General features: G+C 64.5%; 44 protein-coding genes and 1 pseudogene. 26 read left to right on the plus strand and 19 right to left on the minus strand.

All coding sequences use genetic code 11. The features are described from left to right. Positions 1–21: 21 nt before the first annotated feature. Together B4N44_RS19060 and B4N44_RS19065 are read right to left on the minus strand one after the other, a co-directional pair. Complete coding sequence (locus tag B4N44_RS19060) at positions 22–630, minus strand: hypothetical protein (RefSeq protein ID WP_296704432.1); 609 nt, start codon at positions 628–630, stop codon at positions 22–24. Positions 631–863: 233 nt separating this feature from the next. Then, entirely contained in the window at positions 864–2,495 is a 1,632-nt protein-coding gene (locus B4N44_RS19065) for an arylsulfatase (RefSeq protein WP_296704434.1), read from the minus strand. Positions 2,496–3,077: 582 nt separating this feature from the next. Here B4N44_RS19065 and B4N44_RS19070 point away from each other — a divergent pair. Both B4N44_RS19070 and B4N44_RS19075 read left to right on the plus strand, forming a co-directional pair. Then, complete coding sequence (locus B4N44_RS19070) at positions 3,078–4,751, plus strand: sigma 54-interacting transcriptional regulator (protein WP_296704436.1); 1,674 nt, start codon at positions 3,078–3,080, stop codon at positions 4,749–4,751. 17 nt (positions 4,752–4,768) lie between these two features. After that, positions 4,769–5,632: a bile acid:sodium symporter family protein gene (locus tag B4N44_RS19075; protein WP_296704437.1), complete on the plus strand. Its 864-nt coding sequence runs from the start codon at positions 4,769–4,771 to the stop codon at positions 5,630–5,632. Between the two features lie 46 nt (positions 5,633–5,678). Here B4N44_RS19075 and B4N44_RS19080 read toward each other — a convergent pair whose 3' ends face one another. Then, a complete protein-coding gene (locus B4N44_RS19080) occupies positions 5,679–6,545 on the minus strand; it encodes a YicC/YloC family endoribonuclease (RefSeq protein WP_296704440.1) in 867 nt (288 codons plus the stop codon). A 342-nt stretch (positions 6,546–6,887) separates the two neighbouring features. On the opposite strand from B4N44_RS19080, the gene B4N44_RS19085 reads away from it, so the two are divergent. From B4N44_RS19085 to B4N44_RS19120, 8 genes are all read left to right on the plus strand, one after another. Continuing rightward, positions 6,888–7,808, plus strand: coding sequence for a serine/threonine-protein kinase (locus B4N44_RS19085; RefSeq protein WP_296704442.1), 921 nt, complete (start codon positions 6,888–6,890; stop codon positions 7,806–7,808). A gap of 72 nt (positions 7,809–7,880) precedes the next feature. Continuing rightward, positions 7,881–8,600 carry a ribonuclease PH gene (rph, locus tag B4N44_RS19090; RefSeq protein ID WP_296704550.1) on the plus strand — a complete coding sequence of 240 codons (720 nt, stop codon included), beginning with the start codon at positions 7,881–7,883 and terminating at the stop codon, positions 8,598–8,600. Positions 8,601–8,640: 40 nt separating this feature from the next. Further along, a complete protein-coding gene (gene rdgB, locus B4N44_RS19095; RefSeq protein ID WP_296704445.1) occupies positions 8,641–9,264 on the plus strand; it encodes an RdgB/HAM1 family non-canonical purine NTP pyrophosphatase in 624 nt (207 codons plus the stop codon). Positions 9,265–9,276: 12 nt separating this feature from the next. Next, positions 9,277–9,999, plus strand: coding sequence for a YggS family pyridoxal phosphate-dependent enzyme (locus tag B4N44_RS19100; protein WP_296704448.1), 723 nt, complete (start codon positions 9,277–9,279; stop codon positions 9,997–9,999). Positions 10,000–10,036: 37 nt separating this feature from the next. Further along, positions 10,037–10,867: a pyrroline-5-carboxylate reductase gene (gene proC / locus B4N44_RS19105; RefSeq protein ID WP_296704451.1), complete on the plus strand. Its 831-nt coding sequence runs from the start codon at positions 10,037–10,039 to the stop codon at positions 10,865–10,867. After that, the gene (locus B4N44_RS19110) at positions 10,864–11,439 is read left to right on the plus strand and encodes a YggT family protein (RefSeq protein WP_296704454.1); all 576 of its coding nucleotides are present in this window, start codon (positions 10,864–10,866) and stop codon (positions 11,437–11,439) included. Before proC ends, B4N44_RS19110 begins: the two co-directional genes overlap by 4 nt. A 26-nt stretch (positions 11,440–11,465) precedes the next feature. Continuing rightward, positions 11,466–11,756, plus strand: coding sequence for a DUF167 domain-containing protein (locus tag B4N44_RS19115; RefSeq protein ID WP_296704456.1), 291 nt, complete (start codon positions 11,466–11,468; stop codon positions 11,754–11,756). Between the two features lie 195 nt (positions 11,757–11,951). Further along, entirely contained in the window at positions 11,952–12,395 is a 444-nt protein-coding gene (locus B4N44_RS19120; RefSeq protein ID WP_296704459.1) for a DUF4426 domain-containing protein, read from the plus strand. A 187-nt stretch (positions 12,396–12,582) separates the two neighbouring features. Here B4N44_RS19120 and B4N44_RS19125 read toward each other — a convergent pair whose 3' ends face one another. Continuing rightward, on the minus strand, positions 12,583–13,269 hold the full coding sequence (locus B4N44_RS19125) for a sulfite exporter TauE/SafE family protein (RefSeq protein ID WP_296704462.1): 687 nt from the start codon (positions 13,267–13,269) through the stop codon (positions 12,583–12,585). Positions 13,270–13,347: 78 nt separating this feature from the next. Between B4N44_RS19125 and pyrE the strand changes: the two genes are divergently transcribed. Next, on the plus strand, positions 13,348–13,989 hold the full coding sequence (gene pyrE / locus B4N44_RS19130) for an orotate phosphoribosyltransferase (protein WP_296704465.1): 642 nt from the start codon (positions 13,348–13,350) through the stop codon (positions 13,987–13,989). Between the two features lie 122 nt (positions 13,990–14,111). On the opposite strand, the gene argB is transcribed toward pyrE, so the two are convergent. From argB to coaBC, 4 genes are read right to left on the minus strand one after another with little or no spacing between them, the layout of a single operon-like run. Next, positions 14,112–15,008, minus strand: coding sequence for an acetylglutamate kinase (gene argB / locus B4N44_RS19135; RefSeq protein WP_296704468.1), 897 nt, complete (start codon positions 15,006–15,008; stop codon positions 14,112–14,114). A 38-nt stretch (positions 15,009–15,046) separates the two neighbouring features. Then, a complete protein-coding gene (locus tag B4N44_RS19140) occupies positions 15,047–16,438 on the minus strand; it encodes a phosphomannomutase/phosphoglucomutase (RefSeq protein ID WP_296704470.1) in 1,392 nt (463 codons plus the stop codon). A gap of 13 nt (positions 16,439–16,451) precedes the next feature. Continuing rightward, positions 16,452–16,910, minus strand: a complete 459-nt coding sequence (dut, locus tag B4N44_RS19145; RefSeq protein ID WP_296704473.1) for a dUTP diphosphatase — start codon at positions 16,908–16,910, stop codon at positions 16,452–16,454. Next, positions 16,894–18,105: a bifunctional phosphopantothenoylcysteine decarboxylase/phosphopantothenate--cysteine ligase CoaBC gene (gene coaBC, locus B4N44_RS19150; RefSeq protein ID WP_296704476.1), complete on the minus strand. Its 1,212-nt coding sequence runs from the start codon at positions 18,103–18,105 to the stop codon at positions 16,894–16,896. Before coaBC ends, dut begins: the two co-directional genes overlap by 17 nt. A gap of 68 nt (positions 18,106–18,173) precedes the next feature. Between coaBC and radC the strand changes: the two genes are divergently transcribed. Beyond that, positions 18,174–18,848 (plus strand): RadC family protein, encoded by a 675-nt coding sequence (radC, locus tag B4N44_RS19155; RefSeq protein ID WP_296704479.1) that lies wholly within the window; start codon positions 18,174–18,176, stop codon positions 18,846–18,848. A 176-nt stretch (positions 18,849–19,024) separates the two neighbouring features. Here radC and B4N44_RS19160 read toward each other — a convergent pair whose 3' ends face one another. Next, positions 19,025–19,399: a thiol-disulfide oxidoreductase DCC family protein gene (locus B4N44_RS19160; RefSeq protein WP_296704485.1), complete on the minus strand. Its 375-nt coding sequence runs from the start codon at positions 19,397–19,399 to the stop codon at positions 19,025–19,027. 229 nt (positions 19,400–19,628) lie between these two features. On the opposite strand from B4N44_RS19160, the gene B4N44_RS19165 reads away from it, so the two are divergent. Further along, a complete protein-coding gene (locus B4N44_RS19165) occupies positions 19,629–20,480 on the plus strand; it encodes an isocitrate lyase/PEP mutase family protein (RefSeq protein ID WP_296704488.1) in 852 nt (283 codons plus the stop codon). 207 nt (positions 20,481–20,687) lie between these two features. Here B4N44_RS19165 and B4N44_RS19170 read toward each other — a convergent pair whose 3' ends face one another. Then, positions 20,688–21,845 (minus strand): DUF1570 domain-containing protein, encoded by a 1,158-nt coding sequence (locus B4N44_RS19170; protein WP_296704490.1) that lies wholly within the window; start codon positions 21,843–21,845, stop codon positions 20,688–20,690. A gap of 242 nt (positions 21,846–22,087) precedes the next feature. Between B4N44_RS19170 and B4N44_RS19175 the strand changes: the two genes are divergently transcribed. The 4 genes from B4N44_RS19175 to B4N44_RS19190 all read left to right on the plus strand — a co-directional run bounded on the left by B4N44_RS19175 (position 22,088) and on the right by B4N44_RS19190 (position 25,295). Then, positions 22,088–22,873 (plus strand): cation:proton antiporter, encoded by a 786-nt coding sequence (locus B4N44_RS19175; protein ID WP_296704496.1) that lies wholly within the window; start codon positions 22,088–22,090, stop codon positions 22,871–22,873. A 317-nt stretch (positions 22,874–23,190) separates the two neighbouring features. Beyond that, positions 23,191–23,817, plus strand: coding sequence for a DUF3611 family protein (locus B4N44_RS19180; protein ID WP_296704499.1), 627 nt, complete (start codon positions 23,191–23,193; stop codon positions 23,815–23,817). Positions 23,818–23,901: 84 nt separating this feature from the next. Then, the gene (locus B4N44_RS19185) at positions 23,902–24,897 is read left to right on the plus strand and encodes a hypothetical protein (protein ID WP_296704501.1); all 996 of its coding nucleotides are present in this window, start codon (positions 23,902–23,904) and stop codon (positions 24,895–24,897) included. Between the two features lie 2 nt (positions 24,898–24,899). Continuing rightward, complete coding sequence (locus tag B4N44_RS19190; protein ID WP_296704504.1) at positions 24,900–25,295, plus strand: translocation/assembly module TamB domain-containing protein; 396 nt, start codon at positions 24,900–24,902, stop codon at positions 25,293–25,295. 243 nt (positions 25,296–25,538) lie between these two features. Here the strand turns inward: B4N44_RS19190 and B4N44_RS19195 are convergent, their stop codons facing one another. Further along, positions 25,539–26,033 carry a DUF1269 domain-containing protein gene (locus B4N44_RS19195; protein ID WP_296704507.1) on the minus strand — a complete coding sequence of 165 codons (495 nt, stop codon included), beginning with the start codon at positions 26,031–26,033 and terminating at the stop codon, positions 25,539–25,541. Between the two features lie 15 nt (positions 26,034–26,048). Then, the gene (locus B4N44_RS19200; RefSeq protein ID WP_296704553.1) at positions 26,049–26,267 is read right to left on the minus strand and encodes a glycine zipper domain-containing protein; all 219 of its coding nucleotides are present in this window, start codon (positions 26,265–26,267) and stop codon (positions 26,049–26,051) included. Between the two features lie 325 nt (positions 26,268–26,592). On the opposite strand from B4N44_RS19200, the gene B4N44_RS19205 reads away from it, so the two are divergent. The 3 genes from B4N44_RS19205 to B4N44_RS19215 all read left to right on the plus strand — a co-directional run bounded on the left by B4N44_RS19205 (position 26,593) and on the right by B4N44_RS19215 (position 30,178). Next, complete coding sequence (locus B4N44_RS19205; protein ID WP_296704511.1) at positions 26,593–27,951, plus strand: saccharopine dehydrogenase; 1,359 nt, start codon at positions 26,593–26,595, stop codon at positions 27,949–27,951. Between the two features lie 46 nt (positions 27,952–27,997). Further along, the gene (locus B4N44_RS19210; RefSeq protein ID WP_296704514.1) at positions 27,998–29,509 is read left to right on the plus strand and encodes an alpha/beta hydrolase; all 1,512 of its coding nucleotides are present in this window, start codon (positions 27,998–28,000) and stop codon (positions 29,507–29,509) included. A 126-nt stretch (positions 29,510–29,635) separates the two neighbouring features. Continuing rightward, positions 29,636–30,178, plus strand: coding sequence for a glutathione peroxidase (locus B4N44_RS19215; protein ID WP_296704517.1), 543 nt, complete (start codon positions 29,636–29,638; stop codon positions 30,176–30,178). Positions 30,179–30,203: 25 nt separating this feature from the next. On the opposite strand, the gene B4N44_RS19220 is transcribed toward B4N44_RS19215, so the two are convergent. Further along, on the minus strand, positions 30,204–30,602 hold the full coding sequence (locus tag B4N44_RS19220; RefSeq protein WP_296704519.1) for a hypothetical protein: 399 nt from the start codon (positions 30,600–30,602) through the stop codon (positions 30,204–30,206). Positions 30,603–30,878: 276 nt separating this feature from the next. Here B4N44_RS19220 and B4N44_RS19225 point away from each other — a divergent pair, with 276 nt between their 5' ends. Further along, complete coding sequence (locus B4N44_RS19225; protein WP_296704522.1) at positions 30,879–31,835, plus strand: alpha/beta fold hydrolase; 957 nt, start codon at positions 30,879–30,881, stop codon at positions 31,833–31,835. 330 nt (positions 31,836–32,165) lie between these two features. Here the strand turns inward: B4N44_RS19225 and B4N44_RS19230 are convergent, their stop codons facing one another. Genes B4N44_RS19230 through B4N44_RS19240 form a run of 3 tightly spaced genes read right to left on the minus strand, consistent with a single transcriptional unit; the run spans position 32,166 to position 35,532 of the window. Next, on the minus strand, positions 32,166–33,791 hold the full coding sequence (locus tag B4N44_RS19230) for a diguanylate cyclase (protein ID WP_296704524.1): 1,626 nt from the start codon (positions 33,789–33,791) through the stop codon (positions 32,166–32,168). Between the two features lie 2 nt (positions 33,792–33,793). After that, complete coding sequence (locus B4N44_RS19235) at positions 33,794–34,882, minus strand: uroporphyrinogen decarboxylase family protein (RefSeq protein WP_296704526.1); 1,089 nt, start codon at positions 34,880–34,882, stop codon at positions 33,794–33,796. Then, entirely contained in the window at positions 34,879–35,532 is a 654-nt protein-coding gene (locus B4N44_RS19240; RefSeq protein ID WP_296704528.1) for a cobalamin B12-binding domain-containing protein, read from the minus strand. Before B4N44_RS19240 ends, B4N44_RS19235 begins: the two co-directional genes overlap by 4 nt. A 339-nt stretch (positions 35,533–35,871) precedes the next feature. Between B4N44_RS19240 and B4N44_RS19245 the strand changes: the two genes are divergently transcribed. The 5 genes from B4N44_RS19245 (at position 35,872) to lipB (ending at position 40,586) form a co-directional block, all read left to right on the plus strand. Further along, positions 35,872–37,527, plus strand: coding sequence for a tetrathionate reductase family octaheme c-type cytochrome (locus B4N44_RS19245; RefSeq protein WP_296704531.1), 1,656 nt, complete (start codon positions 35,872–35,874; stop codon positions 37,525–37,527). Next, positions 37,527–38,180, plus strand: a complete 654-nt coding sequence (locus tag B4N44_RS19250; protein ID WP_296704534.1) for a cytochrome b/b6 domain-containing protein — start codon at positions 37,527–37,529, stop codon at positions 38,178–38,180. Before B4N44_RS19245 ends, B4N44_RS19250 begins: the two co-directional genes overlap by 1 nt. A gap of 228 nt (positions 38,181–38,408) precedes the next feature. Further along, positions 38,409–39,551, plus strand: a complete 1,143-nt coding sequence (locus B4N44_RS19255; RefSeq protein WP_296704538.1) for a D-alanyl-D-alanine carboxypeptidase family protein — start codon at positions 38,409–38,411, stop codon at positions 39,549–39,551. Between the two features lie 28 nt (positions 39,552–39,579). After that, the gene (locus B4N44_RS19260; RefSeq protein ID WP_349681105.1) at positions 39,580–39,933 is read left to right on the plus strand and encodes a DUF493 domain-containing protein; all 354 of its coding nucleotides are present in this window, start codon (positions 39,580–39,582) and stop codon (positions 39,931–39,933) included. Continuing rightward, positions 39,930–40,586 (plus strand): lipoyl(octanoyl) transferase LipB, encoded by a 657-nt coding sequence (lipB, locus tag B4N44_RS19265; RefSeq protein ID WP_296704541.1) that lies wholly within the window; start codon positions 39,930–39,932, stop codon positions 40,584–40,586. The genes B4N44_RS19260 and lipB overlap by 4 nt, the downstream gene beginning before the upstream one ends. On the opposite strand, the gene B4N44_RS19270 is transcribed toward lipB, so the two are convergent. From B4N44_RS19270 to B4N44_RS19280, 3 genes and pseudogenes are all read right to left on the minus strand, one after another. After that, entirely contained in the window at positions 40,583–41,107 is a 525-nt protein-coding gene (locus tag B4N44_RS19270) for a hypothetical protein (protein ID WP_296704545.1), read from the minus strand. The two genes, lipB and B4N44_RS19270, sit on opposite strands and share 4 nt — an antisense overlap. Before the next feature lie 16 nt (positions 41,108–41,123). After that, the gene (locus B4N44_RS19275; RefSeq protein ID WP_296704547.1) at positions 41,124–42,632 is read right to left on the minus strand and encodes a hypothetical protein; all 1,509 of its coding nucleotides are present in this window, start codon (positions 42,630–42,632) and stop codon (positions 41,124–41,126) included. Between the two features lie 239 nt (positions 42,633–42,871). Further along, positions 42,872–43,012, minus strand: a pseudogene (locus tag B4N44_RS19280) (DUF58 domain-containing protein); the annotation flags it as partial. Positions 43,013–43,077 lie beyond the last annotated feature (65 nt).

The following is a 43,077-nucleotide window of genomic DNA, read 5'->3' on the forward strand; positions in this document are numbered from 1 at the left end:
CTGAGGAACGACGCTAATCACCTATGACAAATACCAAGGTTCATCCAGAAGCACTCGGCCCTTGACACCCACGACACCATCCCAAGTCACCTGCGTGGCGACGATCCCGGGTGTGACTGTGTATTGAGCGGCTGCAAGATCGAGGTCAAAGTCAAGCGCTAGATCCAGGTAACGCGCCCCCAGAATCAGGTCGAGGTTCGCGCGTTCGGTGTGAACAAGATTGAATACACCGCTCAGGTTGAAAACCCATCCCGTTGTCGCCACGCCCGCCGCGACATTCACGTTGCCGGTCGCACCCGACGCCAGACGGACAGGAACCTCCCCGCTCTCGTTTGCACGGACGTCGAGGTAGACCAGATCCGCCCCGACGGACCAGCGATCGCGGCGCGCCTCGAAGGCGCCCATGAAGGCCATATCGAGATTGCTGATGAGCGTGTCGAAGCCGACATCGACCTCGGCTCCGCTGGCCGTTTCGCCCTGAATACCAGCGCCCCATAGGTATAGCGTCACCCCATAGTGCCAATCACCGCTCGCTTCGGCAGCGAGACTCCCGAGCGGTGCGACCAAGAGAGCCGGCAAGGCCACCACGGATCCCATCGCGTAGACATGGGCGTCGGCGCGTCTGATCATAATCCTGTCCCGCTTTGTGCGCTTGAGATGCCGGATGCGGCTGCCCGGCAGTTATACCGAGCACGCGCGGATTTTTCGGCGAATTGCATGCCCCGCGTGTCAACACTGCGATCGGGTTCACCGCGTAAAGCTCACGTTTTTTCTTCTCCGATCGAGATACGAGGCAGGATAAGGACGAAGCGCCTTTGCGCCCCGTCCCGCCTCTCGATAGCGAATCGGCAACCAGTGGCGCTTTAGTTGCCAGGTCGGGTCAATGCCTCGAGCTGCTTCAGCGACTCCATAGCCCCAACCTTCTCGAGGGTTTGGTAGCCGATATTGCCTGCGGAGAGACTGGAACCCGGCTGGAACGGGTAGTCCGGGATGGTCATGAAGAAGTTTTTGATGACCTCCTGCATCGGAACCATGACCCACATGTTGTCGACGTACCAGCGCACGTACATCAAGGAGTGATGCGGCATCATCTCGTAGGGATCTTCATGAAGGTTCACGATCAAAGGCCAATTGGTCGCTTTACGGACTCCGAGCGCGATATTGCCGTCGACACCCGCAAAGTTGACCTTCCACGGACCGTAGCGGACGGCATTAAGCTCGCCGCCTTGGCCGAAATACAGAAACGATTTGCGTGGACTTTCCTCCGCCTCGCCCTTGAAGAACGGCAGGAAGTTGTGGCCGTCGAGGTGCACACGCCAGTCCTTGCCGTTTGCCGAATACCCCTGTTTCATCTCGTCCACCAGGTCCGACTCGCCGACCGCGGCCATCAGGGTCGGGATCCAGTCCTCGTGGGACATCAGCTCATTGAACTTGGTACCGGGCTTTACAGTGCCGGGCCAGCGAACCATGGCGGGGACCCGCATACCGCCTTCCCATGTCGTGCCCTTCTCCCCGTAAAACGGCGTAATGCCGCCGTCGGGCCAGGTCACGGTCTCGGCGCCGTTGTCGGTGGAGTAGATCACGATCGTGTTGTCCAACACGCCCAGGTCTTCGAGCTTCTTCAGGATCTGACCCACGTGGTCGTCGTGCTCGACAATACCGTCGGGATAGATGCCCACGCCGGTCCTTCCCTCGGATTCGGGCTTCAGGCGGGTCCAGACGTGCATGCGGGTGGTGGTGATCCAGGTAAAGAAGGGTTTGTCGTCCGCGTGGGCGCGATCGATGAAATCCAGTGCCTTGCCGACGATGACATCGTCGGCGGTTTCCATGCGCTCGCGGGTGAGCGGGCCGGTGTCTTCGATGCGGCCATCGGCAAACGAGTGAAGCACACCGCGCGGCCCGAAGCGCTTGTGGAACTCGGGATCCTTCGGGTAGTGGTAAGTCTCGGGCTCCTCTTCGGCGTTGAGGTGGTAGAGGTTGCCGTAGAACTCGTCGAAACCGTGGACGGTCGGCAGGTGCTTATCGCGGTCGCCGAGGTGGTTCTTGCCGAACTGACCGGTGGCGTACCCCTTGTCCTTCAACAGGTCGCCCAGGGTCGGCGCCCAGTCGGGGATGCCATGTTCGGAGCCGGGCATACCGATGGTGAGAAGGCCCGTGCGGAAGGGGTGCTGCCCGAGTATGAAGGCGGCACGCCCGGCCGTGCAGCTCTGCTGGGCGTAATAGTGCGTAAACATCCCGCCTTCGCTGGCGATCCGGTCGATGTTTGGCGTTTCGTAACCCATGACGCCGTGGTTGTAGGCGCTGATATTGTGCACGCCGATGTCGTCGCCCCAGATGACGACAACATTGGGTTTCGCCGTGTCCTCGGCAGAGGCCGGCGCGACCAGGGCCAGGCTGCCGCCGAGGGCGAGCAAAGCCAGCCCCAGCGATGCGCCCATGCGACCCGGGGAACAAGCACCGCGACGGTCCTGTTCTTTGGATATCAACTGAATCATTCTTCCAGCCTCCTCGAAATCAGTAGGTGTTTTTTCGGATCTCTCACGAGATCTTGTCTTGATCCTCATCATGACCGGTCGGATCCGCCGGTTCGCCGAGCAACAGCGCAAGGTAGGGCGAGCAATTCACAAGGCGTGCTCCTCGCGCCGCAGCCCATCTCAGGAGGTCCAGTGCAGATGCGTCCGCCTGTCGCAAATCGGCGAGATCCACGGTCAGCAGCCCCGCCGACGGCTCGACGCAAACGCGCTCCAGCTCCGCGATACCGTCGGCCTCCAGCCAACCGTCGACCTTGACGAGGTTTCCCCCGGGGCATCCAGACGTGTAATCCGAAAGGTCATGTCGTGCGATCGAGCAGAATCCGATCCAATCCTGAAACGATAACTCGACATTTCATCAAGATACTGAATCAATTAATAATTTCAGGATCTTGACGACCGAGCATGCGGAGACAAGGAGGTTTCTCGTTGCCGAGAGCGACGACATGCAGTGGTTTCTCTCACGAAATCTCGTCAATCTCGAAATACCGTGGCTCGGGAAAATGCGGGTACACTTGCGGCACGTCCGAAGCATCTTTATCAGTGATGTCTATCCCTCCCGCAGCAAATCGCGATCGAGATGCCGACACTTCGCCGGATGCCCCGAGCAACGCGACCGGCTTCGAAGATCTCCTCGCAGATCTGACGGCGTCGTTCGTCAACGTGGAGCCGGAGGCACTCGACGACCTGATCGTGGATGCCCTGCGACGTATCGTGCAATTCCTCGGGGTCGACCGCAGCACGCTAGGCCGTTATGAACACAACTCCGGACAGCTCATGACGACGCACTCCTGGGCGGTGCCGGGCATCGAGCCGGTGCCATCGCCGATTGCCGAGTCCCGCTTTCCCTATCTGGCCCCGCGGATGCGCTCCGGCAGCGCAGTGGTCTTTAACCGGATTACCGACCTTCCGCCCGAGGCGGCCGCCGACGCGTCGGCCCTGAGCAAACTCGGGCTTCGCTCCATGGCCACCTTTCCGCTGTCGGCGACCGGCGGCCCGCTCGGCTGGCTGTCGTTCGGGGCAATCCGCCGGACACACGTCTGGACCGAGCCCGAAGTCCGACGCCTGCGCCTGCTCGCCGGGGTCTTTGCAAATGCAATGCTGCGAAGGCGCAAAGAGGTGGAGCTCAAGGCCGCGCTCGCAGAGAACCTGGCGCTGCGCGAGCGGGTGGAAGCGGAGAACGCGGTGTGGCGAGAAGAGGTGCTGCATTGCCGCGAATTCGACGAACTGGTCGGGGAAAGCCCGGCCCTGAAGCGGGTGCTGCTTCAGTTGGAGCAAGTCGCCCCCACCGACAGCACGGTCCTGGTGCTGGGCGAGACCCGCACCGGCAAGGACTTGATCGCGACCGCCATCCACAAACGCAGCCGCAGGGCCGAGCGACCACTCATTCGGGTCAATTGCGCGGCCTTGCCGGCCACACTCATCGAGAGCGAGCTGTTCGGCCACGAGAAGGGCGCGTTCACCGGCGCCATCGCCCGCAAGGTCGGCCGTTTCGAGGTTGCCGACGGCGGCACCTTGGTTCTGGACGAGATCGGCGAGCTGCCCCTGGAGCTGCAGGCGAAGCTCCTGCGTGTCTTGCAGAGCGGCGAGTTCGAACGGCTGGGCTCGACGACGACCCGGCACAGTGACGCTCGGTTGATTGCTTCGACCAATCGTGATCTCGAGACCATGTCGCGAGAAGGAACCTTCCGTGCCGACCTCTACTATCGTCTCGGCGTCTTCCCCATCACGCTGCCGCCGCTGCGCGAGCGCCGGGAGGACATCGCCCTGCTTGCGGCCTATTTTGTCGAGAAGCTCCGGGCCAAACTGGGCCGCCAGGTGACCCGCATCCCGGACCATGCCATCGCCGATTTGATGGCTTACGATTGGCCTGGCAACGTGCGGGAGCTGGAGAACATCGTCGAGCGCTCCCTCATCCTCTCGTCGGGCTCGACCCTGTCGGTCGACCGCCTCCCCGGCGCCCACGGGGTGAGGCCCATGCAGGGCGCGGCGCCGGGTCCCGGGACTGCGGACGACAACCGCACGCTGAAGCATGTGGAGCGCGACCACATCCTGGCGGGGTGCGAGCGCTGCGGCTGGCGCATCAATGGTGCGGGCAATGCCGCGGAGCGCTTGGGGATTAATCCCAACACGCTGCGCTCGAGGATGCTGAAGCTGGGTATCCTGCGGCCCGCCACGGCACACGAAGGGAGAAGTCGTTCCGGGCGCCGCCTTCCGTGACCGGCGGGGCACCGATCTTGGACCTCGCGATCCCGGCGCTCGTCTGGCTGCTGATGCTGGTCGTTGGGCTAGAGCTCACCCCGGGTGATTTTCGACGGGTTCTGGTCTATCCGCGAGCGGTCGGCATCGCCACCTTGGGCCAGCTCCTGCTGCTTCCCGCATGTGCCGCCCTGCTGATTTGGGCAGCACGGCCTGAGCCCTGGATCGTCGCCGGGATGATCCTGCTCGCCGCGAGCCCGGGCGGGGCTATCTCCAACCTCTACAGCTATCTCGGCAGGGGCAACGTCGCCCTGTCGGTCACCCTGACCGCCTTGTCCACCCTCCTCGCCTTGGGGACCATGCCTGCCCTGACCGCCGCCGGATTGGCGCTGTTCCTCCAGGAATCGCATCGTCTCGTGATTCCGGCGGGTCGCATGATCGGTCAGCTGAGTCTGATGATGCTCCTTCCCTTGACGCTCGGCATGGCCTTGCGCGCGTGGAGGCCGGCCGGTGTCGCCGCAGCACGTCAGCCCTTGCGAATCTTGAGTCTCGTCGGCCTTGCCTGCCTGGTAGGCATCATTCTGATCGACCAGCGCGAGGATCTAACGGCGGCTGTACGCGCGGCCCTTCCGACCGCCCTGCCCTTCTGCATCATCACGATGGCGGCTGGCTTCATCGTGGGGTGGGTGGCGCGCCTTTCGAGCGAGGACCGCTTCACCCTGCTGATCGAATTCAGCACCCGCAATCTCGGATTGGTCGCCATCATGGGTGCCCTGATCATGGGTCAGGTCAAGCTGGTGCTGTTCGCGACCCTGGTCTTCCTGATCGAGCTGCCCATCGTCTTGATCTTGATCGCGATACGCTCGCATTTGGCCGGAGATCCAAACAAGACTCTCGCCTGAGGGTCTCTTGTTCTGCGCCCCCGGAGAAGCGCGCGGAAACGCCCCGTCACTCCAGATTCTGAACCTGCTCGCGCATCTGTTCGATCAGGACCTTCATCTCGACCGCCTCGCGGGTCACCTCCACATCGGCCGACTTGGAGCCGAGCGTGTTGGCCTCTCGGTTGAGTTCCTGCATGAGAAAATCCAGGCGGCGTCCGACCGGCTCGCGGCGTTTGAGCACGTCCCGAACCTCGGCGACGTGAGCCTCGAGACGGTCCATCTCCTCGTCCACATCCAGCCGTGCCGCGACCAGGGCCATCTCCTGCTCCAAGCGGGCAGGATCCAGCTCGGCGCGCAGCTCGGCGAGTCGATCGGCGAGGCGTCGTCGCACGCTCGTCATCACCTCGGGCATCCGGGCGCGCACGCGCACCACGCTCTCCTGCAGGCGATCGCAGCGATCGACCAGGAGGCGCTCGAGACGCTCGCCCTCGCGCTCGCGGGTCGCGAGCAGGGTGTCGATGGCGGTCTCCAGAAGATCCAGTGCGGCGGCCGTCACCTCGTCCAGATCGCGGTCCTGCTCCTGGAGCACGCCGGGCCAGCGCAGCAGCTCGAAGGGCGAGGGCTCGATGCCGCGGCCGATGATGGCGCCCACCTCCTGACCCGCAGCCAGCAACTGCTCGACGAATGCGCGGTTGACCCGCAGACTTCCGCCGAGTCCGACGGCCGGGACGTAGCGTAGGTTGCAGTCGAGCTTGCCGCGTTGGACACGGGCGGCCAGGCGCGTGCGCACGCTGGTTTCGAGCGCACGCAGCTCCTCGGGCAACCGCAGGTGCGGTTCGAGATAGCGGTGGTTGACGGCCCGCAGCTCCCACGTCAGCTCGCCGAAATCACCGGAGCGCGACTCGCGCGCGAAGGCCGTCATACTTTTGATCATGGGGTCGTCCCTTGGGTGGTCATGTGGGGGTGCGACATGGGCATCGACGCTCGGGCTCGTCGAGCGGCTGCGAGGCCGCTAAACTGGATCCGGACGCGAGGCATCTATTATCCGGGTCGGCCTGTCCGACGCAACGGCGAAACGCCTTCCGTGACGCACGAATACGAGTCTCGGTCGGAGTGCGCCCGGCTCCGAACGCACGGTTCAAAAGATCGACCGTACCTGCCCGCCGATCCATTGCCTTGTTGCGCGCGCGGGCGCAGGATTCGGTCCCGAGCGTTTGACGCTCCCGCGGCTCGCTGCGTGCCGCCGGATCCTGAACGGAGACCGACAGAGACGATCATGGCCGTCGCCCGAGACAGCCTTCCGGCCGGCACCTTGCTGGGTCCATATCGGGTCGTGAAGACCCTCGCGCAGGGCGGTTTCAGCCTTATCTACCTCGCCTACGACGAGGACTCGGGCGAAGAGGTCGTCATCAAGGAATACATGCCCAAGAAGATCGCGCGGCGCGAAAGTGCGCGGCGCGTGATGGCGAGCGAGCCGCAGCTCGCCGCGAATCTCCATCAGGGACGCAAGCTGTTCTTTCAGGAGGCCAAGGCCCTTGCCGCGCTGAAACATCCCTCGATCGTTCGGGTACTGGATTTCTTTCTCGCCAACGATACGGGCTATCTGGTGATGCCCAACGAGCGGGGACGCAACCTCGGGGCCTATGTTGCGGAACGTCGCGGCGGACTCAGTACGACCTTCATCCTCGATGTCTTCATCCCGGTCCTGGATGCCTTGTCGCTGCTGCATCGCCGCTCCATGGTCCACCTGGACGTGAAGCCCGGCAACATCCATCTGCGACACGGCAATCGACCCCTGCTGCTCGACCTTGGCGCCGCTCGCGCCTTGGCGAAAGGACGCGCGCGCGGCGGGCAGGTCATCACCGCCGGTTATTCGCCGATCGAGCAGCATCTGTGCGACGGTCATATCGGTCCCTGGACCGATGTCTACGCAGTCGGGGCCAGCATCCGCGCCTGCATGGAAGGGCGCACGCCGCCCCCCGCACCCGAGCGTCGGAAGGAGGACACCTTGATTCCGGCCACGGTGGAGCTGAAAACCCGGTATCCTTTCCCCCTGCTCAGGCTGGTCGATTGGTCGATGTCGCTGGAGAGCGGCGACCGTCCACAGGATGCCGGAGAACTCCTCGCGGCGGTGCTCGAGGAGGTGGCCCGGAGCCCGGACAGGGTGTCGGGCACACCGTCGAGCGCATCCGAATAATCACGCCACGCCACACCCTTTCCGGTTTCGAGATCGAGCATCGCCATGACAGACACCTCGGCAAACGCCTCTGTGCGACCCTCCGGACGCCGCCCCGACGAGCTGCGCCCGATTCGACTGACCCGCGGCTTCACCCGCCACGCGGAAGGCTCCGTGTTGGTCGAGTTCGGCGAGACGCGCGTGCTCTGCACGGCGAGCGTGGAGTCGCAGGTTCCGCCCTTTCTCAAGGGTCAGGGCAAGGGCTGGGTGACCGCCGAGTACGGGATGCTCCCGCGTGCGACCGATACGCGCAGTCCGCGAGAGGCTGCTCGCGGCAAGCAGGGTGGTCGCACGCTCGAAATCCAGCGCCTGATCGGTCGGTCGCTGCGCGCGGCGATGGATCTGAACGCACTCGGCGAGCGCTCCATCACGCTCGACTGCGATGTCCTGCAGGCCGACGGGGGCACCCGCACAGCCTCCATCACCGGGGCCTGGGTCGCCTTGCGCGACGCGATCGACGGACTTCTGGCGCGCGGAGAGATCACGACCGATCCGCTGCGCACGCAGATCGCCGCCGTCTCGGTCGGCATCGTGCAGGGTGTGGCCGTTCTCGATCTGGACTTTGCCGAGGATGCGACGGCAGAGACCGACATGAATCTGGTGATGGACGGCGAGGGCCGATTCGTCGAGGTCCAGGGGACCGCCGAGGGCGTACCCTTCTGCCGCGAGGAGCTCGACGCACTCATCGCGATCGGCGCCGCCGGCATCCGCGAGATCCAGACCGCTCAGCGCGCCGCACTGCAAGGCGCATGACAGGGGTGCTCGCACCCGATCAGCAGACAAGGAGAATGGCATGAGTATCCCGCACGCCGGCGAGGCCCTCGTCCTGGCCAGCAACAACCCCGGCAAGGCCAGAGAGATCAACCAACTGCTTCTGAGTGCCCGCATCAAGGCGGTTCCTCAAGGCGATTTTGCCGTGCCGAACGTCGCCGAGACCGGGCTGACCTTCGTGGAGAACGCTATCCTCAAGGCACGCCACGCCGCGCGCTACAGCGATCTTCCGGCCCTGGCCGACGATTCCGGTCTGGAGGTCGACGCGCTCGCCGGTGCGCCCGGCATCTATTCCGCGCGCTACGCCGGTCCCGGGGCATCCGATACGGCCAATCTGCAAAAGCTGCTGGCCGACTTGGAGGGAGTGGAAGAATCCAAGCGCACCGCCCGATTCCAGTGTGTCCTGGTCTATCTGCGCCACCCCGCCGACCCGACACCGCTCATCTGCCAGGGCACCTGGGAGGGCTCGATCCTCACCGCACCGCGCGGGGAGCACGGCTTCGGGTACGACCCGATCTTCTGGGTGCCGACGCACGGTTGCAGCTCCGCAGAGCTGGATCCGGAGACCAAGAATCGGCTGAGCCACCGGGGTCAGGCCCTGCGTGCGCTGCAGGTCCTCTTGGAGTCGGCGGGCGCCGACACCTGACGGGGCGGCACGATGGAAATGCTCGGGGCGATCGGCGACGACGGCATCCGGAGACATCTGGGCGAGGTGCATGAGCGCATCCGCGCGGCGGCCGAGCGGGCCCAGCGCCCGCCGGACAGCGTTGCGCTGCTCGCCGTCAGCAAGACCCACGGCGCCGAGGCCGTGCGCGCGGCCTACGCCGCCGGTCAACGGGCATTCGGCGAGAGCTATGTGCAGGAGGCGATCGAGAAGATTCCCCTGCTCGCCGACCTGCCGGATATCGAGTGGCACTTCATCGGCCGGATCCAGGCGAACAAGACTCGCCAGATCGCCGCCCGTTTCGATTGGGTCCACGGGCTGTCCGACCCGGCCCACGCCCGACGCTTGAGCGAGCAACGTCCGAGCGACTTACCCGCGCTCAAGGTCTGCATCCAGGTCAACGTCAGCGGCGAGACCACCAAGGGCGGTGTCGAGCCGGACGCGGTCGCGGGCATGATTGCCGTCTGCGAGGCGCTGCCCGGTCTGGACGTGCGTGGACTCATGACGCTGCCGGCACCCGCCGAGGACGAAGACGCGCAGCGCGTGCCCTTTCGCGCCCTGCGTCTCCTGCGCGATCGGCTGGCCACCCCGAACCACCCGCTCGTCTGTCTGTCGATGGGCATGTCCGACGACCTGGAGGCCGCGATCCTCGAAGGCGCGACCCTGGTTCGGGTGGGCACGGCAGTCTTCGGGCCGCGGCCGTATAATGCGGGCTGATCGTTCCTCTTAGCCTCCGATCTCTTTAGGGCTCGACATGACGACAACCAGGATTGCCTTTATCGGTGGCGGCAACATGGCCACCAGCCTGATCGCCGGTCTCGTTGCCGACGGCTATGCGCCGGACTCGCTCCAAGTGGCCGACCCCAACCCGGATCGTCGCGAGATGCTGCAAACCCGCTATGGAGTAAGGGTCTTCTCGGACAATCGCGACGCTCTGGCCGAGGCCGATACACTCGTGCTCTGCGTCAAACCGCAGCTCGCCGCGCAGGTCTGCTCCGAGATCGCCGATGCCGCGTCGGCGCGCGCCCCACTTGTGCTCTCCATCATGGCGGGCGTACCCGAGCAGGCGATTCAGCGCTGGCTCGGCGGCACCGTGGCGGTCGTGCGCGCCATGCCCAACACTCCCGCGATGGTGCAGACGGGCGCCATCGGGCTGCATGCCAGTCCGGAGGTCGGCGAGGAGGGCCGTAACCGTGCCGAGACCATTCTGCGCGCCGTCGGCCTGACCCGCTGGGTCGAGACCGAGGCCCAAATCGACGCGGTGACCGCACTCTCGGGGAGCGGTCCGGCCTACTTTTTCCTCTTCATGGAGGCGCTGGAGGAGGCCGGCATCTCGCTCGGGCTCGACGCCGAGACCGCCCGGCTACTGACCATCCAGACCGCGCTGGGTGCGGCCAAGATGGCGGTGGAGAGCGAGGATACGCCCGGACAGCTGCGCGAGCGTGTCACCTCGCCCGGCGGCACGACCGAACGTGCACTCGAGCACCTGCTCAAGGCCGATCTACACGCACTGATGAAGCGCGCCGCGCACGCCGCACATGATCGTGCGGTCGAGATCTCACGGAGCCTGTCGGAGCAAGCATGAGTGCGTCCTATCTGACCAACCCGGCCGTCTTCCTGATCCAGACCCTGTTCGGGCTCTATATTACCCTGGTCGCGATCCGCTTCCTGCTGCAATGGGCGCGGGCCGATTTCTACAATCCGATCTCGCAGTTCGTGGTCAAGCTGACCTCGCCCGTGCTGCGCCCGCTGCGCCAGGTGATCCCGGGCTATGCCGGCATGGATTTGGCCGCCTTGGTGCTGGCCTGGCTACTCAAGTCAGTCGAGCTAGGGCTGCTGGTGACGGTGCTGGGGCTGAACGTCTCGATCTTCGGCGCGCTGGGTTGGGCGGTGCCTGCCGTCATCCAGCTCTTCATCAACATCTTTTTGTTCGGGATCTTGATTCGCGTCATCCTCAGCTGGGTCAATCCGGATCCCTACAACCCAGCGGTCGCACTTCTGACGCGCCTGACGGATCCGATCATGCGCCCGGCGCAGCGTATGATTCAACCGATCGGCGGGATCGACCTCTCGCCCATGGCGGTGATCATCGGGTTGGTTCTGCTCGAGATGCTGCTGATCCCGCCGCTGAAGTGGCTGGTGGGCAGCCCTTTCTGAGACTTCACGAGCCGCCCGAAAGCGGAATGACCTGGCACCGGTGGAATGGCGACGACTTGGAGCTTGCGCTGCGCGTGAAACCGCGAGCACCCAAGGACGCCTTCATCGGGCCGGATGGCGATCATTATCGGGTCGCCCTCAAGGCACCGCCCGTCGAGGGCAAGGGTAATCTGGCGCTGCGGAAGTTCATCGCGAATGCCTTCGGTGTCGCGCCGTCCAAGGTGTCCGTCATCGGCGGCGAGCAATCGCGATACAAGCGGCTGCGGATTCAGGCGCCGCGGACATTCCCGATCCCGGTGAAACCGCGCTCGCAGTGATATGGCTCGTCCCGACGGATGCTCGGAGCTGCAGCAACCCCGACAACTGGGCGCCAGCGCAGTTCAGAGATTTTTTACGGACTTCTGAACCGCGTCGACTGGATCGGTCGTTGATTCACCGACGTCCGAACCCAGGTGTCGAGAACGCACATCGCAACGGACGCGGCTCATCTTATCCGCCGAACGAGGTTTACCATGATCATTCAACGGACCTTTGGGATCCTGATTGCCGCCGGTCTGCTCACCGCCCAAAGCGCTTGGGCCGAAGGCCCGGTCACGGCAGGCGACTGCAGCATCTACGCCAACGCCATGACGGCCGAGACGCTCAACCCCGAGATCGCGAATCTCTACCGGATTCAGCGCAGCAAGCTCAACGGCGTGCTGAGCGTCTCGGTCGTCAAGCCGCACCCGGACGGGACGCGTGAAAACGTACCAGCGCAGGTCGAGGCCACCGCACGCACCGGCGACGGCCCCGCGGGCATGATCCCGATGCGCGAGATCAGCGTCGGGGAAGGCGTGTCCTATATCGGCCAGTTTCCGATCGCAGATCTCCAGATCGTGGATTTCGCGATCCAGGTGACCCCGCCCGGAGGCGAACCCGCGGCGATCGAGCTGCAGCAGCAGTTCTTCACGGATTAAACCGCGTCGCCTCGCGACAGGCGAGGCTTGGCGTCAATCGGATCAATGCGGTCGCCCATAAACTTTTTAGCTGACGCGGTTTAAGATATTAATTTTTTCAAATACTTAAATCGCGCCAGCTCCAGCGTTCCCAGTGCGTACGACCCCGACCCCTCTGATCACGCGGCGCATCACTGAAGAGCGCGATTTAATAGAGCTGCCAGAGGGCGTAGAGGCCGAAGCCGATGACCAACAGCCCGGCGACTTGCTTGACCCATGCGCGCTCGGAGATGCGTGCGGCGGCGCCGGCGAGTAGACCGATGCCGAGGAGATTCGGGAGCGTGCCGGCGCCGAAGGCCAGCATGACGAGCGCCCCGTCCAGGACGCTTCCGGTGGCGACCGCCGTGATGAGGACGCTGTAGACGAGACCGCAGGGGATCCAGGCCCAGAGATAGCCCAGTGCCGCGGCCTGCATGGGGTTGCGAACCGGCAGGACGCGTCGACCCAAGGGCTCGAGACGCCGCCAAAGCACGGCTCCCGCGCGCTCGACGACGGCGATCAAACGCCACCAGCCGCCGAGATAGAGTCCGAGCAGGATCATCACGACACCGGCCAGGCCGTAAAGGACACGCTGCATCACCTGAAACGCATCGAGCTGGAGCAGCAAGGCACCGAGTCCGCCGAACAAGGCGCCGGCAGTGGCGTATCCTGCGATGCGCGCCAGATTGTAGGTCACCTGATAGGGCAGCATCAGCCAGGGGTCGCGGCGGATCTGCGGCTCCAGACCCAGGGTCAAGGAACCCACCAGGCCGCCGCACATGGACAGACAATGGACACCGCCCAGCAGGCCGACCAGAAAAGCGGTCAGATAGATTCCAAGCGGGGTCGTCATCATGCGCGGTACCTCGTCCAATAGAGAGCAGTTAGCGGTCGGCTTTCAGCAATCAGCTCATCGGCTCGAAAGGAAACCCGTATGAAAGATTACCAACGCAAATTTTTGGCCTTCGCCGCCGAGATCGGTGCATTGCGCTTCGGCGACTTCACGCTCAAGTCCGGACGCCAAAGCCCGTACTTCTTCAACGCAGGCCTCTTCAACACAGGCGAGCGGCTGTCCCGGCTCGGGAGCGCCTACGCGCGCTGCATCCTGGATGCCGCCCCGGGCTTCGACGTGCTGTTCGGACCGGCCTACAAGGGCATCCCCTTGGCGGCTGCAACCAGCATCGCACTTGCCGCGCAGTCCGGCCGAGACACTGCCTACGCCTTCAATCGCAAGGAGATCAAGAACCACGGCGAGGGCGGTCTGATCGTCGGCAGCCCCTTGGCCGGGCGGATCCTCATCATCGACGATGTGATCACCGCGGGCACCTCAGTGCGTGAATCGGTTCAGATCATCCGCGATGCCGGGGCCGAGCCGACCGGGGTCGTGATCGCACTCGATCGACAGGAGCAGGGCCAGGACGGGCGTTCGGCCGTCGCCGAGGTGACCGCGACCTTCGGCATCCCGGTCTACAGCATCGTCAGCCTGACCGACCTGATCGCCTACATCGAAGAACAGCCGCAGCTCGATGCCTTCGCCGACGCTGTACGGGCCTACCGAGTACGCTACGGGGTTTAGTGTTTTCCAAAACGATCGGTTTCACCGAGTCACTCCGGCCATCATGGCACGTAGCGCGGAGCGCCGCGGGGCATGCGTGACACCGCCGAGCGTGTGTCACGAGCGAAACCCCGAACCCTACCTCACCGACTGCGAATCAGCGTCCCGACGCCTTCGTCCGTAAAGAGATCGAGCATGACCGCATGCTCGACCCGCCCGTCGATGATGTGCGCGGACTTCACCCCGCCGTGCACCGCATCGAGTGCGCACTGCACCTTCGGCAGCATACCGCCTGCGATCACACCATCCTTGATCAGGGCGTGGACGCGGCCGACATCCAACTCCGTGATCAGATTGCCCTCGGCATCGAGCAGACCGGCCGTATTGGTCAGGAGCAGGAGCTTCTCGGCCTTGAGCACCTCGGCGATCTTGCCCGCGACCAGATCGGCATTGATGTTGTAGGAGCGGCCGTCTTCGCCGACGCCGATCGGTGCGATGACCGGGATGAAGTCGCCCTTCACCAGCATATGGACAACGGCGGCATCCACGCTCTCGACCTCGCCGACATGACCGATATCGATGATCTCGGGCTCGGCCAGCTCGGGCGCATCGCGTCTCAAAAGGAGCTTGCGTGCCCGGATCAGGTCGCCGTCCTTGCCGGTCAGACCGACCGCCGAGCCGCCGTGCCGGTTGATGAAGTTGACGATCTCCTTGTTCAACAGCCCGCCGAGAACCATCTCGACCACGTCCATGGTCTCGGCATCCGTGACCCGCATCCCCTGTACGAATTCGCTGACCTTCCCGAGACGCTTGAGCAGAGAGCCGATCTGCGGCCCGCCGCCATGCACGATCACCGGGTTGATCCCGACCATCTTCATAAGAACGACATCGCGCGCGAAGCCCTGTTTCAGGGTCTCGTCCACCATGGCGTTGCCGCCGTACTTGATCACGATGGTCTTGCCGCGGAAGCGCCGGATATAAGGCAGCGCCTCGATCAGGACGTGGGCGATGGTGTGGGCACGTTCGTTGAGGATGGTCATGGCTCGGTATCGCTCGGGTTGAAATGGGGCGGACTGAATCAAAAGGGCATCGCAAGCCCGGGCGCAGCCTCCGCCATGAGCAGGCGAAACCGCTCCTGCATGGCCCGGAGTGCGGCCGGGTCGTCGCCTTCGAAACGAAAGACCAGCTTGGGCAAGGTATTCGAGGCGCGCACCAGCCCCCAGGCGGCCGAGCCGTCGAGACGCAGGCCGTCGATGGTCTGTACTGCGAGATCCTCGACGCGATCGGCCAGCCGAATCACCCGCACCATGATCCGCTCGGCATCGCCCTCGGGCAACGGCAAGGCCAGCTCGGGTGTGGCGATGCCGCCGGGAAAGTCGCGGAAGAGCGCGTCCGTGGTGCGAGGATCGCGCGACAGGACCTCCAGAAGCCGCGCGCCGGCATAGAGTGCGTCGTCGAAGCCGAGCCAGCGCTCCTTGAACATGATGTGCCCGCTCAGCTCGCCGGCAAGCTGCGCATCGGATTCACGCAGCCGGGCCTTCAGCGGCGCATGTCCGGAGCGCCATGGCACCGGGCGACCGCCCGCGCGCCGGATCACCTCGCCGAGATGGCCCGTGCATTTAACGTCGAAGACGACCTCGCTCCCGGGGTGTCCGGTCAGGATATCGACGGCGAGACACATGAGGACCCGGTCGGCCGCGATGAAGCCGCCCGCGGCATCGATCACACCCAGACGATCACCATCGCCGTCGAAGCCGAGCCCAAGATCGGCGCCCTCCTGGACCACCTGCTTCGCGAGGGCCCGAAGACATTCGGGCCGGGCCGGATCCGGGACACGCTCGCCCATACCTGCATGCGGGTCGCAGTCGAGCGCGATGACCTCGCAGCCGAGCGCGCGAAAGAGGGCCGGCGCGATTGCCGAAGCGGTGGCGTTGCCGCAGTCCAGCACAACCCGCATGGGGCGGGCAAGGCGGATGTCGCGGACGATGCGCTCACGGTAACGCTCGGAGATATCGCGCTCCACAAGAGTACCGGCCCCGCTGGTGAGGTCGCACTCCAGGATGCGCCGTCGCAGGTCCTGAATCGTCGCGGCATCCGCGCTCATACCGCCGAAGACGACCTTGACCCCGTTGTAATCGGGCGGGTTGTGGCTGGCGGTGACGATCGCCCCGGCGTAGGGAGCGGCCTCGCAGCAGGCGAAATAGACCAGAGGCGTCGGGGCGATGCCCAGATCGACGACATCGATCCCGGCGGCGCGGATCCCGGCGATCAGGGCTTTGGTCAGGGCCGGACTGGAGGCGCGGCAGTCGCGTCCGACCATGACGGTACGATCGCCGCGCGCGGCGGCCTCGCTGCCGATCGCCTGCCCGATCGACCGCATGATCTCGGGTGTCAATTGGCGCTCGAGGATGCCGCGGATATCGTAGGCGCGGAAGATCTCGGGCGGCGCGGCGGGTGTGACCTCGGCCATGGGCGGCGGCGTGTCAGTGCTGGCCCGTATGCCCGAACCCGCCGCTGCCGCGCGCGGACGCGTCGAAGTCCTCGACGATCCTCAACGCGGCCTGCAGGACCGGAATCAATACGAGCTGGGCGATGCGCTCGCCGATCTCGATCCGGAAGGGCGCCGTCCCGCGGTTCCAGCAGGAGACCATGAGCGGCCCCTGATAGTCCGAGTCGATCAGCCCGACCAGGTTACCGAGCACGATGCCGTTGCGATGGCCGAGACCCGAGCGCGGCAGGATTAGACCCGCGACGTTGCGCTCGGCAATGTGGACGGCCATGCCGGTCGGAAGCAGCTCGGCCGCGCCGGGTGCAAGCTCGAGCGGGGCGTCGAGCATGGCACGCAGATCGAGCCCGGCCGAGCCCTCGGTCGCATAGGTCGGCAAGGGAAAATCGCGACCCAGGCGCGCGTCCAAGATCTTGACCTCAAGTGGATGCAGCATGGCGTTCGGCATAACGTTCCGCGAGGAGCACGGCCAGCTCGCGCGCGAGCTCGACCTTCGACATCATGGGCAGCGCGCGCTGCCCCCCGTTCCAGAGCACCAGCAGCGCGTTCTCGTTGCGCTCGAAGCCGCCCGAGGCGCCTCCGACCCGATTCGCCGCGATCATATCCAGCCGCTTGTCCTTCAGCTTGCCGCGGGCGTATTGCTCGACATCATTCGTCTCCGCCGCGAAGCCCAAGGTGAAGGGCGGCGACGGCAGAGCCGCGACCTCGGCCAGGATATCCGGGTTGCGCACCAGCCGGATCTCCAGCGCATCGGCGGCCTTTTTGATCTTGTTCCCCGCGGGCTCGGCGGGCCTGTAGTCCGCCACCGCAGCGGTGGCGACGAAGATGTCGCAGTCGCGGCTGCGCACCGTCACGGCCGCACGCATCTCCAAGGCCGTCTCGACCTTGACCAGCTCGGCGACGACAGGCGGTGCCAAGGCGCTCGGTCCGCTGACCAAGACCACGCGTGCGCCCAGATCGGTCAGCGCGGCTGCCAGCGCGTAGCCCATACGCCCGGAGCTGCGATTGCCCAGATAGCGCACCGGGTCGAGCGGCTCGCGGGTCGGACCGGCGGTCAGGAGGACGCGCACGCCGGCCAGCGGTTGCAGGTCCGAGCCGCTCAGCGCCTCGGCGATCTCGAGCGGCTCGAGCATCCGCCCGGGGCCTTGGTCGCCGCAGGCTTGGCTACCCACGCCCGGCCCCAGGATCCGCGCGCCGCGAGCCACCAGCCGGGCCAGATTGTCTCGGGTTGCCGGGTGACGCCACATCTGCTGATTCATCGCCGGGGCGAGGATCAGTGGCGCCTCGGTCGCGAGGGCCAAGGTCGTGAGCAGGTCGTCGGCGATCCCGGCCGCCAGACGCGCCATCAGGTCCGCGGTCGCCGGGGCGATCAGCAGCCGATCCGCCCAGCGGGCCAACTCGATATGCCCCATACCGGCCTCGGCCGCCGGGTCGAGCAGATCGGTCCGCACCGGGTGCCCGGAGACCGCCTGAAAGGTGAGAGGGCCGACAAACGCCGTCGCCGCGTGCGTCATGACCACCCGCACGACATGGCCGCGATCGCGCAGGCGACGCACGAGATCAACCGACTTGTAGGCTGAGATGCCGCCGCCGACACCGAGCAGCACCTGATTGCGGGGGCTTGGATCCATGACCTAACCGTGTACACTGCGTCTGCGGAACAGGCCGCAGTTTAGCGCAACCCATCGACGGAGGTCGCATGCCGATCAAGGACTGGCCGGAGGGCGAACGGCCGCGGGAGAAGCTCTTGGAGCGGGGGGCCGGCGCACTCTCGGACGCCGAGTTGCTGGCGCTGTTTCTGCGCACCGGCGTGCGCGGCAAGAGTGCGGTGGATCTGGCGCGCGAGCTGCTGAACGATTTCGACGGTCTCGTCGGGCTGCTCGCCGCGGATCAGAAGCGTTTTTGCGAAGGCAAGGGTCTCGGCACCGCCAAGTTCGCCGAGCTTCAGGCGGTCCTCGAGCTCAGCCACCGCTACCTACTCTCGCGGATTCGCGGTCAAGATGTGCTGGCCAGCCCGGAGGCCACGCGCGACTATCTCAAACTGCGCCTCTACGGCTCGCCGCACGAGATCTTCGCCTGTCTCTTCCTTGACAACCGACACCGGGTCATCAGCTACGACGAGCTGTTCCAGGGCACGATCGACGGAGCCAGCGTGCATCCTCGCGTCGTTGTGCAGCGGGTGCTCGCCACCAATGCCGCAGCCGTGATCTTCGCCCACAATCATCCCTCGGGTGTGGCCGAGCCCAGCCAAGCGGATCTGCGGATCACCCAACGTCTGAAGGAGGCTCTGAGTCTGATCGACGTGCGTGTTCTGGATCACGTCATTATCGGCGACGGCGAGGGCACTTCGCTGGCCGAGCGTGGGCTCCTTTAGTTCGAGTGAGTTGTCAGCTGTCAGCCTTCTGCCCGCTAATGTGCCGATTCCATCATCGTTTGGCCGGGGAGCGAAGATCCGGCTTCGGTAGACCGCAACGCGATCGTTGCTTTGCAGACTACGGCTGCTGGCTGGTGGCTGACAGCCGAAGGCGCGAAGCAAGTCCAACGCCGCGCTCACGGCGTCAAGGTGCAGGCGCCGTCCTTGCAACGGCGCCTCAACCGCCAGTCCGCGAAGTGCGCGTAGCCCCAATCGAGCGGCCTGACCAAGCGCAGACCCTGCACCAAGGCCGCGAGACGACGGTAGCCCGGCAGTCGACACCAGATCGCGACGAAGGCCGGAACACCGATCAGGAGACTGCCGTCGGTCTCTCTGGCGTGGATGCGGCGCATGGCGTCCGTCCGGTCGATGCCGGCCTCGGCCAATGCGCCGCCGTCATCCGTAATGTCGACCCAACGGATCGCACCCGCCTTATCGATTCGGCGGTAATGGGCAATCTCTTTGCTGCAGAGCGGGCAGCCGCCGTCGAAGTAGGCCGTGAATGCGGTCATGGTATGGTGACGTCGATGTCCGGGTGTTTTTCGGTGTGGCTCGAAGATGGATCCGCACGCGCGATCGCTCAACCCCACTGTTCGACGCTCGACCCCTCGACCCGCAAAAATTCATGGATGTTGTTGGTCACCAGGGTCGCGTCGAGACTCATGGCAGGGGCGGCAGCCGCGCACGGTGCCCTCGGCGGCTATACTCGGCCTCCGGCAAAAAACGACAGGATCGACCCACTTGAACGAGCCCGCCGCCCGGCTGCGCACACTCCTGGATCGCGGCGACATGCTCGTCATGCCCTGCTGCTTCGATGCACTATCGGCGCGCTTGATCGAGCAGGCCGGATTCCCGCTGACCTTCATGAGCGGTTTCGCCGTCTCGGCGAGCCGCCTCGCCCTGCCCGACACCGGGCTGATCTCGGTGACCGAGATGCTCGACCAGGGGCGCGCCATCTGCGATGCGGTGCGGATCCCGATCATCGGGGACGGCGACACCGGCCACGGCAATCCGGCCAACATCCGGCGTACCGTCGATCAGTATGCCCGCGCCGGCTTCGCCGGCATCATGATCGAGGACCAGGTCATGCCGAAACGCTGCGGCCACACCGGGGTGAAGGAGGTCGTGGAGCGCGACGAGGCGATCCGCCGGGTGCGCGCCGCCGTGGATGCGCGAGACGCAGGCGCCGGCACCCTGATCGTCGCGCGCACCGATGCACGCAGCACACTCGGCTTGGACGAAGCGATCCGGCGGATGCAGGCATTCGCGGACCTGGGCGCCGACATCCTCTTTCTCGAAGCACCGTGCGACGAGGCCGAGATGCGTCGCTTCTGCAAACAGGTACCGGGTATCAAGATGGCCAATATGCTCGAAGAGGGCATCACGCCCATACTGCCGCCCGCGATGCTCGCCGAGATCGGCTACGGGATCGCCGCCTACCCGCTGACCCTGTTGAGCACCGCCGTCTTCGCGATGCGCGAGGCCCTCGCCGACCTGGCCGCCGGACGCACACCGGAGCGAAGAGTCGACTTCCGCACGCTGCGCGAGCTGGTTGGATTCGATGCCTATGACGAGCTGTTGAAGCGCTACTAAACCGCGTCCAGAGCGAGATGCTCACTTTCGAGTGAGTTCGGCGTTTGGTGCATCCACCTCCCTTAGCGGGGACGCGGTTTAAAAGGCATCTATTTTTTAATTTTTTAAACCGCGCCGGCTCCAGCGGTCGTCAAATCTGCCGGGGCCGATCCCATCCAAAAACATCACATACCGCGTGGGGCGCGGTTGAATACGCCGAAAGTGCCGTCAGTAGCGCAGCGCAAGCGGCCTTCCTTGGGCCAACCAAGCTGCCCAGCCGGAGGCAAACGCATTCAGGCCGCCGGGATAGGCTCCATTCAGGTACGCCTCGTGATCAAACGCTCTGCACCGGTGTTGCGCGATCTTGTTGAGATATGCGCTCGTGAGGGACCGACGCTGCGGGCTTTCCAAGAGGAAATGCACCATAGACCAGGCGTAAGGGTAGGCAACCTCCGCGCCGATCCGATTCCAGTCGGCTCGCCCCATCGAGAGAAACGTCCGCAGCGGCGGCAGCCGACCTGAGCCTCGGAGTCGAGCCACATCCCTGATGTCTTTGACGGGTGCGGCGACAGTTGCCGAGGATAACTGAAAATGCATGCGCTCGACGACCTCGGCAAGGCCTTCGTTCAGCCACAGCGGCATGTTGCCGAGCCAATTCCCAAGCGCCAGATGGGCGATCTCGTGGCGCACCACGCGCATCGTGGTCTCCGGCCCCATCCAACGCACAACGGCCTCGTTTCCGTCGAACGCGTAGAAGCCGCTTGTCGTAGTGAGCGTGCTTGTCCGCCTGTCGCGGTAAGCAATGAAACGTCGCTCGCCGTCGATCACGGTCAAGCGCACATGGAGCGGCTCGACGCCCTCGAGATCGAGGCCCTTGGCCAGAAAACGAAAGACCCCGTCGATGTTCGCCGATACCGCCGAGTCGAAACCGGAATCGCGGCGCGCGCCGAAAAAGCGATAGTCGGTCGAGAACATTCCGACCCCGCCTTCGGCCGTATGGCCCACGACACGGGCATCGTGAACGGTCGGCTTCCGATCGGAAAACACAGCTCGACCTGCTTCATCGGTGTAGCGATAGACCTCGCGCTGGGCCTTGCGCGTGGGGTTCGGCGTCCGGGTCCGAGCGCAAGGGCTCCCGATCGCGTCATGAGAGACATGGTGCCGTGCTTCGAGGATCGGAACAGATGTCTGCCGCGATGAGCGCCCGGCGATCGGCACGATGTCGAAGGAGTCCTGCAATCCAATCAACGACCGCGCCCACTCACCGAGGCCGAGCGCGCCCAAATAGCCTTTGCGCTGCTCATCGCTGGAGACCAGCCACATCAGCCCCGCGGACAGCACAAGCATGACCAAAAAAAGGAACGCAGCCTGGAGGAGTTCGGCCAAGCGATCGGACAGGCAACGCCGAGGGGTCGATCCGCGAGCCTTTCGGTCGGGTGTACGTGGTCTCCTCGGCATCGATCTTCCCGTCCCTGTGATTCCCTCGCATTCGCATGCTGAAGGTTGTCGTTGATTCCCGTTGCCTTTGTGGAGCTTATCGCAGTAAGTTCCCTGCTGTCCAAAGCGCGCGAAATACCGCGCGGTGACGGCCCGATACCGGCGAGGTCATGTGAGAGGAGGGGCGGCGCGTGATCGAGTCACTGGAATGGGCACTCTTGGTGGTCGCCGGCTTGGTTCTGTTGAGCGTTCTACTCAGTCCGCTCGCGATCCGTCTCGGCGCACCGATCCTCCTGATCTTTCTCGGGATCGGTATGCTCGTCGGTCAGAACGGGCCGGGGGGTTACGCGTTCGACGACTTCGAGCTCGCCTACCATGTCGGCAGCATCGCGCTGGCGATGATCCTGTTTACAGGTGGGTTGGGCACCCGCGTGCACGCTATCCGCGTCTGTTGGGGACCCGCACTGATGCTCGCGACACTCGGCGTGGTGATCACCGCAGCCGTGGTCGGCCTATCGATCTGGTTGCTGGGGGTGTCCTTGCTGGTGGCCCTCTTGCTCGGCTTGCTGGTCATTCCGCAACAATTCCGGGGTGAAGTTCTACACGCGGCAGGCATCGCCTTCATTTTGATCTTCATCGCGCGCCCTCTTGCGGTGGCCATCTGCTTGGCGCCGTTCCGATTCAGCCTGAACGAGCGACTCTTCATCGCCTGGGTGGGTCTGCGAAGCGGTGCCCATCTTTCTCGCGATCATCCCGGTCATGAGCCCCGGCCCAGTCGACGTAAACTTCTTCAATGTCGCCTTCATGGTGGTGATCGCCTCGCTCGTTCTGCAGGGCTGGTCCATCCCATGGCTGGCGCGGCGGCTCGATCTGGAGGATCAGCGCAAGGTGGCCGCGTCGGAATCGCCCAAGCGCCGGCAATGACGAAACCGACAACCCGAAAGGCGCAGGCGAGCACCATCCTCTTGAAACCATAAACGTCTTGCGGCGATGCGGGTGCCCGACTATGCTTTTGCCCCGCCGATCCGGGGGTTTTTGGAAGATCCGAATCGCTCGCCGAGCCTGGCCGCGTCCGGTCCGAGTCCTTCGCCGAGCCGGCGATAGACGAATTCTCCGGCATCTTGATTCGTCGTTCCGGTGATCGACCCAGTCGTCCGGGGATCGGGTGTCTTGCTTGATCGCCATGCCATGCGAGGCGGCCGGAGACACGTCGAAGGTGCTTGATGCTTGTTGCCAAAAAACCGCCCGCTCGCGGGTTTCACGACAGCCAACCCCGGTGAAGGATGAGATCGATATGTTCAAAAAGTTCATCGAGAATTCTCTGAGGAAGACGCGTACCTTGCCGCGCATCAGCTTGGCGAGATCGTTTTCGCGGCTGGGCTGGACCGGATTCTGGATTCAGATCGTGGTGGGGGCGATCCCGATCGTGCTCATGACCTACACCTTCGTCTTCGCACAGTCGCCCACCGGACCGCGTGCCGGCTTGCCGATCGTCGAGTATCTGACGATGGGAAGCCTGGCGATCCTGGTCTTCACCACCTTCTGGTTCCATCGCTATACGAAGATCGCCAAGCGGATCGCCGGTCCGGAGCAGTCCCCCTCGGAGGAGGATCTTGCCGGAACCGTCTGGGTCGGTCTGGTCGCAAGCAGTGTCGCGATCCTCTTCACCATCGTGGTGATGTTTATCGAGGTCGCACACCTGCTGTTTTACTTTCTCTCCACGCCGCAAGGCGGTGTCCCGGTCTTCCAGACCACCGGGGCCGGGCCTGCGAGCTGGGTCTCGGCCGTCGACATGCTGAGCCTCATGTCCATGGTCATGACCTTGTTGGCCGAGCTTGTCGTCATGGTCTTCAGCCTCTGGCTGCTGTTCCGGGTCACCGAAGGCTCGCCCGAGTACGGCGGGGGCAAGGTCGTCGTCTAGACCGGGCCTGCACGCTCGGTCATCGCGCCGCGTCGCGCACTGCACCGACGCGGCGGTCGTCCTCGGCAGGCTTCGCGGACGCCGATGACCGGTCTGCGCGACACCGATCTTGCACGACCCGACACCGCGGCGCTCGCATCGCGAGCGCCGCGGTGTCGGCGCCCCTTTCGCGTCCCAGACCCGCGTCTCTTTGCCGGATTTCCTCTCGTCTTCCTCCTGTTGCTGCTCTGGTTGGGCGCGACCCAGTCCGGTCTGCGCACGCTTCTCGACCTGGCCGCCGAGTTCAACCCGGACCGTTTTCAGATCGGTCTGGTCGAAGGGCGACTCTTCAGCCGTATCGTCGTCGCCGATCTCTCGATCCAGTTGCCCGCCTTCTCGATCCGCATCGGCCGCATCGATCTCGCCTGGTCACCCCTGCGAGCGTTGGGCGGAACCCTGTCGATCGCCGAGATCCGTGCGACGGACGTCGACCTGGTTCCGGGCGATCGAGCACGAGACCCCGAGCACCCCATCGTCCTGCCCGATCTCCTTTTGCCTCTGTCACTCGAGCTGAGCTGTGCACACATCGAGTGCCTGCGGATCTTCGCGGCGGACAGCGACCGACCCGTGACCCTCGTCGAGCGGGCCGAGTTCTCCGGGCGGCTCGGGGACGGCCTGCTGTCCATCGACCGCGTCGACGCCGTTCTAAGCGAGCCGACGTTCGAAGTGTACGGGAGCGGAACCGCCCGATTGACCGGCGCTTACCCACTCCACCTCGATTTGAACTGGGAGCTGCAGCCGACGCCGAGCGCCCGCGTTTTGGGCCATACGGGTCTGCACGGAGACCTGACGCGTCTCGCTTCACAGAGCACGGTGACCGGCTCCGCCGACATCGATCTCGATGTCGAGATCAGCGATCCGCTCGGGCGTCCGGGGTGGAGCGGCACGCTCGCGCTGGTGTCTCTGGATCTGCCCGCCTTCGATACCGATCTGCGCGCCGTCGCGGTCAGCGCCACCCTCGCGCTACGCGGCGATGCGAGGCTCGGGTCGAGCGCGGGGGGTTCAATGTCCCTCTCCTTGGACTGGATGTGGCGGACCTGAGGTTGTCGGCAAGCGCCGCTTCGGCAGACCGGATCCGAGTCACGGGCGGCGCCGAGGTGGGCGGTGGGCGCCTGGAGATCGGCGGCGACGGCGGATTCGGCCCCGACGGTGCGCATGCGCGGCTTCGGGCGACCGGGGAGCGGCTCGTCCTGATCGACACGAGCGAATATTTCGTGCGGGTTTCGCCGAGGCTCGATCTGGACGCAACCGCACGGGGCGCGCGGGTGCACGGCGAGATCCTGATCCCGGAGGCGCGCATCAGCCCGCACGCGCTTCCCGCGGGGACGCCGAGACCGTCGAACGACGTCGTCATCAAGGGGACGGACCGCCCACCCCGCTATCCGATCGGCCTGGCCATCGGGCTGCGCGTCGGCGAGGGGGTGACTCTGTCAGGCTAGGCCGCAACCTCACCGACCGCATTCAAATCGCAGCCCAGAGCGGGCGCAGCCAGAGTGTCGACCTATTTTGGACCTTCGAACGGGCGAGGTCCGACAGGCGCACGATCGGCCCCGTGCCGGGAGAGGCGATCGGCAGCGAATGACCGGCGCCCTCGGCTCGGGGAGTCGAGCACCGCTCGCATGAACGACCGGGGCGAGGCGGTCCGGAACCGCCCGCCCCCGCTCCACTTGGCCTCGCTCGGCTCAGCTCGCTCCTTCCAGGAACGCCTTCAGGCTCTCTTCCCGATCCTTCTCCAGCGAGGTCTGCAGGACCTTGCCCTTGCCCTTGAACCCCGCGAGCCCGTCGAGGACCTTGTCCGCCGTCACCTTGCGCACCAGGATGAAGACCGCGGAGCAGCCCGGCTGGAAGTTCTGCGCCAATCCCTTCATGAAATCGTCGTCGATGCCAATATCCGAGAACTTGCCGGACAATGCGCCGGCGCCGGCGCCGAGCGCAGCACCGAGAAGGGGATTGAGAAAGACGAGACCGATCAGCATGCCCCAGAAGCCGCCGCCTACCGCACCGACTGCCGAGAGGTTCACAGCCTGATGGAGCTTCACCTTGCCGGCGTCGTCCTTGGTGACGACCACGACGTCTTCCATGTCGATGAGGTAGGCCTTCTGCATCTTGGCAAGCTCGGCGCGCAACTCGAACGCCAGATGCTCCTCGGGGAACGAAACGACGATCAAATCACTCATGGATATCTCTTCGGTTCACAGATTGCCCTTTCGATGCTCGTCGACGAGATAACCACCGAGGGCACCGACACCGGCGCCGATCAGCGCGCCCGCTCCGGCCTGCGCACTGAAAGCCCCGATCGCGGCGCCGGTTGCGAGACCGAGCGCGGTGCCGGTTCCGACACGGGCCCCGGTGGTGTTTCCGCAGCCGCAGAGCGCAAGGGCAGCGACAAGGGTTAAAGGGATCGCGATCATTTTCAAGTTGGTCTCTCCTGATCTCAGTGTCAACGCCCCGGGAACAGGGGGTTTCCTTCACGATCGAGCGGTCGGATAGGCTCACTCGGAGGGGGCCGACGGAGCCGCACGACGCATCCGCTCAACACCGACGAGCCGAGGCATCGGGCGACTACGTTCGAGGTATCGCCGAAGCATGACAGCCCCCGGGGCAGCTTGTTCACCGACGGGCTTCGGCGTATCGTCCGGCGGTCGGAAGTGCATCTCGTCATGGTTGTTTCCGACCCTTTCGAGCCGAAATCCGGCTCCGTGATCATAGCTCAGATTCTCCGGTGGGAGGGCGACGATGCCGGCCAGCAATGTGACGGAATCCGCGACTTGGCCAAACGCGCAGCCGACCAAGATCGTGTTTTTCGGACTCGGCGCCGTGGGGTCGGCGCTCCTGATCTGCCTCTCCGAGCTTGCCGAGCGCGACGATGTTCCGGTGCGCTTCGTCGTCTACGTCCTGAACCCGGACGCCGCACGCGATGCCCTCTTTCACGCCGAGCGCGTCTTCGAGCGGATCGAGTTCATCGGTGTACCCGACTTCGCTCCGGTGTTCGCGCTTGAGCCCGGATACGAGACCGCGCTTACGGGTGCGGTCATGATGGTCAACGCCGCATTGCCGGAGTTCAACGGGCCCATGATCGAGCTGGCGTTGCGCATCGGCGCGCACGCGGTCGACCTCGCCTCCGACATGTACGATGCAACCACCGACCGAACCCTGACCTTCTCGCAATACGGTTTCGACCGAGCGTTGCGCGAGCGCGGGATCGCCGCGCTGATCAACATGGGCATCTCGCCCGGCGTCACGAATTTTCTGATCGGCCGCCGCATGCACGACCTCCTCGCCGGCGACCGCAAAGAGCTCGAGATCGAGAGCATCGATCTGTATCTGCTCGAAGACATCGACTCGGATTCGGTCATCTTCTCCTGGTCGCCGATCGTCGCCCTCGAAGAGCTGGCGCAGCACCCGCGCATCCTCAACAAAGGCCGCATGCAGATCCTGGAACCGTTCAGCGCCGGGCGCGACTATGCCTTTCCGCATGAACCGCGGCCGATTCGTCAGTATCCGCTCTACCAAGAAGAGCTGCTCTCGCTCCATCGCGCCTTCCCGGATGTCGAATCGATCGGGATCTATACAGGCGGGTCCGAGGTCGAGCTCGTGAAGGCACTCTTCCAGCTCAATCTGCTCTCCAAGCGCACCCTGCCGCATCAGCCCGAGTTGACCGTGGAGGCGATGGTGCGCGCCATCCTGCCGGGCATGAACAAGCCGCGGCGCATCGAGGAGTATCTACGCAACGGGACGATCCGCCGCGCGCACTTCTCCGCCGCCGCCGAGATCCGCGTCTCCGAGGTCGTGCGCAACGACCGTCAGACCGCCATCGAGACGGTCGGTCTGAGCTACCTGCGCTATCACGACCTGCTCAACACACCCTATGCCGGGGCGACCTACATCTCCTATCCGACCGCGGTCGGTGCGGCCATCCTGGCCTGGCATGCGCTCGAGTACGCACGCGAGGCACCGGGCGCGCTCGTCGGCGTCGTCGGGGGGGAGGATCTCGCACGCCTGCTGCCGAGGATGCGCGCCGACGCCGTTCGACGCGACCTGGTGGCCTGGGATATCGATCTCTTCGAGAGTGTCCGCGACGCCTCGGTAGCCTGATTTTGCGCAGCAACACCCACGATCGAGCCTGTTGAGGACCTGTCTCATGCTTGCGAGGACCGCCCGAATCCTGAAGTTGGTCGCACAGCTCGTCGCCGTGAGCGCATTGACCTTCCTTGCCGTGCGGGCCTTCGACGCGCACCAGAGTGCACCGCTCGCCTCCTGGCACACCTTCGTCCCGAGCGAGATGGTGGCCGAGGAGCTCGACGAGGCCGATTGGGCAACGTATCTGGCGCGCGAGCAGACGCTCTTCGACGAGGTGCGCTCGGAGGTCACGGAACAGCTCGACCCGAAGGAGCGCATCCTCTCCAACCGCTATTTCGACGGCAGTCCGCTCTATCCGGGCCGATTTGACCGGGACTGGAACCGCTCCTATGTCCTCGAACCCGACGGCGAGCCCCGGGGCGCGGTCGTCCTGCTCCACGGCCTGACGGATTCCCCCTACAGCCTGCGTCACATCGGCCGACACTACCGCGAGTCCGGTTATGTCGTGATCGGGATCCGCCTGCCCGGACACGGGACCGTTCCGGCCGGCCTGACGACGGTGCAGTGGGAGGACTGGTCGGCCGCGACCCGCCTGGCCGTGCGCGAGGCGGTGCGTCGGATCGGACCCTCGGCGCCGCTGCAGTTGGTGGGCTTCTCCAACGGCGGGGCACTCGCCATGAAGTATGTGCTCGATGCCGTGGAGGATCCCGCTCTGCGGAAAGCCGATCGGGTCATCCTGATCACGCCCATGATCGGGATCACAGAGATGGCCCGGTTTGCGGGATTCGCCGGCCTGCCCGCGATCTTTCCGGCGTTCGCGAGCGCGGCTTGGCTCGGTGTCATCCCCGAGTTCAATCCATTCAAATACAACTCGTTTCCGGTCAACGGGGCACGCCAGTCGTCGCTTCTCACACGCGCCTTGCAGCCGCGCATCGCCCGCTACGCACACCAGGGGCGTCTCGACGAGCTGCCCCCGATCATCACCTTCCAGTCGGTGGTCGATTTCACCGTCAGCACACGGGCCATCGTCACGAGCCTCTACGCACAGCTTCCCCAAAACGGCAGCGAGCTGGTGCTCTTCGATATCAACCGCAACACCAAGTTCGGGCCGCTGATCCGACCGGGCACGGAGACGGCGCTCGAACGCCTGCTCCCCCCGACGCCGCGCCCGTTTAAAACCACCGTCATCGCCAACGCCGACCCGAGCAGCAGCGAGGTTGTCGAGCGCGTCACCGACGCGGGCGAGACGACCGAGCGGACCAGAGCCTTGGGATTGACCTATCCGCGCGACGTCTTCTCGCTCTCGCACGTCGCGCTGCCGTTTCCGATCGACGATTCGCTCTACGGTCTGGAGCCGAACGAGAATGAGGACTTCGGTGCACACCTCGGGGCGTTGGCCATCCGCGGCGAGCGCGGAGTCCTGGTGATGAGTCTGGACTCGCTGGTGCGCCTGTCCTGGAATCCCTTCTTCCCCTATCTGATCGAGCGCATCGAAGAAGGGATCGCCGATGCGCCGTTCAGCGAAACCGATGCAGCGGACGCAACACAGGGCGCCGATAATCCATCATCCTGAAAGGGACAGCTGCCCGCGCGGCACCGAGCCGCAAGTCCTTTCGTCACCTCGGGCTATTGCGTTCAGGGATTGACCGCCCTATTTCGCCTCTCGTCCAAACCATGAACAACCGGATGAGGTCTCAAGATGCGAATGTTCGTCCTGCTTCCGATGCTCGGGGCACTCCTGCTGCCCGCCGCGGCTTCCGCCGCCTGCGCCCCGGCCCTCGACTTCGAGATGCGTCGCCTCGCCGGGGACGAGACGGTGCGCCTTTGCGACGCCTATCAAGGCAAGGTGATCCTTGTGGTGAACACCGCGAGCAAATGCGGCTACACCGGGCAATACGAGGGTCTCGAGGCCCTCTACCGCGAATACGGCGAGCGCGGGCTGGTGGTACTCGGCTTCCCGTCCAACGACTTTGCGAATCAGGAGCCCGGCACCGAGAAGGAGATCCAGGACTTCTGCCGCCTGACCTATTCGGTGGAGTTTCCGATGTTCGAGAAGGTCCAGGTCCGCAAAGGCGACGCGGCCCCCTTCTTTGTACAACTGGCCGCAGAGACCGGCGTCTACCCCGACTGGAACTTCTACAAGTATCTGATCGACCGCGACGGCAAGGTCGTCGAGGTCTTCCCGAGCCGAACCGGCCCGGAGAGCAAGACGATGATCCAGGCCATCGAACGCTTGCTCTGATCGCCATCGAGCGCCGGGGCGGTCTTCAGTTGCCGTCTCCGGAGCCTAGCCGGTCGCGCGCCATGGCCGCGGCATCCTCGATCCCCTTCTGTGCGCGGTCGATCATCGCCTTGCCTTGGCTGATCATCGCCTGCTTGACCGCCCAGGCGAGGGCGGGTCTGGAGAGCGACTCGCCGTCGATCGTCATCGTCTCCGGGGAGGTCGAATAGACGGACAAGGGGTCGCTCAGCGTCAATGCCGTGTCCTCGACCGCGTTGTAACGATAGTGACAGGTCGCCTGCCGAGGCCGGCCCTCGCCGTCGGACTCGAACCCCAGCACGACCGTGAGTCCCGAATGGCCGCGGGCTCGGGTCTCCACGCCGGTCCAGCGTACCGAGCTCGGCGAGTCGATCTGCGTCGTCAGCAAACTCTTGCAGAAACTCACGCGTACATCCTCGCGCGAGCCCGAGCAGCTCGCGACCGAAACAGATGCGGTCACGAGAGCGAGGATGATTCCCGGGGAAGCGGTCGTGCGTCTGGTCATGGTTGTACCTTAATCGGAAGTGATCCGGGGATGCCGCTTTGGTCCTGACTGAGGTGTGGCGAGAGTCCGACGGGTCTTGCGAGCCTCTCGGAGCGCCATTATGCTGCGCTGCTCCTCGCCGGGGTATCTCAAGCTGCAGACCCCGGCCTCGCAGCCCGCCTTCACGGAGCAACGCCGATGGACTTCTCGACCCAGCATCGCCTGACGCTCGCCGACGGCCCCGTGGCCTATCGAAAGGTCACCGACGGAAAACCGCCGCTCTTGCTTGTCCACGGCTGGGGTGGATCCTCGCGACACTGGCAGCACACCCCGGAACACCTCTCGGACATCCGCGATCTCTATGCCCTGGATCTTCCGGGTCACGGGGACACCCCGGTACGACACGGCGCAACCGGACCCGAAGCAATGGCAAGCTTGGTCATCGACTTCGCCGACCGCCTGGGCCTGGAGCGCTTCGATCTGAATGGCCATTCCTGGGGAGCTGCCGTCGCGATCCTGGTCGCGGCACGCCGGCCCGAGCGGGTGGATCGACTCGTGCTGACGAGCTCGGGCATGGCCCGCAACGCGCTCGAGCGTCTCGCCTTGACCCAAGCCTATCATCAGATGAACCTTGCCATGTCGCTCTGGCGGCCCTGGCTGGCTATGTCCCGGCCGTGGCTTGCACTCTCGCGCCCGGCGGTCGACTGGTTCGGCGCTCAACCGCCGGTGTACCGCGCCATCGCCGGTCACGTCCTGCACCGGCTCCCCGAGGACGACGAGATGCTGCGTGGCGGCGTGCGGGAGTTTCTGAGCACGGATCCGCTGAGCGCGCTCGAGTGTGCAATCGGTGCCGGCAGTCCGGCCTTTTCGAGCGCCTTGGAAACGATGGCAACGCCGACCCTGATGGTGAATGCCGACGCGGATGCCGTGATGCCGACGTCCGGCGCCCGCGCCCTGGCGGCACGGATCCGCAACGTCCGTGAGGCTCGGCTCGACGACTGCGGCCACCTGCCGATGATCGAGCAACCCGCGGCGTATCACCGAGTGGTGAGCGAGTTCCTCAATCAACCCACTCGCGGTCGTGATACTTGTCCGCGAGCACCGCGAGCAGCTCTTGTTTCTGGGCTTGCGACAGATGCGGAAAGGTTCGGTTGAAGTAGAAGAGACCCTGACGAGCGAAATGGAACTCGCGTTTGACTTTGCAGCTGTTCCAGTGCTGTCGATACACGAGAAATCGATTGGCCAGACCGTTCAGACGCTTGATCCGGTGCTGCGGCTTGCCGAAACAACGCATGAAAGCCCCCGGCGAGCAACCGAATGTCAGGTCCTCGCAGCGGCGGATTTGCCGACCCGAACTCACCGTCGAGCATAAGGCCGAGAAGGCGCAGAGATTCAAATAGGCCGAAAGATCTTCATAAAAAGCACTTTCCGCTTCACCTCACACGCTGCGAGACCGATCCAGCCAGAATTCGTGGACGGACCGAATCAGGGTTCGGAAACGTCGGCGGCCCTGCCGTAGACGCGGACGCAATTACGTCCGGCGGATTTCGCGGCATAAAGCGCTTGGTCGGCTCGATCGATCAGTGCGTCGAGGTTTTCGACACCGCGCTCGAGCGTCGCCACGCCGATGCTCGCCGTCATCGGGAGCGGCCCCTCCGTGGTTTCGATAGCGTTCTCGTGAAGTGCCAGGCGCAGGCGCTCGGCGAATCGTTCGGCCTCTCGGGCGTTGGTCTCGGGGCACAGGGCCACCAGCTCCTCGCCGCCGTAACGAGCCAGGATGTCCGATACGCGAACCGCGCGCAGCCGCTCGGCAATGGCCTTGAGCACCTGATCGCCGACGACATGTCCGTAGGTATCGTTGACCTGCTTGAAGTGGTCGATGTCGAGCATGATCACCGCGATCGGAGTGGAATGGCGTTTGGCACGGTCAAACTCGACCTCTGCCAGCTCGGAAAAGCGACGGCGATTGAGTAGCTCGGTGAGGGGATCCGTATCGGCCAAGGCCCGCACCTGTTGGAACAAGCGTGCATTGATATCGCGCTCGCGACGCAGGTTCCGCTCCGCCTCTTGGAGCTTCACGAAGGTGCGTGCGTTGGAGATCGCCAAGCCGCAGAGGTTGGAGATCGCCAGGCCGAGATTCAGATATTGATCCCGATAGGCCGGAAACGGGATCTCGCGCACCAGTATCAACCCCAAAACAGCATCCCGGTAATCGATCCGGAGGAAAAAACCGTTCCCGGACGGCATGATCAGATAACCCTCATGCAGCGCATCGAGCGCCTGCTGGAGATCCAGGCGATCCCGCGGTCGCTCCTCCGCGGCGAAGATCTCCTTGACCCGTCCCTCCTCCACTTGGGCGTAGACCAGGTTGGTGCATCCGAAGAGCATCGCGAAGAGTTCCTGAATCGCCGCGATCGTCGCCTCCTCGTCGGTGATGTGCGACAAACAAACCAGCAGGTCGAAGGCCATGGCGTAATCGGCGACCTTGCGGTTGGTCTGAGCCAGGATCTCGCGGGTTTTCGTCTCCGCGGAGAGATGGCGCCACTTGGCGATGGCACCGGAGAGAAAGAGCCTCAGATAATCCAATCCGACATAGCGGCTGCGCCAGGGTAGGCCCAGATACCCGGCCAGCGCCTCAAGCTCCCCGAGGGCGTGCGTGTCGCTCCCCGTATCCAGGAGCAGGAGCTCGCGCGTACATTCGCGGAAAAACGCACCCGCCGTCTCTCGATCGAAACCCATCTCGCGCAGGTGCCCGCGCCACTGCTTGAGCCAACCCGCCGTGACGAGATAGGCGCCGGCCTGCGCCTCGGGCCCCAGGACATCGCGTCCCGCCAAGAGGTGGATGCAGTGGCCGAGCTTCACTACGTGTACGCGCGGATCCGGCGGCGCTACACGTGTCTCGGCATCGCACCCGAGGAGCACCAAAACGCCGTCGCAACCCTCGGGCGGCGGCGCCTCGCGGGCCTCGGCGAGATTGCATGGTTCGGAGCGCAGGGTACAGACGGCAGGGTACGCCTGGACGCGCACGCACTCCTCGCCGAGGCCCGCCAGCGCGGTCTCCACATCCTGTCGAAAATGGCTGCAGACCCTCACACAAAGCGTCTCCGCCACGGTCAGCTCCGGGGGGTCTTCGGCCGCGGGAAGCTGGCGCGCTCGCCGGAGACATCGAGCGGATAGGTTCCCCATCGATGGACCGCCTCGGAGATCGCCAGCAGCGTATCTTCCCGCACCTGGTAGGGGATCTCGCCGTGGTTGTCGGACAGGATGAATCCACCGCCGTGACCGGCCGCGCCGATCGCGGCCCTGACCTGCTCCTCGGCCTGCGCCGCTGTCCAACGACGCATCTCCACGCCGTTGAGGTTGCCGAGCAAGGACATCTTGCCGGCCACACGTTGCTTGAGTGCGGCGAGATCGTCGAGCATGCTGACCCCGACGACCGCCGCACCGGTGTCGGGGAGATCATCCATGATCGGCATGCAGCGACCGGATGCGAAATGCATCGCTACTGGCCCCTTGATCCCGGCCAGCGTGCGCTTCGCGACCTGAAATCCGGTCCTGCGAAAGTGCTCGGGCGAGACGATGGTCGAGGAGGAGACCGGGTCGAAATAACAGATGGCGGTGGCACCCGCGGCCAACTGGGCGTTCGCCCATTCGATACAGAAGGACTCGTTCAGACGCATCAGGTGCTCGAACAGTTCCGGCTGCTCGAACATGAGGTTGAGATAGGGCTCGAACCCCATCTGCATCACCGGCACCGAGAAGGGCGAGATGACCACGCCGATGATGGGGGTCTCGCCGCCGCCAGCCGCCTTGAGACCGCTGGTGGCCTCCAGGACCTTGACCAGACAGGGCGCATCCGCGACCCGCGGCGGCTCGAGCGTGCGGATCTGCTCCGCTGCTCGAATGACGGGCCGGCCGGCATTCGGCGGGCCGTCGTCGGTATAGAGAACATCCCCGCCCCAGGCTTCGGTCTCCACAGACGCGTAGAAAAAGGTATAGAAGCAATCGTTGCGATACTTGCGACGCAAACGCAACTGCCCTTCGACCACAGACTCAGGCCGCGAGAAATAGGTCTCGATCGAGAGTCCGAGTTCTTGCGCACCGTGCATGGTGAGCAAGAGAAACAGCGGGACGCGATCCGGCTCCCGGTGGCCGAGCGTGGTCAGTACGCGTTCGAGGGAGGTCATGGGTCGAGTGCTCATGAGCGATACTCCTTCGGCAGATGATCAATGAGCTCGCGCACCACGGCGACGCTCTCCGCGGCGGTCGCGGCCATGGCGTCTGCGCCGACCTCTCGCCACAGCTCGGTGTCGAAACGAAAGGGCGCACCGCCCACCAGGATGAACGGACGACAACCGGCCCGATCCAAAGCCTCTCGAACTTTTTTGATGTGCAATGCCGAGGGCAGCATCAAGACCGAGATCATCAGCACGACGATGTTGTCGCGAACGACCCGACTGACCAGAGAATCGCCGTCGACCGTTCCGTAGTCCTTCAGCTCATAGCCGCTGGCGCGCAGGACCGAATACACCATGCGCTTCCCGAGCAGATGGTAGTCATCGAGCACCGCGATCGCCATCGGAGGCTGATCCACCCGAGCCGGATCTGACGGCGGCAGGATGGCATCGACCATCTCCTCGCACATCCGACCGCTTATATAGACCTGCGACAGAGAAACCTCGCCGCGCTCCCAGAGGTCTCCGATGCGCTCGAGAGACGGCACGACCAGGCGCTCGACGACATCGAGCCGGGCATCGGTCGCGCTCGGGCCTCCGAGCGTACGCTTCGCTGCGACGCGATCCATCGCCAGCAGTGCGTTGAGGAAGGCTTCGACCGGTTCCGACTCTGTCATTGGTGCTTTCTCGACCTTTAGGTAGAGCATCACATAGAGAGATCGCCAAGCGCTCCCCGCATGAACGGCCAATTCATCTGGCGGCACGCACCGGGAAGATTTCGGCCATATTACCGGAAATCGATCTCTCCCCACTCGGGGTGACCAGTCGGGGCCATCGCAAAGCGCAGAACCCGGGCCGACCGGATATTCCAGGAAAGTCATTGCGCCTCGTCAGGGAAAAGGCGACTCATCTGAACTAGTCTGTTAGACCGTAGACGGGCGGGCGGCAGCGGTAGCGCATGTCCGGACCACGACCGGGCGCAGACCCGGCCCCAGCTCACCTTCCGGAGCAACATCATGCGAGCTTCGATCGGCGTCGTCGCCGGCGCTCTTTTCATCGCACTCTTCAGCGTAAGCTCCAGTGCCCGGGATACCTGGCCGACACCTCCTGCAACCGCCGTTGCGCCTCCCCAGGTCTCAGGCCCACTGCAAGGCGGCACCGCCGATCACACCAAGTTCGACCAACTCAAAGGGCCGTTCAGTTCCGGGCCGGAGGTCACCGTCGCCTGTCTCGGCTGCCATACCGAGGCCGGCGATCACTTCATGCGCAACATCCACTGGACTTGGTCCTACACCAACGAGGAGACCGGCCAGCAGCTCGGCAAGCGTTATCTGATCAACAACTTCTGCACCAATTCGCGCGGCAACGAAGGGATGTGCGCCCAGTGTCATGCCGGCTACGGCTGGAAGGACGAGAACTTCGACTTCACCGACGAGACCAATATCGACTGTCTGGTCTGCCACGAGACCACAGGCACCTATTACAAGACGCCGAATAGCGATGGCAATGCAGCCTGCTCGGTCATGTTCGAGGGCAAGCCCCCGATCGACCTGGCCGCGGTCGCACGCAGCGTGGGGCTTCCGCAACGCGCCAACTGCGGGGCCTGCCACTTCAACGGCGGCGGCGGCGACAATGTCAAACACGGCGACCTCTCCACGGCACTGAAGAGCCCGCCGAGGACACTCGACGTCCACATGGGTGTCGACGGTCTCAACTTCGCCTGCACCGCCTGCCACGTCACCAACCGCCATATCTGGGCAGGCAGCCGCTACCAGGTGATCTCCAAAGATCTCGAGGGCACGGGCAAGCCGGGCCAGCGCAGCGACGTGGCCACCTGCGAGTCCTGTCACGGTCTGTCGCCGCATCCGGTGGACTCGCTCGCGGGCTTCAAGCTCAACGATCACGTCCAGAGCATCGCCTGCCAGACCTGCCACATCCCCGAGATCGCACGCGGCGGTGTTGCAACCGTGGTCGATTGGGATTGGCGCACCGCCGGCAAGACCAAGGACGGCGAGGGCTATCACGAGGAAGGCTACATTCAGGGCAACGGCAACCACCGTTACACCTACAAGTCGATCAAGGGCAACTTCACTTTCGACGAAAACTTTCCCCCCAGCTATGGCTGGTTCGATGGGCAGATGCTCTACACCACCATCGACACCACCTTCGACCCGCAGGCCGAATCCATCGAAATCAACGGATTCAGCGGCTCGCGCGAGGACCCGAAATCGCGGATCTGGCCGTTCAAACGCATGCACACCTGGCAACCCTACGACAAGGGCAACGGCACGCTGGTCTACACCCATCTATGGGGCGAGGACGATGCCGCTTACTGGGGCAACTACGACATGGGCAAGTCGATCGCCAGGGGAATGGCCGACTTCGGACTGCCCTATTCAGGCGAGTTCGGCTTCATCCAGACCATCTCCTGGTGGCCGATCACCCACATGGTCGCACCCAAGGAGCAGGCACTGGGTTGCGGCGACTGTCATGCCCCGACCGGCAGCCGTTTGGCCTCGGTCGAGGGCGTCTACATGCCGGGCCGCGACCATAACCGCTGGCTCGACATCATCGGGACGCTTCTGGTCGCCGGCACCCTGGGCGGCATCCTGATCCACGGCCTGGTTCGCTTCTTCTCGCCGTCCCATGGCCCCAAGGGAGAGCAGCACTGATGGCCATTCGCCGCGTCAAGATCTTCAGCCTCTTCGAGCGCTTCTGGCACTGGTCCCAGATGCTGCTCATCGTCACACTCTTGATTACGGGCTTCGGGCTGCACGGCTTCCATGATGTCTTCACCTTCGAAGAGGCCGTCACCCTGCATACCTCGGCCGCCTTCGCGTTGCTCCTGCTGTGGATCTTCAGCATCTTCTGGCTCTTTACGACACGCACCTGGCGCCACTTCATCCCGTCCGCATCCGGAATGTGGGGTGTGCTGCGCTTCTACAGCTACGGCATCTTCAAAGGCGAACGCCACCCCTATCGCAAGGCCTATTGGCGCAAGCACAACCCCTTGCAGGCGATGGCCTACCTCATGCTGAAGATCGTGTTGTTTCCGGCGATCTGGATCACCGGGCTCGCCTATCTCTTCTACTTCGCGTGGCGCGACGTACCCCATGCCACGCAATGGCTCACCGGCGTCGCGATGGTGCACACGGCAGCGGCCTTTATGATCCTTGCGTTCGTGCTCATCCATGTCTACATGCTCACCATCGGCCACTCCTTCCGCGCGCATCTGATGCCGATGATCAACGGCTTCGACGAGGTGGATCTCTCCCCGGAGGAGGAGGCCTATCTGAGCAAGGATCAGCCGGGGGACATACGCTGATCCGAAATCCGGCGGGCGCCGGATCCGAACTGCTCCGTCGGCGCCGAGCCCGCACCGAAAGACCTCATGTGCTCCCACGCACGAAGTCCGCACCCCGCCCTAGGCACCTACGACATCGCGGGTGATCGCGAGCCATCCGGGTCCGGCCGATGCGGATGCCAAATGCGCCGGACGGCGGTTAGAATGCACCCGCTCAAGCGCCTCTCATCCCGACCTGCGGATATCCCAATGAAGTTAGTCCCCAAGCTGCTGTTGCTGATCTGTGTCTTTGCGTTTCCGCTCGCGGCGGCGCAAACCCGGCAACCTGTCCCCGACCCGCCCCAAGTCGCCGCCAAGGGCTATCTGCTGCTCGATTTCAACAGCGGTCAGATCCTCGCCGAGATGAACGCGGACGAGCGTCTGGAGCCGGCGAGCCTGACCAAGATCATGACGGGCTACGTGGTGTTCCGCGAGATCGCTGCGGGCAAGGTCGCCTTGACCGACAGCGCCTATGTCAGCGAGCGAGCCTGGCGCACCGGCGGCTCCAAGATGTTCATCGAGGTCGGCAAGCAGGTCGCCATCCAGGATCTCTTGATGGGCATGATCGTTCAGTCCGGCAACGATGCCAGCGTCGCACTGGCCGAGCATGTCGGGGGCAGCGTCGAGGCCTTTGCGGATCTCATGAACGCCCATGCGCAGCGGCTCGGGATGACCGGCAGCCACTTCACCAACCCGCACGGCCTGCCCGATCCGGAGCTCTACATCACCGCGCGCGACATCGCCACCGTCGCCATGGCGGTCATCCGCGAGTTCCCCGAGTTCTACGCCTGGTACAGCTCGCGCGAGTTCACCTTCAACGGGATCACGCAGCAAAACCGCAACCCCATGCTGCATCGCGACGAGACCGCGGACGGCGTGAAGACCGGCTATACCCAGGCCGCCGGTTACTGCCTGGTGTCCTCCTCCAAGCGCGACGACATGCGGCTCGTCTCCGTCGTGATGGGATCGCCCACACCCAACGCGCGGGCCGAAGCCAGTCTTGCCCTGATGAATTACGGTTTTCGCTTCTACGAGAGCCATCGCCTGTATCCCGCCGACGAAGCGGTCGAGACCTTGCGCGTGTGGATGGGCGACAAGGAAATGCTGCCCGTCGGCCCGGAGGCGGATGTCTTCACGACCTTCCAACGCGGGCGTTACCCGGAGCTCGCCGCGCGCCTGGAAAAGGCGGAGGATGGCCTGACCGCCCCGATCGCTCGCGGTGAGCAGGTCGGCGAGATCGTGGTCATGCTCGGCGAGGAGGAGATCAATCGGGTGCCTTTGGTTGCACTCGAAGACGTCGGCAAAGGCGGTCTTTGGCAGATGGCCAAAGACAGCGTTCTCAGACTGTTCTGATCGGATCGGGCCGGTATAGAGGTGCGAGATGTCTGAATCCAAGCCCCCGTCGAGACCGGTCCCATCGCGGGCGCAGACGCCGAGACCGGACACGCCCGAGTCCGGCACGTCCGACCCCGACGCCTCCGAGACCGTCTTCGTCTTTCCCTGCCGTTTTCCGATCAAGGCGATGGGGCTCGCCGATGCGCGCTTCGAGGCACTGGTGATCGAGATCGTGAGCCGGCATGCACCGCCACCGGAGGCGGCGGACGTGAGTGCCCGCTTGAGCAGTGGCGGAAAGTGGATCTCGGTGACCCTGACCATCCAGGCGGAAAGCCGTGCGCAGCTCGACGCCATCTATTGCGATCTCACGGCCCACGAGTCGATCGTCTGGGTGATATGAGCGCGGACACCGATGACCCGCGTCCACTCTTGGTGCGTCGTCTGCCGGGCTATCGAGACTATCTTCAGACCTTGGAGTCGATGCGCGGATTCACCGATCTGCGCGGCCCCGACACCCCCGACGAGCTCTGGCTGCTCGAGCACCCGCCCGTCTTCACACTCGGTCAAGCCGGCCGCGAGGAGCATCTGCTGGATCCAGGTCCCATCCCGGTCGTCAAGGTGGACCGCGGGGGGCAGGTGACCTATCACGGTCCCGGACAGCTGGTCGTCTATGTCCTGCTCGATCTGCGTCGTGCCGGACTCGGCGTCAAGCGCTTGGTCGGTCTACTGGAGCAGGCCGTCATCGATCTGCTCGCAACCCTGGACGTGGCGGCCGAGCGCCGTGCGGATGCGCCCGGCGTCTATGTCGCGGGTGCCAAGATCGCCGCGCTCGGTCTGCGCATCCGCAACGGCTGCAGCTATCACGGACTTGCCCTGAACGTGAGCCTGGATCTTGACCCCTTCGGTCGGATCAATCCCTGCGGCTATCCCGGACTCGCCGTCACTCGGTTGTCCGACCTGGCCCCGGGCGTGACGATGCCCGAGATCGAGGCCGGCTTGGTTCGGTTGCTCGCCGCCTCGCTCGGGATGACAGCGACGCCGCGCGCGGTTTAATGCAGGGTTCGGTGCGCCTCCCGCTCGCCCTCCTTCAGGGGCAATAGATCGACGAATCGCCCCTCGACCTCGGTGAAATGCTGAAACTCCGGTCGGCCGAAGGTGCGCTGCATCTGCGAGGCGCCCTTCGGCTCGATGGGGATCTGGGTCACCCAGAGCCCGTGTCGGGTCTCGAGCGCGAAGGAGGCGACGTCGACGCGGTAGGGCGAGGCACCGATCGAGCCGTATTCCGCGATGATCTCCTTGAACTGCCCGACCTTGCTCGCCGGCAAGGACCAGGCTTCCATGATCATGAAGATAAAGTCCGCCTCGTGCAGCTCGGCGAGACGGCGAATTACCGCGGCCGCGGCATCCTTCTCCTCGTCCGAGGCCGTGCTCAGCAGGACCGGAAAGGTCTCTCCGGTCGTGAGGTTTCCGACGAACGCGAAGGGGCTCAGGCTCTCGCCGCGTTCGAGGATCTCCCTGGCCGTGTCGATCAGCGGGGTAATGATGTCGAGATAGCTTGCGGGAAGTGCGCTCATCGGGAGATGCCTCGCATCAATTCACGCCGGCGACCGGACGCATCTCCTTGTCGCACACGCCGCCGACGGCGGCCGTGCGTGTCGTGGCGCTTCCGCGGCAGGACTCGCCTCGATCCTGGATGCTGCAGACGATCTCCACAGGCCTACCCGACGAGAGCCAGCTCGGTGTCGTGCGATAGCGTCCGACGTTGCCCGAACGGCAGCCGCTCGGGATCCCGTAAGGCGGACAGGACTTGGGCGCGCGCAGCGAGACCTTGCGCCCGTCGACGATGAAGCCCGGATAATTGTTCTCGGTGCGCACGACATCGCGCTCCGGGGTCTCGTCGAAGCGGAACTCCTCGAACCGATAGCCGTCCCCGCTTGTGGGTCCGACCTTGATCCGGGTGTTGGCGATCAGGGCGAAGTCGGCCCCGTTGCGCGCGACCGCGCCTGTCATGTACTCGACGCGGTCGTGTGTGGGGAAGCACTTGCCCATGGCGGGTGCGTGATAGTAGTGGCGCATCGAGGTCAGATCGGCCAGACGATTGTCCGGAAAGATCGCCTGCAGATCGCGCTCGCTGCCGAAGAGGATCCGCTCGGCATCTCCGACCGACTGGGTGTACATGGCCTGCAGCTTGGCATAGCGGTCGTTGTCAGCGAGGTCGGGCCGCAGGTAGCAGGCGGTGAGGCCGGAGATCTGGGTCAGGTATTCGTCCCAGATGTTGTATTGGGACACCGAGGAGGAGACCCCCTGGAAGTCGCCCGGGAACCTGCACCCCTGCCGGCTCAGACACTGACCGACCGCGCGGTTGCGGATCGAGAGCACGATGATGTTGCGCTCGCAGGCCCCGTAGGCGTTGCAGCCGCGTTCGAGATGGCCCTCGTAGATGGCCGTGCGCATGACGTAGTCGAGATGCTTCGCACGCGCCAACGTGGCCTCGGACCCGAGCCGCCCGTTGCTGCGGATAAAGTCGCCCCAGGCACGATCGAGTGCGGCGCGGCGCCCGGTCAGGTTGCGGTTGGCACTCTCGCATTGGCTCGAGGCGTGGAAGCTGCGCACGATGCGGTCGAGCTCGCTCGCACCGCCCGGGTTGCCGGCACGACCGCCCGAGGGCGGATCGAAGAAGGGCGCCTTCTCGAGCGCATAGAGCTCGCGCACGTTGATGACGTTCTTCACGCGCGAAGGGCAGTGATGGTTTTGAACCTTCATCGACTTGCGCGCCGCGACCGCGCTCCTGAAACGCTCGGTATCGCTGCGGCTCGCCTTCCTCGGATCGACCACGACCTCGAATCCAACGAACGGCGTCCCGGAGCTGTCGGTCAAGGGCTTGCCGTTTCGGATCATCAGGCAGGGAATCACGGAGGTACCTTGGGTGAGGGTTCCGGCGGGGGATTTCGCCCCCGAGCGCGCGAAGCTGTCGGCGTTGTAGTAGGACACCTCCATCGGGCCGTTGAACTTGTAGAGGGTCATGACCGGGGTCGCCGGGATGGCCGCCTGAACGGGGATGGACGCGGCGAGCGCGAGGGCGCCGAGCAGATAACGCATTCTTTGGCTCCTGAGATGGATGGATTGGTGTGCGGGTGTACGCACTGAAACCGCACCCGGCGGGGCATGGGCTGTTTTTAGATGGGATCGGCCCTGGCAGACTCGAAGACGGCGGGAACCTATACGACTGAAGATATTAAAAATATATCGTTTTAAACCCCATCCCCGCTAAGGCTCGTGGATGCACCAAACCTCGAGCTCACTCGACAATGAACATCTCGCTCGGGACGCGGCTTAGGTCAAAGCCCCCCGGCTCGCTTGATCGCGAGATCTCGGCCGCGCTCGTCTTCGTACTCTCGGGCGATAAGCTTACGCATCCGCGCCGTCGTCTTCCAGTCGACCCGTCGTAAACCGTCGGCCTGATGGTAGTCGCGCAGTTGATGAAACTCCGCCCCTTCGCCGCGTCTCGGTCGGCGTCTCTTCTAGGAGCCTGTCCGACTTGTGT

It is taken from the genome of Thiocapsa sp. UBA6158 (assembly GCF_002423035.1).
Taxonomy (GTDB): Bacteria; Pseudomonadota; Gammaproteobacteria; order Chromatiales; family Chromatiaceae; genus Thiocapsa.

What these genes read in the sequence shown, in the direction of transcription:
- B4N44_RS19060 (WP_296704432.1), bottom strand. Translation starts at nt 630, where the DNA reads ATGATCAGACGCGCCGACGCCCATGTCTACGCGATGGGATCCGTGGTG.
- B4N44_RS19065 (WP_296704434.1), bottom strand. Translation starts at nt 2,495, where the DNA reads ATGATTCAGTTGATATCCAAAGAACAGGACCGTCGCGGTGCTTGTTCC.
- B4N44_RS19070 (WP_296704436.1), top strand. Translation starts at nt 3,078, where the DNA reads ATGTCTATCCCTCCCGCAGCAAATCGCGATCGAGATGCCGACACTTCG.
- B4N44_RS19080 (WP_296704440.1), bottom strand. Translation starts at nt 6,545, where the DNA reads ATGATCAAAAGTATGACGGCCTTCGCGCGCGAGTCGCGCTCCGGTGAT.
- B4N44_RS19085 (WP_296704442.1), top strand. Translation starts at nt 6,888, where the DNA reads ATGGCCGTCGCCCGAGACAGCCTTCCGGCCGGCACCTTGCTGGGTCCA.
- rdgB (WP_296704445.1), top strand. Translation starts at nt 8,641, where the DNA reads ATGAGTATCCCGCACGCCGGCGAGGCCCTCGTCCTGGCCAGCAACAAC.
- B4N44_RS19100 (WP_296704448.1), top strand. Translation starts at nt 9,277, where the DNA reads ATGGAAATGCTCGGGGCGATCGGCGACGACGGCATCCGGAGACATCTG.
- proC (WP_296704451.1), top strand. Translation starts at nt 10,037, where the DNA reads ATGACGACAACCAGGATTGCCTTTATCGGTGGCGGCAACATGGCCACC.
- B4N44_RS19110 (WP_296704454.1), top strand. Translation starts at nt 10,864, where the DNA reads ATGAGTGCGTCCTATCTGACCAACCCGGCCGTCTTCCTGATCCAGACC.
- B4N44_RS19115 (WP_296704456.1), top strand. Translation starts at nt 11,466, where the DNA reads ATGACCTGGCACCGGTGGAATGGCGACGACTTGGAGCTTGCGCTGCGC.
- B4N44_RS19120 (WP_296704459.1), top strand. Translation starts at nt 11,952, where the DNA reads ATGATCATTCAACGGACCTTTGGGATCCTGATTGCCGCCGGTCTGCTC.
- B4N44_RS19125 (WP_296704462.1), bottom strand. Translation starts at nt 13,269, where the DNA reads ATGATGACGACCCCGCTTGGAATCTATCTGACCGCTTTTCTGGTCGGC.
- pyrE (WP_296704465.1), top strand. Translation starts at nt 13,348, where the DNA reads ATGAAAGATTACCAACGCAAATTTTTGGCCTTCGCCGCCGAGATCGGT.
- argB (WP_296704468.1), bottom strand. Translation starts at nt 15,008, where the DNA reads ATGACCATCCTCAACGAACGTGCCCACACCATCGCCCACGTCCTGATC.
- B4N44_RS19140 (WP_296704470.1), bottom strand. Translation starts at nt 16,438, where the DNA reads ATGGCCGAGGTCACACCCGCCGCGCCGCCCGAGATCTTCCGCGCCTAC.
- dut (WP_296704473.1), bottom strand. Translation starts at nt 16,910, where the DNA reads ATGCTGCATCCACTTGAGGTCAAGATCTTGGACGCGCGCCTGGGTCGC.
- coaBC (WP_296704476.1), bottom strand. Translation starts at nt 18,105, where the DNA reads ATGGATCCAAGCCCCCGCAATCAGGTGCTGCTCGGTGTCGGCGGCGGC.
- radC (WP_296704479.1), top strand. Translation starts at nt 18,174, where the DNA reads ATGCCGATCAAGGACTGGCCGGAGGGCGAACGGCCGCGGGAGAAGCTC.
- B4N44_RS19160 (WP_296704485.1), bottom strand. Translation starts at nt 19,399, where the DNA reads ATGACCGCATTCACGGCCTACTTCGACGGCGGCTGCCCGCTCTGCAGC.
- B4N44_RS19180 (WP_296704499.1), top strand. Translation starts at nt 23,191, where the DNA reads ATGTTCAAAAAGTTCATCGAGAATTCTCTGAGGAAGACGCGTACCTTG.
- B4N44_RS19185 (WP_296704501.1), top strand. Translation starts at nt 23,902, where the DNA reads ATGACCGGTCTGCGCGACACCGATCTTGCACGACCCGACACCGCGGCG.
- B4N44_RS19195 (WP_296704507.1), bottom strand. Translation starts at nt 26,033, where the DNA reads ATGAGTGATTTGATCGTCGTTTCGTTCCCCGAGGAGCATCTGGCGTTC.
- B4N44_RS19200 (WP_296704553.1), bottom strand. Translation starts at nt 26,267, where the DNA reads ATGATCGCGATCCCTTTAACCCTTGTCGCTGCCCTTGCGCTCTGCGGC.
- B4N44_RS19205 (WP_296704511.1), top strand. Translation starts at nt 26,593, where the DNA reads ATGCCGGCCAGCAATGTGACGGAATCCGCGACTTGGCCAAACGCGCAG.
- B4N44_RS19210 (WP_296704514.1), top strand. Translation starts at nt 27,998, where the DNA reads ATGCTTGCGAGGACCGCCCGAATCCTGAAGTTGGTCGCACAGCTCGTC.
- B4N44_RS19215 (WP_296704517.1), top strand. Translation starts at nt 29,636, where the DNA reads ATGCGAATGTTCGTCCTGCTTCCGATGCTCGGGGCACTCCTGCTGCCC.
- B4N44_RS19225 (WP_296704522.1), top strand. Translation starts at nt 30,879, where the DNA reads ATGGACTTCTCGACCCAGCATCGCCTGACGCTCGCCGACGGCCCCGTG.
- B4N44_RS19235 (WP_296704526.1), bottom strand. Translation starts at nt 34,882, where the DNA reads ATGAGCACTCGACCCATGACCTCCCTCGAACGCGTACTGACCACGCTC.
- B4N44_RS19240 (WP_296704528.1), bottom strand. Translation starts at nt 35,532, where the DNA reads ATGACAGAGTCGGAACCGGTCGAAGCCTTCCTCAACGCACTGCTGGCG.
- B4N44_RS19245 (WP_296704531.1), top strand. Translation starts at nt 35,872, where the DNA reads ATGCGAGCTTCGATCGGCGTCGTCGCCGGCGCTCTTTTCATCGCACTC.
- B4N44_RS19250 (WP_296704534.1), top strand. Translation starts at nt 37,527, where the DNA reads ATGGCCATTCGCCGCGTCAAGATCTTCAGCCTCTTCGAGCGCTTCTGG.
- B4N44_RS19255 (WP_296704538.1), top strand. Translation starts at nt 38,409, where the DNA reads ATGAAGTTAGTCCCCAAGCTGCTGTTGCTGATCTGTGTCTTTGCGTTT.
- B4N44_RS19260 (WP_349681105.1), top strand. Translation starts at nt 39,580, where the DNA reads ATGTCTGAATCCAAGCCCCCGTCGAGACCGGTCCCATCGCGGGCGCAG.
- lipB (WP_296704541.1), top strand. Translation starts at nt 39,930, where the DNA reads ATGAGCGCGGACACCGATGACCCGCGTCCACTCTTGGTGCGTCGTCTG.
- B4N44_RS19270 (WP_296704545.1), bottom strand. Translation starts at nt 41,107, where the DNA reads ATGAGCGCACTTCCCGCAAGCTATCTCGACATCATTACCCCGCTGATC.
- B4N44_RS19275 (WP_296704547.1), bottom strand. Translation starts at nt 42,632, where the DNA reads ATGCGTTATCTGCTCGGCGCCCTCGCGCTCGCCGCGTCCATCCCCGTT.